General features: G+C 61.4%; 40 protein-coding genes and 6 pseudogenes. 13 read left to right on the forward strand and 33 right to left on the reverse strand.

Annotated elements, in window-relative coordinates; all coding sequences use genetic code 11:
* Positions 1–326, reverse strand: a pseudogene (locus NKI05_RS29645) (hypothetical protein); the annotation flags it as partial.
* 543 nt (positions 327–869) lie between these two features.
* Here NKI05_RS29645 and NKI05_RS29650 point away from each other — a divergent pair.
* Positions 870–1,307, forward strand: a complete 438-nt coding sequence (locus tag NKI05_RS29650; protein WP_023822760.1) for a hypothetical protein — start codon at positions 870–872, stop codon at positions 1,305–1,307.
* 103 nt (positions 1,308–1,410) lie between these two features.
* On the opposite strand, the gene NKI05_RS29655 is transcribed toward NKI05_RS29650, so the two are convergent.
* Positions 1,411–1,617, reverse strand: a complete 207-nt coding sequence (locus NKI05_RS29655) for an ATP-dependent DNA ligase (protein ID WP_023693726.1) — start codon at positions 1,615–1,617, stop codon at positions 1,411–1,413.
* A 1,591-nt stretch (positions 1,618–3,208) separates the two neighbouring features.
* Here NKI05_RS29655 and NKI05_RS29660 point away from each other — a divergent pair.
* On the forward strand, positions 3,209–4,246 hold the full coding sequence (locus tag NKI05_RS29660; protein ID WP_023670638.1) for a UDP-glucuronic acid decarboxylase family protein: 1,038 nt from the start codon (positions 3,209–3,211) through the stop codon (positions 4,244–4,246).
* Positions 4,246–5,325, forward strand: coding sequence for a UDP-glucose 4-epimerase GalE (gene galE / locus NKI05_RS29665; RefSeq protein ID WP_352793870.1), 1,080 nt, complete (start codon positions 4,246–4,248; stop codon positions 5,323–5,325). Before NKI05_RS29660 ends, galE begins: the two co-directional genes overlap by 1 nt.
* A gap of 64 nt (positions 5,326–5,389) precedes the next feature.
* Here galE and NKI05_RS29670 read toward each other — a convergent pair whose 3' ends face one another.
* The 3 genes from NKI05_RS29670 to NKI05_RS29680 form a co-directional block, all read right to left on the reverse strand.
* Positions 5,390–5,959, reverse strand: a complete 570-nt coding sequence (locus tag NKI05_RS29670) for a DUF995 domain-containing protein (protein WP_245271349.1) — start codon at positions 5,957–5,959, stop codon at positions 5,390–5,392.
* A 229-nt stretch (positions 5,960–6,188) separates the two neighbouring features.
* The gene (locus NKI05_RS29675; protein WP_196814112.1) at positions 6,189–8,204 is read right to left on the reverse strand and encodes a sulfatase-like hydrolase/transferase; all 2,016 of its coding nucleotides are present in this window, start codon (positions 8,202–8,204) and stop codon (positions 6,189–6,191) included.
* A 746-nt stretch (positions 8,205–8,950) separates the two neighbouring features.
* Positions 8,951–9,469, reverse strand: a complete 519-nt coding sequence (locus NKI05_RS29680) for a hypothetical protein (protein ID WP_023746383.1) — start codon at positions 9,467–9,469, stop codon at positions 8,951–8,953.
* 717 nt (positions 9,470–10,186) lie between these two features.
* On the opposite strand from NKI05_RS29680, the gene NKI05_RS29685 reads away from it, so the two are divergent.
* Both NKI05_RS29685 and NKI05_RS29690 read left to right on the forward strand, forming a co-directional pair.
* The gene (locus NKI05_RS29685; protein WP_502898774.1) at positions 10,187–12,370 is read left to right on the forward strand and encodes a DUF6212 domain-containing protein; all 2,184 of its coding nucleotides are present in this window, start codon (positions 10,187–10,189) and stop codon (positions 12,368–12,370) included.
* Positions 12,371–12,523: 153 nt separating this feature from the next.
* Positions 12,524–12,811, forward strand: a complete 288-nt coding sequence (locus tag NKI05_RS29690) for a hypothetical protein (protein ID WP_023707299.1) — start codon at positions 12,524–12,526, stop codon at positions 12,809–12,811.
* A 36-nt stretch (positions 12,812–12,847) separates the two neighbouring features.
* On the opposite strand, the gene NKI05_RS29695 is transcribed toward NKI05_RS29690, so the two are convergent.
* Positions 12,848–13,861 (reverse strand): glycosyltransferase family 2 protein, encoded by a 1,014-nt coding sequence (locus tag NKI05_RS29695; RefSeq protein ID WP_084568487.1) that lies wholly within the window; start codon positions 13,859–13,861, stop codon positions 12,848–12,850.
* Positions 13,862–13,989: 128 nt separating this feature from the next.
* On the opposite strand from NKI05_RS29695, the gene NKI05_RS29700 reads away from it, so the two are divergent.
* Entirely contained in the window at positions 13,990–17,292 is a 3,303-nt protein-coding gene (locus NKI05_RS29700; protein ID WP_023699932.1) for a DUF6212 domain-containing protein, read from the forward strand.
* A gap of 84 nt (positions 17,293–17,376) precedes the next feature.
* Positions 17,377–18,153, forward strand: coding sequence for an OmpA family protein (locus NKI05_RS29705; protein WP_084567736.1), 777 nt, complete (start codon positions 17,377–17,379; stop codon positions 18,151–18,153).
* Positions 18,154–18,578: 425 nt separating this feature from the next.
* Here the strand turns inward: NKI05_RS29705 and NKI05_RS29710 are convergent.
* Positions 18,579–18,842 (reverse strand): annotated as a pseudogene (locus NKI05_RS29710) (M20/M25/M40 family metallo-hydrolase); the annotation flags it as partial.
* Between NKI05_RS29710 and NKI05_RS29715 the strand changes: the two are divergent.
* Both NKI05_RS29715 and NKI05_RS29720 read left to right on the forward strand, forming a co-directional pair.
* Positions 18,842–19,423 (forward strand): annotated as a pseudogene (locus NKI05_RS29715) (BtpA/SgcQ family protein); the annotation flags it as partial. The pseudogenes NKI05_RS29710 and NKI05_RS29715 sit on opposite strands and share 1 nt — an antisense overlap.
* Positions 19,424–19,442: 19 nt before the next feature.
* Positions 19,443–19,703 (forward strand): annotated as a pseudogene (locus tag NKI05_RS29720) (Zn-dependent hydrolase); the annotation flags it as partial.
* A gap of 697 nt (positions 19,704–20,400) precedes the next feature.
* Here the strand turns inward: NKI05_RS29720 and NKI05_RS29725 are convergent.
* A complete protein-coding gene (locus NKI05_RS29725) occupies positions 20,401–21,585 on the reverse strand; it encodes an acyltransferase family protein (protein WP_352793874.1) in 1,185 nt (394 codons plus the stop codon).
* Between the two features lie 428 nt (positions 21,586–22,013).
* Between NKI05_RS29725 and NKI05_RS29730 the strand changes: the two genes are divergently transcribed.
* Both NKI05_RS29730 and NKI05_RS29735 read left to right on the forward strand, forming a co-directional pair.
* A complete protein-coding gene (locus NKI05_RS29730; RefSeq protein ID WP_352793876.1) occupies positions 22,014–24,191 on the forward strand; it encodes a tetratricopeptide repeat protein in 2,178 nt (725 codons plus the stop codon).
* A gap of 102 nt (positions 24,192–24,293) precedes the next feature.
* A complete protein-coding gene (locus NKI05_RS29735) occupies positions 24,294–26,474 on the forward strand; it encodes an adenylate/guanylate cyclase domain-containing protein (protein WP_352793878.1) in 2,181 nt (726 codons plus the stop codon).
* 15 nt (positions 26,475–26,489) lie between these two features.
* Here the strand turns inward: NKI05_RS29735 and NKI05_RS29740 are convergent, their stop codons facing one another.
* The 5 genes from NKI05_RS29740 to NKI05_RS29760 form a co-directional block, all read right to left on the reverse strand.
* Entirely contained in the window at positions 26,490–26,993 is a 504-nt protein-coding gene (locus NKI05_RS29740) for a YHS domain-containing (seleno)protein (protein WP_352793880.1), read from the reverse strand.
* Between the two features lie 12 nt (positions 26,994–27,005).
* Positions 27,006–27,596: an ankyrin repeat domain-containing protein gene (locus NKI05_RS29745; protein WP_352793882.1), complete on the reverse strand. Its 591-nt coding sequence runs from the start codon at positions 27,594–27,596 to the stop codon at positions 27,006–27,008.
* A 361-nt stretch (positions 27,597–27,957) separates the two neighbouring features.
* On the reverse strand, positions 27,958–29,370 hold the full coding sequence (locus tag NKI05_RS29750) for a hypothetical protein (protein ID WP_352675944.1): 1,413 nt from the start codon (positions 29,368–29,370) through the stop codon (positions 27,958–27,960).
* On the reverse strand, positions 29,360–30,565 hold the full coding sequence (locus NKI05_RS29755; RefSeq protein ID WP_023673783.1) for an MFS transporter: 1,206 nt from the start codon (positions 30,563–30,565) through the stop codon (positions 29,360–29,362). Before NKI05_RS29755 ends, NKI05_RS29750 begins: the two co-directional genes overlap by 11 nt.
* Positions 30,566–30,671: 106 nt before the next feature.
* Positions 30,672–31,559 (reverse strand): helix-turn-helix transcriptional regulator, encoded by an 888-nt coding sequence (locus NKI05_RS29760; protein ID WP_023808432.1) that lies wholly within the window; start codon positions 31,557–31,559, stop codon positions 30,672–30,674.
* A 278-nt stretch (positions 31,560–31,837) separates the two neighbouring features.
* On the opposite strand from NKI05_RS29760, the gene NKI05_RS29765 reads away from it, so the two are divergent.
* The gene (locus tag NKI05_RS29765) at positions 31,838–32,833 is read left to right on the forward strand and encodes a class I SAM-dependent methyltransferase (protein ID WP_352793883.1); all 996 of its coding nucleotides are present in this window, start codon (positions 31,838–31,840) and stop codon (positions 32,831–32,833) included.
* 11 nt (positions 32,834–32,844) lie between these two features.
* Positions 32,845–33,804, forward strand: a complete 960-nt coding sequence (locus NKI05_RS29770; RefSeq protein WP_352793885.1) for a LysR family transcriptional regulator — start codon at positions 32,845–32,847, stop codon at positions 33,802–33,804.
* Positions 33,805–33,848: 44 nt separating this feature from the next.
* On the opposite strand, the gene NKI05_RS29775 is transcribed toward NKI05_RS29770, so the two are convergent.
* The 20 genes and pseudogenes from NKI05_RS29775 to NKI05_RS29865 all read right to left on the reverse strand — a co-directional run.
* Positions 33,849–34,073: a DUF2274 domain-containing protein gene (locus NKI05_RS29775; protein ID WP_023673788.1), complete on the reverse strand. Its 225-nt coding sequence runs from the start codon at positions 34,071–34,073 to the stop codon at positions 33,849–33,851.
* Positions 34,061–35,328: pseudogene (locus NKI05_RS29780) on the reverse strand (TraB/TrbI/VirB10 family type IV secretion system protein). Before NKI05_RS29780 ends, NKI05_RS29775 begins: the two are co-directional and overlap by 13 nt.
* Positions 35,325–36,464 (reverse strand): P-type conjugative transfer protein TrbG, encoded by a 1,140-nt coding sequence (gene trbG / locus NKI05_RS29785; RefSeq protein WP_023697519.1) that lies wholly within the window; start codon positions 36,462–36,464, stop codon positions 35,325–35,327. The pseudogene NKI05_RS29780 and the gene trbG overlap by 4 nt, the downstream one beginning before the upstream one ends.
* Positions 36,461–37,143 (reverse strand): annotated as a pseudogene (gene trbF, locus NKI05_RS29790) (conjugal transfer protein TrbF). The gene trbG and the pseudogene trbF overlap by 4 nt, the downstream one beginning before the upstream one ends.
* Before the next feature lie 2 nt (positions 37,144–37,145).
* Positions 37,146–38,507 (reverse strand): P-type conjugative transfer protein TrbL, encoded by a 1,362-nt coding sequence (gene trbL, locus NKI05_RS29795; RefSeq protein ID WP_023690476.1) that lies wholly within the window; start codon positions 38,505–38,507, stop codon positions 37,146–37,148.
* Position 38,508: 1 nt separating this feature from the next.
* A complete protein-coding gene (trbK-alt, locus tag NKI05_RS29800) occupies positions 38,509–38,904 on the reverse strand; it encodes a putative entry exclusion protein TrbK-alt (RefSeq protein WP_031215562.1) in 396 nt (131 codons plus the stop codon).
* Between the two features lie 10 nt (positions 38,905–38,914).
* Positions 38,915–39,673: a P-type conjugative transfer protein TrbJ gene (gene trbJ / locus NKI05_RS29805; RefSeq protein ID WP_023697516.1), complete on the reverse strand. Its 759-nt coding sequence runs from the start codon at positions 39,671–39,673 to the stop codon at positions 38,915–38,917.
* Entirely contained in the window at positions 39,670–42,123 is a 2,454-nt protein-coding gene (trbE, locus tag NKI05_RS29810; protein ID WP_286456769.1) for a conjugal transfer protein TrbE, read from the reverse strand. The genes trbJ and trbE overlap by 4 nt, the downstream gene beginning before the upstream one ends.
* A gap of 14 nt (positions 42,124–42,137) precedes the next feature.
* On the reverse strand, positions 42,138–42,434 hold the full coding sequence (locus tag NKI05_RS29815; RefSeq protein ID WP_023673515.1) for a VirB3 family type IV secretion system protein: 297 nt from the start codon (positions 42,432–42,434) through the stop codon (positions 42,138–42,140).
* Positions 42,434–42,766: a TrbC/VirB2 family type IV secretion system protein gene (locus NKI05_RS29820; RefSeq protein WP_023673516.1), complete on the reverse strand. Its 333-nt coding sequence runs from the start codon at positions 42,764–42,766 to the stop codon at positions 42,434–42,436. The genes NKI05_RS29815 and NKI05_RS29820 overlap by 1 nt, the downstream gene beginning before the upstream one ends.
* Positions 42,763–43,779 (reverse strand): P-type conjugative transfer ATPase TrbB, encoded by a 1,017-nt coding sequence (trbB, locus tag NKI05_RS29825; protein WP_023697514.1) that lies wholly within the window; start codon positions 43,777–43,779, stop codon positions 42,763–42,765. Before trbB ends, NKI05_RS29820 begins: the two co-directional genes overlap by 4 nt.
* A gap of 217 nt (positions 43,780–43,996) precedes the next feature.
* A complete protein-coding gene (locus tag NKI05_RS29830) occupies positions 43,997–44,314 on the reverse strand; it encodes a helix-turn-helix domain-containing protein (RefSeq protein ID WP_006338687.1) in 318 nt (105 codons plus the stop codon).
* Positions 44,311–44,454, reverse strand: coding sequence for a type II toxin-antitoxin system RelE/ParE family toxin (locus tag NKI05_RS32290; RefSeq protein ID WP_502898775.1), 144 nt, complete (start codon positions 44,452–44,454; stop codon positions 44,311–44,313). The genes NKI05_RS29830 and NKI05_RS32290 overlap by 4 nt, the downstream gene beginning before the upstream one ends.
* Positions 44,451–44,684: a hypothetical protein gene (locus NKI05_RS32295; RefSeq protein ID WP_502898776.1), complete on the reverse strand. Its 234-nt coding sequence runs from the start codon at positions 44,682–44,684 to the stop codon at positions 44,451–44,453. Before NKI05_RS32295 ends, NKI05_RS32290 begins: the two co-directional genes overlap by 4 nt.
* 329 nt (positions 44,685–45,013) lie before the next feature.
* Positions 45,014–45,469 carry a ribbon-helix-helix domain-containing protein gene (locus tag NKI05_RS29840; RefSeq protein WP_352756170.1) on the reverse strand — a complete coding sequence of 152 codons (456 nt, stop codon included), beginning with the start codon at positions 45,467–45,469 and terminating at the stop codon, positions 45,014–45,016.
* A 7-nt stretch (positions 45,470–45,476) separates the two neighbouring features.
* Positions 45,477–47,462, reverse strand: a complete 1,986-nt coding sequence (locus NKI05_RS29845) for a conjugal transfer protein TraG (RefSeq protein ID WP_023673520.1) — start codon at positions 47,460–47,462, stop codon at positions 45,477–45,479.
* A gap of 26 nt (positions 47,463–47,488) precedes the next feature.
* Complete coding sequence (locus NKI05_RS29850) at positions 47,489–49,228, reverse strand: relaxase/mobilization nuclease domain-containing protein (RefSeq protein WP_352793888.1); 1,740 nt, start codon at positions 49,226–49,228, stop codon at positions 47,489–47,491.
* Between the two features lie 243 nt (positions 49,229–49,471).
* Positions 49,472–50,242, reverse strand: coding sequence for a lytic transglycosylase domain-containing protein (locus NKI05_RS29855; protein ID WP_352793890.1), 771 nt, complete (start codon positions 50,240–50,242; stop codon positions 49,472–49,474).
* 3 nt (positions 50,243–50,245) lie between these two features.
* Positions 50,246–50,581, reverse strand: coding sequence for a DUF736 domain-containing protein (locus NKI05_RS29860; protein ID WP_352793892.1), 336 nt, complete (start codon positions 50,579–50,581; stop codon positions 50,246–50,248).
* Positions 50,582–50,651: 70 nt separating this feature from the next.
* On the reverse strand, positions 50,652–51,052 hold a 401-nt coding region (locus NKI05_RS29865; protein WP_352793893.1), incomplete at its 5' end, for a S26 family signal peptidase.

Raw genomic sequence — 51,052 nt, forward strand, 5'->3', positions numbered from 1 at the left:
TTGCGCTGCAGCGAGTTCAGCCGGCCAAGCTTGGCGTGAATGTTCTTGTCCTTAGGCGTCGCGGCGACCTCAATGTCGTCGACGGCGACCTGGTCGTCGCCCGAGGTCTTCTTTCCGGCGTGAGCCGATGCCGACTTGCCGTGCGAAGCGCTGTTGCCGGACTTGCCGCCATTGCCGTGACCACCACCATTGCCGTGACCACCACCATTGCCGTGACCACCACCATTGCCGTGACCACCACCGTTTCCACCCGCGCCAGCGAAAGCAGGAGCGGTCACTAGCGCAAGCGCGGCAAGCGCTGCCAACAGCGTTTTTCGGGACGTCATGGTACCTCCTCGGCGAATAGCCACCTCGCCGATTCGTTATAGAGCGGCTTATAAGTGTTTCCTAATTCGAATGAATGAACTTTAGATAAATGCTCATTGCAATGGGCGACTAACGACCGCGAGGCTCTTTGTAACAGTGTGAAATGTAACAACTATTCGGAATCGTACAGCGTATCGGCCCTCTTCGCGACTGAAGTCCTATACCGATCGGACCTTGGTCGGGCGATGCACAACCTGCGGAGTGCCTGCGCCATTTCGGAGTATGGCATCACATGACTGAACATTGCTAGACAACTCGCCGGGCGAAGACCCCAACTACCTCGAGCCCGGCGAGCCTTACACCTGATCAGAGTACGCGATCAGGACCGGGGATCAGCCGGCGAAAGATGTGGATGCAATATGGGTGCCAAACATATTCGTCCCAAATTGGGACCATGCTGGGGCCGGCAAGCTGTTCCTAGGCCTCACCAGCGGCCTAGGCTTTGGCTTTGGATCGCGCTGGCCGGTTAGCGTAGATCTGCGCCCCGGCGATGCGCCGCGTGAATGCCGCTCGACTCCAACAACAGCCTCATCTTTCGTTTCGACTGTTCCGTGCGCGCCGCCGTCATGGCAGGTCCAGAACCAAGTGCCTGCGGCTGGGCCGTGCATCGTCTTCATGATGCGGCCGACCTTTTCCTGCTGGAACGCTGCGGCGAAATCGAAGGGCGCCGTCTGCCCTCCTATGATGGTCCGCGACCATGCCAGCCAAACGCGAGCACCTCGGCCGAGCACGAACTTGAACGCCTCGTCCTGTTTCTCGAACGTCTGGAGGATCGCGCTTCCGTCGAGGACCTGAAAGCCGCGTTGATAGGCGAAGCGGACGGTAGGGCGATCTGCTGCTGGCATGGCTCCGATATAGCGTTCAATCTTCCTCGCGGAAATCCTGCAGTGAGGCATGACGCAGGCCATCCTCGCCGCGCAGGTGCTTCACGCGTCCAATGAGGCCCGGCTTTACCCATTGCGTCGCCGGCCGCTTCATGATGCCCTTGGGCGCCGCCTGAGTGCTCCTGGACGCGTTTCCATAGCCTCTCGCGCATTTCCCGGTTCAAGGTGACGAATGCGCTTCCGACATAACGCCGGTGCGGCGCTCAGCCATCAGAGCGAAAGCCGGCCTGCCAGCTTCACGCTCGACGCCGAGCAAATCGTATTCTTCAACCATATAGCTCTTGATCTTCAGCCAGGCGGTCGACCGGCCGCTGCGGTATTTGCTGTCGCGGCGCTTCGAGAAAAGCATGCCAACAAGACCGCGCATCTCGTCATGTGCCACGATACGGGTTTCAGCAGGGCCGTCATTTACCCGAGAGGCGACGCGGGCGCTGAGGGTCACCACGTTCGGGGATGTCTTCCCGAAAACATCACAATCGCGCTCGTAATCTTCCGGTCAAGTAAATCCGAGAATGTGTCACTGCGGGCGTGGTGGCGCTCCTGCACGACCTTAAGAATGGTGCAGTCCTTAGTGGTCAATTGGCAACGATCGAAAGTGGGCACGGCACGTTTCCAGCCGGCCTCTGAAACAATCCGGCGTCAAGCAGTTGAGCGGGCGTGGAAACCTACCCTGCGCCGGGCAAGAACACCCGGCACAGGGTTACACTCCCGCGAGCGCCGGCAACAGGACAGGGAGACGGTTGCGGCGCTCATAGCGGCCGATTCCATTCTAAATCGCCAAGACGCCGGGTCTCATATCAACCCGCCCGCCCGATCCGAACGCTACAAACGCCTCGGGCGACCCCTGATGACGAAAGCCGTTCATGGCGGGTTGTTTATCGACGTCCGCTTATCGGCACGGATAGGAACGCCCTATCGGCCGATATGAGGCGCATTCCCGCCAGGCAGCTTTTGGGGCCGCAAGCTGCCGCGATCAATAGGGATCAGCCGCGGTAAGCTCGGCAGAGCACATATCCTGGCATCTCCACGCTCGCTGCCGGCCACAGTCATCCTGAGACAGCCGTTCGACAGAAGGGACGACGACCGTTTTCGCGCGGCTTCGACTGGATCTCTGCTTCCGACATCCGCAAACCATACGCGGATCGCTTCAGAATGGACCGGGTTATTGGGGTATGCTGCATCTGCCAACGAAGGCTACGACTGCGGAGAGCGGTTGTGTGCGTCAATCCCGGGCCGACGGTGAAAGAGGTAGGCGTCCGGGGCTATCGGTCGCGATCACCCCCGCTCGTCGCGCAAGATCTCGTCGGGCAGTTGAGGGCTGAACTGGCGGGGATTTCGGCACGCTTCGGGAACCAACCGCATTGGCTTGTAAGATTTTATTGACAAGGTCGCATCTACGAATATTTTCGATATTTCAAATGCTACACCTCTCTTAGTATAAAGTTTGCTAACGTAAGTATTAGTCTTACATCTGCCTATTTTTTGCAGAGGTGAGAGTGTCTTGATGATCAACTTTCCGGCGATCGCCCCTCGAAAGATCAGAAAAATGGTCTTTATATTACTGTGGTACTTTCAAGTTTATAGCCCAATCCTCAGATTTATGTGGCTGCGCTGCCGCCCCGCGATTAACCACTCCCGAATGAACACGGTTAACGATTCGCTAATTTAGTTGACTATGTTTTGCACAGGTATATTTTCGAAACGTTGGGATGTGCAATTTGGGCGAGCAATGGGCGATGGTGGCATCAGGCGCGTGACCGCGGTTTCGGGGCGTATCGGATGCTGAACGGCAGCTAATAGCCGAGTAGCACCGCCCAGCAACTCAAAAAGCAATCGACAGACATCAGGAGTGGACGATTCCGCGGGAGCGGAAGGTTTGTGACGTTCTCAGGAACGTCGCCCGGCAACGCTATGGCCGGCAGTAGTATGCGCAGAGCGTAAGGGCGAAGGGGTGGAGTATGGGTAGAACTGTCAATGTTCTGAAACTCGGGGCCGGGAACAGCCGAAGGGGCGCGAATTCCAATCAGGGTCGCGCGCTGGTTGCCGGTGGGGCAGGATTTCTGGGTTCGCATCTGTGCGAGCGTCTTTTGCGGGATGGATACGACGTTCTCGCGCTGGACAATTTCCACACCGGCAAAAGATACAATCTCAATCCCCTCGTGCGCGATCCGCGATTTACGTGCATCGAGCACGACATTGTCGACCCTCTGCCCGTGGATCTCCAGGTCGATGAAATCTACAATCTCGCCTGTCCGGCGTCCCCGCCGCATTACCAGGCGAATCCGATCCATACGTTCAAGACAAGCGTGCTTGGTTCGCTGAACCTGCTCGAACTCGCGCGGCGGAACAATGCGAAGATATTTCAGGCTTCGACGTCCGAAGTCTACGGCGACCCCCTGGTACATCCGCAGCCGGAAGGCTACTTCGGCAACGTCAACCCGCACGGTCCGCGATCCTGCTATGATGAGGGCAAGCGTTCGGCCGAGACGCTGTTCTTCGACTATTCGAGAACGTATAGCCTCGATGTCCGCGTCGCACGGATCTTCAACACCTATGGCCGCCGCATGCAACCAGACGATGGCCGCGTCGTCTCGAACTTCATCGTCCAGGCATTGCACGGTGACGACCTGACCGTCTACGGCAGCGGCCGGCAGACCCGTTCATTCTGCTACGCGGACGACCTCATCGAAGGTTTTATCCAGTTGATGAACGCACCGAGCGCACCGCAGCACCCGGTCAATCTCGGCAACCCTGCCGAATTCACCATTCTGGAACTGGCGACACAGGTGCTCGAATACACCAACTCACGTTCGAAGATCGTGCATCGGCCGCTGCCGGTCGACGATCCCAAGCAGCGTCGGCCGGACATCTCATTTGCCCGGGAAAATCTTGGCTGGGAGCCAAAGATCAGCCTGAGCCAGGGGCTCGCGCATACCACGGCGTATTTTGACGCCCTTCTCTACCCGAACCGGCGCGTCAAAGAAGCTGCGATGTAATGAGCCGCCCGGCAATCCTGGTGACGGGTGGGGCCGGTTACATCGGCAGCCACACCTGCAAGCTGTTGTCAGCTGCCGGCTACCTGCCCGTCGTTTTTGACAATCTGAGCCGTGGCAACGAGAGATCCGTTGCCTGGGGGCCGCTTGTTGTCGGCGATATCCGGGACCGGGAGGCGCTACAGCAGGCGATCAGCACCTACCAGCCGCAAGCGATCATCCACTTTGCTGCGCTGGCCTATGTGGGCGAGTCTGTTCACGAGCCCGCAGAGTACTATTCGACCAATGTGTCGGGTACCATCGCGGTGCTTGACGCGGCACGCTCGAGTTCTATCGAAAACATTATCTTTTCAAGCAGCTGCGCGACATACGGCGTTCCCGAAACACTGCCCATTCGAGAGACCTTGGCGCAAAATCCAATCAGCCCCTATGGGCGAACCAAGCTGATGGGCGAGCAGATCATCAGCGACTATGCCAGCGCCTACGGAATGAAATATGCGATCCTGCGTTATTTCAACGCCTGCGGCGCCGATCCCGACGGCGAGCTCGGTGAGTGGCACTCGCCTGAAACGCACCTGATCCCGCGCGTGCTCATGGCCGCATCAGGCACAATCGACGAGATCGAGGTTTTCGGCACAGACTACGACACGTCGGATGGCACCTGCGTGCGCGATTACATCCATGTCAGCGATCTGGCCCGCGCGCATCTGAGGGCTCTCATGCATCTGGAGGCGGGTGGCGAAAACCTGTCGGTCAATCTCGGCACCGGGCGCGGGGTTTCGATCAAGGAGATTCTCCAGGCGGTCACCCGGATGACGTCCAAATCGGTTCCGGTTGTCTTCCGGCCCCGGCGCCCGGGAGACCCGGCGGAGCTCTATGCGGACCCGATCAAAGCGCGCGAACACCTGGGCTTCGTGCCGGAACTTTCCGACATCGATACCATCGTCAGGACAGCCGCCCCGTTCTTCGGGCTGGAGGCCACCGCGTTCACAATTCCGATGCCGACAGCGAGGCGCCGCCGGTCAACTTCGCCAGGAATACCAAATGCATCGGAGGACATCACCAGCTCGCAAAGCTTGTAGTCGTCCCTGTTTGTCGTTGTCGGGGACGTGGGCTCATTGAGGTGGGTGAGCTTCTCGGCGAGCCTCAACTTTTGGAATCGATCGAGGTACGGATCTTGTCGAACTGCGCGCCCTTTGTATCGCCTTCCTCGAACTTTCGTTGCTCGTCGGAAGGGTCTCCCGGAGAGTGCCGGAAACTGTACCAGACACCGTCCGGATCCTTGCGCTGTTCGAGGGTCCCACTCCGGAAGCGGTGGCTGAAACACGTGCGGATCGGCGCTGCGGCGTAGGTCTTGGACCGCCAGACGAGATCCATGCACATCTTGCCATCGTTGCTCAGATGCCATCTGCCTTCGCCGACAGAAGCCGTGTCTTGCTCGGAGGTCCAGGCCCGGACCGGTCGATCCTTCTGTCCGAAATAGGCCGCTCCGTTATCCCATATCCACGTGCGGTCAGCATAAACAAGCTGAAGTTGGAAAGCCGTGGGAACGGCAACGGCATCTGCAGGGCCGCTGTCTTTGGGACCAGCTGCGTGCGCGGCTCCGCAAAGCGCCATCTGGCACCAAATGGCCAGGACGCGCGCAAACGAGATGGCAAGTCGATGTCGCCTCGCCCGGCTCGCTGACTCAAATGGCAATCCGGTCCTGTTCGTCATGCTGAGCGGTCGCATTCAATGTTCGCTTCCCAAGCGGGCGTCGACCAGCCGAGCATACCGCAAGAACGGGCCCGGTCCGTCCTGCGCTGACAAGTGGCTCCACGCTGCAACCGTCAGTGTTTCGCATGCTAGTGAGTACCCCTCGAAGATGTCAACCGGTAGGACGGTCAGTGTCTGTCGCGGCGCGCACGGGCTGCAAATCGAGGACGACGGTCTGCCACGCGGCACGCTATAGACATCCCTCGACGAACGGGCCGCTAACCCATAGCGAGCCGTTGCTGTACATGGCGGTCCCGTTGTCGTCGGTGTAGCCGTGCGATTGCTCGTCGACACGCAGTCTGGTGTTTGGCACCAACTGACCGTTCACCTTGACGCTCTTGATGAACAGATTGCGATCACCTGCCTTGCCGTCTCCGCCCCACAGGTCGTTGGTGTAGCGAAGCTCGATCGTCTTCGGGTTAGGCACGCTGCTGAGATCGATGTGGAACGGCTTGGCCAGGGTTGACGCCTGCATCAGCTCCGCCATGGCGGCTTCCGGCGTCGATGCGACGCTTTCCTTGCCCGGGACGTCGATCTCGGCTGTGGTCTTTCCGTCGACCACGACATCGAACCGAGGCGCGCCCCGGAGATTAATGCCGGCAGCGTCGACCTCCAGACTGGTGATGGCGCAACGTCCTGTCTCTTTCGCCGCGGCGGCCACCAGGTCGGCCACGCGCTCTCTCTGCGATTGCACCCATCCGGCGATGGGCTGCAGCAGCGCGTTTCGATCCCCGGTATCAGTGAAGAGGTTGGTTCGCTCATCGGAATCGGCCTTGAGGTCGTATTCCTCCACCTTGCCGGTGGTCGCGTTGAAGATGACCTTTCGATCGTTTTCGCGATAGCCGAACAGGAAACCGGCCCAGGGATTGAAGAAGAAGGTCTTGTTTGGCCGTTGCTCGCTGAACAAAGTGCGCCCCTGCCACTGCTTGGGCAGCGCAAGTCCGAGTATGTCGAAGATCGTCGGGGCGATATCGACGATGCCGCCGACCGGGTGAGCAACTTCATCATGAAAGAGATGCTTGTTGATCATGATGAGCGGGATGTGGATGTTTTCCTCGTAAATCGCGCTGGCATGAATGTAGTCGCCATGCTCCCCGAACGCTTCGCCGTGATCGCCCAATATGACCACCAGCGTCGAATCGAGCTTGCCAGACTGCTTGAGCGATTCAAGGATCTCGCCAAGGGCCGTATCGCCGACCTTCAGGGCGTTGAGATAGGCATTGAATTTCTGGTCGTCCGAGTAGTGGACCAGCGTGTTGCCATCGGAGGAAGGCGCCATCTTCGAAAACATCGGGCTGTCGGTGATGTAGGGATAATGGGTCATCGCCGTGAACATGATGCCGAAGAAAGGTTTTGCCTCGTCCTTGTTCATCCAGTCGATGATCGACTGCGCCGTGCAAAGGTCACTGTTGTAGTCCATGTTTTTCCACTGCTCGGAGCTGAGCTTGAAGGTCGGGGTGCCGCATTTCTGCCCCCGGTAGTCCTGGATCACATCCAGTCCCTTGTTGAGGAAAAACTCATCGACCCGTTGGAATCGGGAATCCGCGCTCCAGAAAAACCCTGTGCGGAAATTGTTCTTGGACAAGGTGTTGGAGATCGAGTCCAGCGGCAGATAGGGGTACCTTGCCGTCATGCCGTAATATGAAATGTCGTTGTACATCGAGGTGAGCAGAGAAAATATCGAGTAATGCGTGGACGGTGCGTGCGCATATATGTTGTCGAATCGTATCGAGTCCTTTGCATACCTCTTCATATTCGGCGTGACCGGATACTTGCCGCCAAACGTCTCGATGTATTTGGATGGCACCGACTCCATCATGAAAATCAGCACGTTCTTGATCGGGTTCGGCGTCGGCGCCTTGAAGGTCGACGTTTCCGGCGGTCGCTCGCCGACGCTGGCGACATCCGGGTCATTGGTGCTGGCATTCATCGTCAGCACGACCGGCGTTGGATTGAGCAGGGCCGATTTAACAAAATACAGGATCGGATTGTCGATCTCGGCCGCCGGCAGCGCTTCCGCACGTACGTGGTGTCCACTACCGGCGATGGCAGCGCCGACACACACAACGAGCACGCCCAGGAAGGCCCCGTAGCCAGCGGCGCTCAGCCGCTGGCACAAACTGGCCGCGGCATAGCCAAGAATGAGCACCAGGATGACGGACCCGGAAAGGGTAGCGAAGTCCTTGATGTTGAGCGCGTCGCCCATCGCGTTCCTGGCATCGGCATTCTGCAGGAAGTCGCCATAGACCAGCCACTGGAACGTGAACGGTTCGCCCAGCATTTTGACGAGATTGATGTTGGCAAATCCCCAGCCCAGAGAGACCACGATAGCAACATAGAAGAGCAAGACGACGATTGCTGAGCCGAGACGGCTCGCCTTTGCCAGGAACAGCAGGACCAAAGTCGTCACAGTCAGGGACGTAACGACAATTAGGTCATAGTAGCTCGATGCCAATCCCTTGGGGACGGCCGCCACAAGGCCTGAAACCGTGGTTTGCGGATCAATGATTGCGCCGCGGTAGACACCCAAAAGCAGCCACGACAACAGGCCCGTGCAGATGACCCGCAGGCTCCTGCGCCGGAAGCGCACATTCTTCGCCGAAGCGGTCCCCGCCTTCGACTGCGTAAGGCCGCTCTCAGGTCGGCTCGCCGACCCCCTACTGCCGCCGATGCTCATACAAACTACCCGCCGCCAGTTTGCGCTTCGGCCCCAAATAATGGCCGACAGCCTTCAAACCCCCACCCGCAGAATCGGCTTGCGCTAAAAAAGAGTCAATGAAATGGAGCTTGCGTTAACCACGCCTCTTGAGAACTGGTTAATCCACGCGATAATCGGCGAGGCGTTGTTCCCAGGTGAGCTGTTCCATCAACTGGGCACCCGCCATATGAATTGACGAACGGCGGGTGCCGTCGACCACCCGCCGTCATGACGTTTCAGTACTGCGCAGGCAATCAGCCGCCGCGCAGACGCGTTGGGCTCAGGCTCGCGACGGTCATGCCCTGCTGTTGGGAAGGACACGTCGGCAGAAAGCGGCTCGCATCCGCGTATGTCATGGTCGCGATGGAGCTCTTTAGCCCCCCACGCTTGGCGATCCAGCCGCGAACCCAGCCAGGGTAGTTTTTCATCATGAAATTCGCGGCCACCTGATTGCCGCGCGCAGAAACGCCATACGGCAGGTGAAAGCCGAACGACGCGCTCTGCGTAATGCACACCTTGCTCTTGGGCATCGACAGATAAAGCGTGCAGGCCGAGTCGCACGAACCGTTGAACCGCACAAAAGTGCCACTGCGACGCATTTTTAGCGCACGAATGGCATAGTCGATCACATAGCCGCCGCGATCGCCACTGATGGTCTTGACGTTGGCCGTACCAAGGCTGATGCGCGGACGCAGCAATTCTCCTGCGGAGCTTGCCGAGACCAGTGCGCCGATCAAACCGAGCGCACCGAGAAACTTCATTGTCGTTTTCATTTGCGCCTCCTGCTATTCCGTCAATGACTAGCTGGGAGGCGTAAAAATTGAATATTCTGTGTCGCTAAATTTGAATCAGTCGATCGATTATGCAGTCGTTTTAGAACTTGATTGACGATTTGGTTTACCAATGACGCACAAGCATGATCACTGAAAAGTAAACCTGTCGCAGGCATCATTGCAGATGACTGTGCTGCGTAGCGCAATCGGCGGATTTGGATCAGAGGAAGTCGGATGGCCGTTGGTGGCAAGGAGCAGAGGAGGTCAAAGGAAGGCAAGCCTCGCCGGGTCTGCGTCGTGACGAATGCAATCGACCATGGCGGCGAAGATGGCGCCATGGTCGAGTTGGCCAGGCTTTTTGCCGAAGAGGGGGACGACGTCACCCTGCTATGGGTTCCAGGCAGGGATGCTCCAACGGAGGAGGCCGCGCGCCACCGCGAGCTGGAGGCGGCATCGGTGCGGCTGGTGATTCTCGACAAGTCCGATCAGCTGCTTCCTTCGCTGACGACACCCGAGAGCCGGTCCGCCGCTGTGCTGCATTATCTCGAACGGTCCGGCCACGATTTGGTCTACGCGCCCCTTGAGGGCGGGCTGCTTTACTACACGCTGCTGGCTGTCGAGACTGCGGCTTTTGCCGCGCCGCCGATCGTGGTCGTCGCTCACGCTCCGGAAGAATGGGAACATGAAGCCGACAAGGCGTTCTTCGACAGCACCGAGGTGATTGCCGTCGCCTTTATGGAGAAATACTGCGCCGAGATGGCGAACCGGACGATCTGTGTGTCCGCAGCCTTGCGACACTGGATGTTGTCGAAGGGTTGGAAGGTGAAGAAGGCGATCGTGACGCCGATGTTGCCGTTGCAGGATCGTCTCGCTCCAGCCGGTGCGCGATCGTCGACGGGCGGAGAACTTGCCGTCTTGGCCGGATGGCGCTTCCGCGATGGCCTGACGCTGCTTTGCGACGCGCTCGACATCATAGCGCCAATGGCGCCAAAAGGGCTGACGGTCACCGCATTCGGTCCATTTGGAAAGATCATGGGCGAGCACAGCGGTGGACTGCTGCTGAGACGCGCCGAGCGGTGGCCGTTCAAGGTCAACCTGTTGGCGCACGCAAGCCCCGCCGCAAAGCTCGACTACGTCGCGCGGGCCGGCGCGATTGCCGTCATCCCCGCCCGCGCCGCATCGACGGGCGGCACCGTTGCCGCATGCATCGAGGCGGGATTGCCTTTCGTTGCGACCAATGTGGACGCGAACGCCGAGCGCTGGTGTGCGCAGGCGAGGCAGCCGCGGCTGGTCGATCCTGATGCCGCCACGTTGGCGCAGGCCATTTCGGCGGCGCTCGATGACCCGCCTCGCCCACTGCCTGTCGACAGCCTGAGCCAATGTCGGCAGTCCTGGCTGGATACGCGCAACTTGCCGACGCCAACTAGGCGCTGGCGCGTCGACAAAAGTGCCGGGTCGTCACCCCTGGTCTCTATTGTCATGGCCCATCGCAACCGGCCGCTCTATCTGAAACAGGCAATCGCTGCGATCGAAGCGCAAACCTATGATCACCTGGAACTGGTTCTGGTCGACGACGGAAGCGACCTGGATGAAGTCAGGCGATTGCTGGATACGCTGGAACCTACCTTCCGTCAGCGCGGGTGGAAGATTCTGCGCCGACCGCACAAGCACCTCGGTGCGGCGCGAAATGCCGGCATCCGCGCTTCGCATGGCGAGCTGATCCTGTTCGTCGACGACGACAACGCGCTGTTTGCGGAGGCCGTCGATCATTTCGTGCGTGCGATGGCTACATCGGATGCCGACATCTGCACTGCGTTCCAACTGATCTTCTACGAGGATTTCGTGCCCGAACATCGCGCCGACGGGCTGATCCAGTACCTGCCTCTGGGTGGTCCCGACGCGCTCGGCCTGATCCATAACGTCTACGGTGACGCGAATGCGATTATGCGCCGGTCTGTCTTCTCGCGGATCGGGTTCTTGATCGAAAAGCCGGGCTACGCCATGCACGACTGGGAATTCTTTGCCCGAGCCTCTCTCGCCGGTCTCAAGATCAGGACGATTCCAAAGCCGCTATACTGGTATCGCTCGAAACCGGATGGCATGTTTCGGACGTCGAACTGGTACGACAACCGGCTTCCGATCCTGGAGGCGTTCAGGTCGAGCCTGCCCGATGGCGCCCGCCTGCTGCATCATTTGGCCATTGCCCAGAACGCGCACCGGTCTGAAATTGAAAGTGCCCGTGAAAACCTGAAATATACCCCCGGCAATCGGAAATATCTGGAGCTTTGCGGCATCGAGCCGAACAGCGATGCGGCCATAGAGAAGCTTGCCAGCATTGCTGGGTCGATCGGCCGCCCCGATACGGCTGCCACTTTGCTTGGGCGCCCCGCCACAGACCACAATGCCGCCGACCGTCCTGATGTCGGCGGCGGTTCTATCATTCTCGATTACGACATGCTGCGGAGTGCGCGGTTGCTTACACCCCGCGTCTCGGCTCTCCCGCTGCTGCTTGTCGCACCGGACGACGGCGGGGTGTTCTTGCGTCCGCATGCGGACGGCCCGGTCGCTGCATCGCTTGATCATCATTTTCCAGCCTTCTTCCGGAAGGTTGAAGCATCCGTCGAAATCGCTCATGCCGATGCGCCGGCGATGGATTTTGCTCTCGCCCTTGCTCGACCCGACCAGCCCATAGATTGGCAACAGGACATCGGCAAGCAAACGATCGCCTTCTCAGGCTGGATGAGCATCGAAGACAGATTTGTGCGTCATCACTTGGTGGCAACGCTTCGCACACGAAGGAAGATGCTGCTTTCAATCGTTCTCGCCGTTCGTTTCACCGCAACGTCCAACGGTTTTCCCACGAATGCGTTCTTCCGCACGCTGACACTGTTCAGCGACTAAACGTCGATCCAACCAGGCAAGGGAGATCCGAGCGCAAGCCAGGCCCGTTCATCGGTCGTGCGCGTTAACCACGTTGGTGGAACCTTCCAAGAATGGTTGACAAAACGTTAACAGACGCTAATGTTTCAGTGGGTTGAGTAGGTGGGGTGCGTTATGCGTAGGATTCATTCTCTACTGTTGGGTGGACTTAGTCTGCTGGGGTTGAGCGTCGCTTTTTCTGACGCGGCGCAGGCGAAGACCGAAGTTGGCGTCAAGGAAGCCGAGCTTGCCTGCGAGCAGGCCCTTAAAACCGGCACCATCGAGGCACTTGAGGATTATCTGCACCGGTACCCGAACGCTCCGACAGCCTGCAAGGCGCTTGCTCTCAACAGTTTGGGCCAGTTTGCGGGCGGTGAAGAGGGCAAAGGCCACGGTGAAGGTGGCGGCCGCTACGGCGGATAAGCATCAGCCGGATTTTCCCTCAGTATTTCGAGCACATCAGGTGGCGTAGTCGCTGCGCTGGTGTTGCATGGCCAGGGTCGAAACGAAACCGGCGAAGGGCTCCGAGGTCGTCATCCAGCCGAGTTCGACGAGTTGCGCGCCGTCACCCCGATAGCAGACGGAGCTTTGGTTCCGAAGCGCGAGTTTCGGATTGCGCTCCAAGGCCTCCATGTAGGCAGCGCGCTCCTCAAGCGTCTTTTCCTTGAGCTGCGCATTTTCACTCAGAGACGACGCTGATTTCTGGCGGAATCCCCAGACGAATTTGAAGTGCAGCAATGCGACGCGCAGTTCGCTGAATCGGACCTTGCTGATCGTGTGCTGTGCGACGTGATAACGCGTGCCGCGCCCCCATTTCACGATCGGCACCTTTGTCAGGCACGGGGGAAAAGTTTGCTTGAACCGGCCGTGCCAGAAGACCCGTTCCCTCACGCCACCGAACATCTGCTCGGGTGGGTACATACCGTCGCGCGGGCGCAGCCATCCCGGCTCCGGGTCGAAGTAGGGTGAAGCTTCAACAAGCGGGATCTTGCCATCATAGCTGTATTCGGCCAACGGGCCATCGGCGTACATGTCGATCATGGAGCCTATGACAGCGTCGACGCCGGTCGAATCGAGGTAGCTGCAAAGCTGCTGGAGATTTGCCCGCTCAAAATCGGGATAGACGAGAAGTTCGTCGGCGTCGATCGAAAGGCACCAATGGCCGGTGCCGAACACATTCATGAGCGTGTTGATCCATCGCGGCGGATCGATGTTTTCAGCGAAATGCGATCCTTCCGTGTGGAAGCAGTGGCTGTCCGGCTGCTCCAGGATCAATTCGCGGGTCCCATCCGTGGAGCCATTGTCCAGGAAGAAGAACCGATCGACGCCCAGGCCGCGGTAGTGGTCGAGAAGTTGCCGCAGCAATTGGGCTTCGTTGCGCAGTCCGACAAAGCACAAGATCTCGCCATCGGTCACGTCAATGGGCCGGTCGTCCAGTCGCGCGAGATGTTTTGGGGATCGAAGTTCAACCATCCGAGGTCATCAACCAGTTTACGCGAAAGGCAGGTACGCTGCTGAGAGTCCCGCGAAACGATTATCAAAGTGTTATCCAACTGTTGGCAAGACTGTTTCGAACGAAGCGGGCTGACAAGGGGGGGTCATTGAGCATTGGTTCCAAGGCAGGCGCCATGCCCACGGGCAAGCGACAGGCAAGCCAGAAGCCTCGCAATGTGTGTGTCGTTTCGGAGGTTGAGTTCGGCTCGACGGCGACTGGCGATCACGGGTCGGTAACCTACGCGCTGGCGCAGCATCTGGCCGGAACTGGCGATACCGTGACGCTGCTTTGGGCGCCGGGCCCGCTCGGCAGCCAGCCCGATGATCAGGAAATAGTCAGGCTGGGCAAATGGTGCTTCGACAATTTCCTGGTGCGGCTCGAATTGTTGCCGCCCTCGCCCGAGTTGCTGCGCGGCACGGAGTCTGGCGATAAGAACTCATTGGCCGCCTACCACTACCTCAAGCAGAATACATTCGACGTCGTCTATTTTGCGCTTGAAGGCGGACTGGCGCATTTCTCCACCCTTGCGAAGCGCACAGGTGTCTTTCCCGATCCTCCTACGATCATCGTGCTCGCACATGAGCCCCTTGTGTGGAAGCTGGAAGCCAATTCACGGGCGGTCGAACGCAAGGAGCAGATGACCGTCGCGCACATGGAAAAGAGGTCGGCCGAGACGTGCGACCATCTTGTCATCGCTGGCCAGTCGCTGCTCGACTGGATGGCCAAGGCGGGATGGAAGTTGCCCACCAGCCATCACATTGCTGCGCCCCTCGAGCCGGAGGAGTGGCGTTCCAACTTCGCTGTCGATCACTACAGGCCGCGGGATCGGCCAACCGCCGAAGTGATTCATTTTTCAGGCACAGAGGCGCGCGATGGGCTGACGCTGTTCTGCGATGCGCTCGATCGTCTGGCCGACAGCGGCGTCACCGATCTGACAGTGACGGTAGTCGGCGCGTTTGGTCATGTCCTGGGCGAGCATTCGGGTGGCATGATCGTTCGGCGTGCGCGGCAATGGCCGTTCAAATTGAAGCTCCTGCCCATTCGAGATGAGCCTGACATCTATAGATACCTGCGGCAGAGTCATGCTCTGGTGGCGATGACGCACTCAGCGGCTCAGCTGCCGCTGGAAGTGATGACGTGCCTTAACGAAGAGATCCCGTTCATTGCGACAGATGTCGGCAGCATTCGTGACGTGCTCCATCCGAAGTCGGCCGATGCCGTCCTGATGGATGCGTCGGCCTCCGCCATCGCGGCCAAAATTGCGTCTGTGCTGGAAAGCCGATCGTTTCGTCCGGCAAAGCCCCTGCAAAAGCGGGAAGCGCTCGAGAAAGCCTGGAGCGGGCTGCACGCGAAATTCTCCCGCGAACCCGGCAAGGTCTCCAGTCGCAGGCGGAGCCAACGGCCGCTCGTTTCGATCATCACTGCGCACTACAACCGGGTGCACCTGTTGCCGCAGGCGATTGCCTCGGTTCGACGCCAGGACTATCCCAACATCGAATTGATTGTCGTCGATGACGGCAGCACCGATCCCGATGCAATCAACCTGTTGGCGGAACTCGAACCGGAGTTCGAGCAGCGAGGATGGCGGATCATCCAGCAGAAGAACGGCTTCCTCGGCAAGGCGCGCAACACCGGTATCCGCGCCGCCAGGGGTTCGCTGATCCTGTTCCTGGACGACGACAACGTGCTGTTCCCAAACGCCGTCAGTACGTTCGTCGCCGGCATGCAAAATTCCGGCGCCGATATCTGCACGACCTTCGCCAAGTGGCTCAACGAGCCCTTCGTGCCGCCGGACACCAGGAGCGGCTATGTGCTCTACTTCCCGGTCGGCGGGCCGACGGACATCGCCATGCTCAACAATCCGTATGGCGATGCCAATGCGATGTTCCGGCGTGAGGTGTTCGACAAGATAGGTTACCTCAACGAAGAGCGGGGGTTTTCCGCAAGCGACTGGGAGTTTTTCCTTCGCGCGGATCTGGCAGGCCTGGAGATCGTCCCCGTCCCGGAGCCGCTCTATTGGTACCGGTCGGCACCGACGGGCATGAACCGAAATGCCGAGTGGCTGAGGAATCGCAAGCCGATCATCGCTGTCTTTCGAAAGCATCGATTCGCGAAAACGGAAATGTTCGTGCAACTCGCCATCAGCTCGAACACCGATAATCATGAGAAGGAGCTCAACCTCTGGAATCTGGAGCTGCGGGTTAACGACGAGCGGTATCTCAGGTTGAGTACAGGTCCCGCCAATACCGCGGACGCCATGCAGTTGCTGGCCGAGATCGCGGCACGCGAAGGCAGGGCGGATACCGCAATTTCGCTTCTCGCCCGTGCAGGACGAAGCGACTTTGCTGTGGGTGTGGTTGAAATACTCAACGCGGCGACCGGAGAGACGGTGCCCGAGTTGAATTCCTCGCTGTACAGCGAGCAGTATCTTTCCGCCGAGCCCATGCGCCTAGCTCATGTCGGTTCGTATCCGGATGCCGATCCGGACCTGCTGAGCTATGTCGAACTGTCTCCAGACCAGTTGTTCCTCGAAGCCAGGGGCAGCAATGTCACCATGGCTTTGCTGAAGGGAGTCTGCCCGCCGGGCACCGTAGGCGCGACGTGTTGGGTTTACCTCGACGAGGAACTGACGGGCTCTGCGCAGTTTCAGCTCGCGATCGTAGACGCAGAAAACCAGACCTTCAGCAATTTCGCCCGGCTGCTTGAGGATGGCAGCGGGAGCGGTTGGGCTGATGTCAGCCGACGGCACGAAGCGCGTGAGATAGGGGCGATGGTCAGTTCGCCGGCTACCGGCCGACGCGATTTGTTGTTGGCAGTCAAATGCGGCGGCAGCCGCCCGGAGGCGCGCGTCCTCGGCGGCTTTTCAAGCGTCCATATCCGCCATGTCGTTTCGAACGATGCCAGGCGCCCGCGCCTCAACGCACCCCAACAGCGCCAACGCACCCGCCGAATGACCAATGATGACCTGAAGCGTGCGGCGCTTGTGACGGATTATCCCTCCGAGCTGCCGACGCTGCTCATCGCCGGCGACAATGGCGGTATATTCCTGCGGCCGAATACGCACGGTCCGGTTGTTGCCGCCCTCAATTCGGCCTTCCCGGCCTTTGCCAGAAGTGTCATCGCGACAGTGGAGATCGCCCACGATGAAGCATCCCCATTCGAGTTCGCCATGGCGCTCGGCAGGCAGGAAGAAAAACTCGTGTGGAAACACGATGCACCTGTCGGCGCGCTGTCATTCTCGGGATGGACGCGCGTCTCGAGACCGTTCGAACTGCATGACCTGAAAGTTTCGACCCGGGAGGTCGATCGCAAGTGGCTGACGATCTATCTGGCAATCCGGCTGCCATTCGGCTCGAAGCCGATGCCGTCCAATGCTTTCTGGCGCAAGCTGTTGCTGGTGTGGGACTGAGGGGCGCGGGTTGTCGGGACGCGTCGCGCCTTGTCGACTTTTAAGTGCGGTAGTAGATTAAGTCCGCGTGGAGGCGCCAAGACAATGAAGAAATCACTCGGCCTTGTTCTGGCATTTATTGTCATTACCGGATGCGCAATGTCTTTCGGCGCGGCCGCCCAGGAACGCGACGTGGGGTCTAAATGCACGCAGTGGAATGCACATCGCGTCCTCTTCAAAAAAGGTGAAGGCAAGATATCCGAGGAATCCGCGAAGGCCCTGGCAGCTTTCGTCAAGGATGCTGGGCATGATTGCGGCTACCGGCTCTACGCAACGGCGAGCAAGGAAGGCAACTACAACAAAGCCTACGACATCGCTGGTCTCAGGCTCGATGCAACCGGCGATTTTCTCAAGGCGCAAGGCGTCAAGCCCGAAATGGTGCTGGTGCTTTCGCATTGGGTTGACGACGGCGCCGCCGACACCAATACGGCGCGGAGCGCGATACTGTACACGCTGCCAAAGCAAGGCATATCTTGCCGGCAATATGAGAAGCGCAGCCCTGTGCAGGTCGACCTGTTTTTCTATAGCCAGTCCTATGTGATTTCACCGCGGGTCAAGGCCGACCTCGAGAAGTTCGCCGCCAGCATCCGAGACTCACGTTGCAATGTCGAACTGACGGCTCTCGCGGCCATGGAACTCACCGGCGCCGACGCTGCAAAGACAAACAAGGAACTGGCCAAGCAGCGCCTGAAGGCGGTCGAGGATATCTTGACCGCAGCCGGGATCGACAGCGATCGTCTGGTAGACACGAAAGTCGAGTACGTTGGCGACCAGAAGCCGAACGGCGTTCGCAGTCGTCTGGCGACCGCGTCCCTGATGTAACAGCTTGCCAGATTGGCTGACCCGCGACGGACCCGCAACGATGTGGGGCTACGGCGCACCACACCTGACGCTGGACGGCTGGAAGGCACACCTCGACCAGTTACTCGCGATCGGCACGGGCAAGGTCCATGGCGGGCGTGGGGATTCCCTGCCGGTGGCCGAGGCGGCCCAGCAGATCGCTATGTCGACAAGCCGACGAGATCGTCACCGCCTTATCAACCACGGCGTCAATGACGGCCCAGGGATCTGGTGGGCTTTTCTGCTGGGGCAGGTGTTGAATGTGGGCCGATCATACGTCCGCGATCAATCCGCCGCAGCTCGGCGGCCTTGTCCACCCGTTGCAGCCCGCCGACGTCACGAAATGACGGACGGGCACCTCCACAGGTTGCCTCTTCACGCCAGCACGCCTGTGCCACCGTCGCTGCCTAAGAGGCGGCGACGGTGGCCGCTTGAAGCAGAACCCGCGCGCCGGTAACCGCGTAGGCAGGCTCCACATATTCCGCCTCGTTGTGGCTCAGCCCGTCACGGCACGGCACAAAGATCATCACGGCAGGCGCCACCCGGGCGAGGAACAGCGCGTCATGGAATGCACCCGAGATCATCTGTTTGTGCGGCAGCTGTAGGGTATTGGCGGCCTCCTCGACGGTTTTGACCATATCGGGAGAGAATGCCGCCCCCGGCATGTCGAACTTCAGCCTATATGTCCGTCGTCTCCGACCGCATCCGCCGCGAACTCGGCCGGCCGATCGGCATCAATGTGCTTGCCAATGCCTCCATTCCCGCGCTGTCGATCGCCAGTGCCTCCGGTGCAGCCTTCGTGCGCGTCAATCAATGGGCCAACGCCTATGTCGCCAATGAGGGCCTTATCGAAGGCGAAGCGGCGCGCGCCATGCGTTTCCGCGCTAGGCTTCGGGCCAACGGTATCCGCATCTTCGCCGACGCGCATGTCAAGCATGGCGCCCACGCGATCGTCGGCGACCGGCCGATCGAGGAGCAGGTCAAGGACCTCGTGTTCTTCGATGCCGACGCGGTGATCGCCACCGGCCAGCGCACTGGCCACGCCGCCGACCTCAGTTACATCAGGATGATCAAGGACGCCGCCGGACTGCCGACGCTTGTCGGCAGCGGGGTGACACCCGACAACGCCAACGATATCTTGGACATCGTCGACGGCGTCATTGTCGCCAGCTCGCTGAAACATGATGGAGTGTGGTGGAATCAGGTCGATCCGCAACGGGTGAAGGCCTTCATCCGCGGCCTCAAGCGGTGACTTTAGTGTCGGAGATGAGATCGACGGCGAGCGGCTGCTGGGCCGGCTCGATGCCTTCGCCCGGATCGGCGCGACGCCAGCCGGTGGCGTAAACCGACAGGCGTTCAGCATCGAGGATCGCGGCGCCCGGCGCCTGTTGGCGGAATTGGCGCTCGCGCGCGGCTTCGCGGTTTTCCAGGACGCCATGGCAAACCTTTTCATCCGCCGCGAGGGCACGGATGCCACCCTGCCGCCGCTGCTTATCGGCAGCCACCTCGACAGCCAGCCGACCGGCGGGCGCGAGGCAATGGCGAAGCTGATCCAAACGGCAGACGCGAGGCGCATCGCTTTCGTCGAATGTGCCCGCACTCGTGCACCAACGCGAAAGTTGCATGTGGCAGGGGCGCTCAACTCTCGGCAATAAGACGGCCCGCCGCTCTCGGCCCAGACGCGGCGGGCTTTTGCTTTGCAGATGCACCCGATCGAGGGCTGGCGCAATCCATTGATCCGAAGACTACAGCAGGATGTGGGCCTTGTGCCCGATCAGACCAGCCAAGATGATTATCACCGCCAAAACCACTGCCCATGAACAGGTTGCGGGCGACAAGCGCCTTTTCTCCCCGCGTACCGCTTGATCTCGCCAGCGCTTAGCCTGGTCAGCCCCTATGTTCATCTTGATCATCGGTTCGGTTGCCTTATCCACCACAGCAGGAAATCGCCGCGACATGCGCCAGCGCAGGGGAAGGGTTTGCCTGCCCGTTCCGGCTGAGTCGGCGCACCGTCTTAAGCTGAACTTCGGAAAAATTCGTCAAAGCGACAGTTGACGACAAGCTGATCTGGCCCTGTCTCATTCTCGTGGCCTCGCGCTTGTCGCCAATTACATCTACGACAACATTATCCGGTCCCTGCTGCGGCATCGGCCTTCATCTCGCCGCACACAAGAGGGCGTGACACAGTCGTAGGTGAATTCAATCGAGGGAACTGGCTGACTTGGCGCCCTACTCCGCCGGGGTCTTCTCGAGCACCGGCGCAGTTTTCCGGCCAAAGCGCTGGACGACGAAGCGGCCCGCCTTCTGGCCGGGGACCTCGATCAGAGTGTAGGTGATCCAGGACAGCAACGTCACCGTCGGCAGCACAACGGCAACGACGATGGCGAAGCGCAGCGGCGCCGACAATTCGTGGCCGAACTCACTGATGACGAACGCCCCGACGGGCTGCAGCACCAGCAGATGGATCAGGTAGATGCTAAAGGAAAGCTCGCCCATCAGGTGGAAGAACCGGTTGCTGAGCGTCACGGCGATCGCTCGCGCCAGCGTTCCCGCCCTTCCAGGCAGCATGCGGTAGAGAACCAGGGCAAAGAAGCCCGCCACCAGCGCTTCGCGCACCAGAAGCTTGCCCAGCCCCTGATCGCCGCCAAAGGGCAGCGCCGCCAGCAGCAGCGCCAGTGCCAAGTACAGGATAGATCGCGGCTGGCTCTGATGCACGACTCCGGCCAGCAGCATCCCGCACAGGAATATCTGCATCTTCAGCGGCAGAAAGGACGGCATCGGAAAATGGATCGACAACAGCCGCATCGCAAACACGATGACGCAGCCGGCCGCCGCGACCACAAGGGCGCTCCTGATCCAGTCCAGCCTGCGCACCAGCAGCATGACGGCCGGGAACACGGCATAGAACTGCATCTCCAGCCCCAGGCTCCAGTCAGGCAGCGGCGTGCGATAGGCGAGGCTCGGCACCAGCCCAAACAGGAAGGTGAGATGAGCGACGATGTTTTTCAGGCTGCCGTCGAGGTAGCGTTCCGGCGCCTGGTGCGATCTGGAGAGGAAATCGTCGATGATGATCCTGCAATCGTAGAGATAGGGGCCAAGCGCCAGCGCCAGGAAAAGCATGACATAGAACAGCGGCGCGATCCTGAAATAGCGGCGCGTCCAGAATTTCAGCCAGGTTTCCGGTCTTTGCCAAGGCTCCTTTTCCTGGCGCAGCTGATAGTGGAACACCATCAGGAAGCCGGACAGCATGATGAACAGGTCGACGCCGAGATCCGGCTCGCCGACGATCGGAATTTGCCAGCCGGTCAAAAGCATGCAGTGCCCGACCAGCACCCAGATCGCCGCAAGCGCGCGAAGCCCGTCCAGGCATTCGATGCGCGACGACCTAATGATGCTGTTTTCGTAGCTAGCCATGTTGCACTGCAGCATGGCGCCTGAGGAGCGATTGTCAACCCGGTGAGAGATGACGAATTGCGGTTACGATGGCGGATGCCGAATTGTGCCGATCTCCTCGCCGGACAATAGGCTGAACGGACAGGCAGCTTTCAGGAAACCGTCAGCGCGGCCTGAACGACCGAAATGAGGCGCATTGCTGACCGGCAGCCTTGGGGCCGGGACCAGTAAGTCCGCTTGTGGCCAGTTAAGAACGACAGAGGCCGATCTCGACCCACATCAGCCATGCGGCAACATCCGGTTTCGCACAAGGCTGAGCCATGAGGGCAATGTCTTCAAAACGACGTGGTTGCATTATCGCTGTCCAGTAGGCCAAGCATGCTCGCATTCGAAACGCCAGTCGAATACGCTCAGCGAAGCTTTGAGCTAGGGAGGCAGGACAACCGCACATGGAGCGAAGGCTTACCGCGATCCTTGCTGCCGACGTGGTCGGTTACAGCACGCTCATGGGCGAGGATGAGGTCGGCACGCTCGAACGACTGAAGGGTTGCCGTCGAGAACTGGTCGACCCCGCGATCAAGGAATTCCACGGTCGGATTATCAAGCTCATGGGAGACGGGGCGCTGGTCGAATTCGCCAGCGTCGTTGATGCCGTCCAATGCGCTGCCGCGATTCAGCGCCGGATGGCTGTCCGAGACCCGGGCACCTCCGACCCCCGCCACATCCGGTTTCGCATCGGCGTCAATCTCGGTGATGTCATCGTAGAGGAAAATGACATCTACGGCGATGGCGTCAACATCGCCGCGCGCCTCGAGGCTATGGCCGAGCCGGGGGGTGTATGTATCTCCGGAACCGCATTTGATCATGCCGTTCACAAGGTTGATGTCGGCTTTGCCAGTCTTGGCGAGCAGCGCCTCAAGAACATCGCCGATCCGGTTCGCGCCTATCGACTGCTGCTGGATCCCGCAGCATCGGGAAAGGTCACGGCCGCGCCACACCGGCCGAGCTCGCGCGTCATCATCCTGGCAGGCGCCGCCGCCTTGGTGATCGCCGCGATTGCAGGCATTTTCGCATGGCAGAAGTTCTCAGTGCCATCGCGGCCATCGGTTGCCGTGCTGCCGTTTGCAAACCTCGGCGGCGATCCAGGCCAGGACTATTTCGCTGACGGCATCACCGAGGATCTGATCACCGACCTCACCAAGCTGTCCGGTCTGGACGTCATCGCGCGCAACTCGGTGTTCGCCTACAAGAACAAGCCTGCAGCGCTGGCGGACGTCGCGCGCGACCTTGGCGTCCGCTTCGTTGTCGAGGGGAGCGTCCGCCGCACCGGCGAGCAGATCCGCCTCAATGCCCAGCTCATCGATACGGCAACGGGCGACAATCTGTGGGCCAACCGGTTCGACCGTGGCATGGCCGGCGTGTTTGCCGTCCAACACGAGATGAGCGGCGAGATCGCCAAGGCGCTTGGCATGCAACCTTCGGCAGCGGAAAGCGAGCGCATGGCGCGGCCGCCGACCGAAAACCTCGAAGCCTACGACTTCTATCTTCGTGCCGAGCAGACAGCACGGACCGGTCGGCGCGACGGCCTGCGGGAGGCGCTCACGCTCTACGACAAGGCCGAGCAGCTCGACCCCGCTTTTGCGGAAGCCTTCGCGGCGGATGCAAGCACGACGGTGTATATCTGGCGTGAATCGTTCAATGACATCATGCAGAGCGCACCTGCGCGCAAGCGCGCCTATGAGAAGGCGAGCCGAGCTTTGCAACTCGACCCTGACCTTTCGTCGCCCTATGCTATTCTTGGGATCATGCAGGTCGTGGATCGCCGCTACGAGGAAGCCATCGCTTCGGTCGAGCGAGCCGTCGCACTCGGCCCCGGCGATGCTGAGACGCAAATAGCCCTGGGATACGTGCAACTGTTCGCCGGCAGTCATGCTGAGGCTGCCGAAGCGGTCGAGACGGCGCTCAGGCTCGATCCCAACCTTTCACCTGTAAACCGGCAAATTGCCGGTCTGGTCTTTCTAATTCAAGGGAGCAACGACAGGGCGATCGAGGCCCTCGAACGCACCCGCGACGATGCGCCGTCAGTCGGAGATTTCACGATCACGCTTGGTGCCGCCTACGCCCGCGCCGGCCGCCTGCAGGATGCCAGGGCGGCAGTGGCCGAGGGGCTAGGTGCCATGTCCACACCAGGTTTCGATTCATTGTCCGCATACCGACTCAACGGTGCCCAATATCGTAACCCGCAGGATTTGGCTCTCATCGTCGACGCGTTGCAGCAGGCGGGCTTGCCCGAATGGCCGTTCGGTTTCACCGGCGATGAGCACAACCGCTTGAAGGGCAAGGAGATCGCCTCGCTGGTGCTGGGCCATACTCTGCAGGGTCAGCTTGAGCCCGGTCTCCAACCAGCCTTCCTCCAGATCGGGAGCGACGGCAAGGCAGCCTTCCGCTCCACGACGCGGCTGGTCACCGAGACCGTCCGTGTCGATGGCGACTTATTGTGCGAGCTGAGCGAGAATATGTTCGGGCGCCCCGACTGTGGACCCGTCTATAAACGCGGCGACGATGGAGGCGGCGGCTATTCCTTCGTCAACTCAAGCAAGGTGTTTCACTTTACGGTTGTTCAGTAGAAGCACACGCGCGTCATAACGGACGCACACACTCGCGTCCGATGCGGGACTAGAATAGGCTGCGCGAAGCCGCTTGATCGACCAAGGAGGGCGCAGGCAGGTATGGAGCGAAGGCTTACCGCGATCCTTGCTGCCGACGTGGTCGGTTACAGCACGCTCATGGGCGAGGATGAGGTCGGCACGCTCGAACGACTGAAGGGTTGCCGTCGAGAACTGGTCGACCCCGCGATCAAGGAATTCCACGGTCGGATTATCAAGCTCATGGGAGACGGGGCGCTGGTCGAATTCGCCAGCGTCGTTGATGCCGTCCAATGCGCTGCCGCGATTCAGCGCCGGATGGCTGTCCGAGACCCGGGCACCTCCGACCCCCGCCACATCCGGTTTCGCATCGGCGTCAATCTCGGTGATGTCATCGTAGAGGAAAATGACATCTACGGCGATGGCGTCAACATCGCCGCGCGCCTCGAGGCTATGGCCGAGCCGGGGGGTGTATGTATCTCCGGAACCGCATTTGATCATGCCGTTCACAAGGTTGATGTCGGCTTTGCCAGTCTTGGCGAGCAGCGCCTCAAGAACATCGCCGATCCGGTTCGCGCCTATCGACTGCTGCTGGATCCCGCAGCATCGGGAAAGGTCACGGCCGCGCCACACCGGCCGAGCTCGCGCGTCATCATCCTGGCAGGCGCCGCCGCCTTGGTGATCGCCGCGATTGCAGGCATTTTCGCATGGCAGAAGTTCTCAGTGCCATCGCGGCCATCGGTTGCCGTGCTGCCGTTTGCAAACCTCGGCGGCGATCCAGGCCAGGACTATTTCGCTGACGGCATCACCGAGGATCTGATCACCGACCTCACCAAGCTGTCCGGTCTGGACGTCATCGCGCGCAACTCGGTGTTCGCCTACAAGAACAAGCCTGCAGCGCTGGCGGACGTCGCGCGCGACCTTGGCGTCCGCTTCGTTGTCGAGGGGAGCGTCCGCCGCACCGGCGAGCAGATCCGCCTCAATGCCCAGCTCATCGATACGGCAACGGGCGACAATCTGTGGGCCAACCGGTTCGACCGTGGCATGGCCGGCGTGTTTGCCGTCCAACACGAGATGAGCGGCGAGATCGCCAAGGCGCTTGGCATGCAACCTTCGGCAGCGGAAAGCGAGCGCATGGCGCGGCCGCCGACGAGCAATCTCGAGGCCTATGATTACTATCTACAAGCCGAGACGGCGTCACGCAGCGTCCTGCAGGCCGGGCTGCGGGAGGCGCTTGCGCTCTACGACAAGGCGGAGGAGCTTGACCCCGCCTTTGCCGAAGCCTTCGCGGCCGACGCGCGCACCACAATCTATATCTGGCGGGAGGCCTTCAACGACGTCATCCAGAGCGCGCCAGCACGAAAGAGAGCATATGAGAAGGCGAGCCGAGCTTTGGAACTCGACCCTGACCTTTCGTCGCCCTATGCTATTCTTGGGATCATGCAGGTCGTGAATCGCCGCTACGAAGATGCGATTGCCTCTGCCAAGAAGGCTGTTTCAATCGGTCCGGGCGATGCAGAGGCGCAAGCAGCCCTTGGATATGTTCAGTTCTACGCCGGCAATCATGCCGAGGCAGCCACTGCGGTCGAGACGGCGCTCAGGCTCGACCCCGACCTCTCAGCGATCAACCGGGAAACTGCTGGGCTGGTTTTTCTGCTCCAGGGCAATGTCGAGAAAGCGATCGAGACTCTCGAGCACACACGCGACGATGCGTCCACGGTTGGCAACTTTCGGTTTACGCTCGCTGCGGCGTATGTCCGCGGCGGCCGCCTACCGGATGCGAAAGCCGCAATCGCCGAGGGGCTCCGCCTCGTAGCAGGGTCCAGCTACGTGGACTCTTTGGCTGGGTGGGAGATGACTCATGCACATTTTCGGAATCCGCAGGATCTGGCGATACTCGTCGCCGCACTGCGCCAGGCGGGCCTCCCCCAATGGCGCTTCGGCTTTACCCCGGCCGAACAGGACCAGTTAAAGGGTGCCGAGATCGCGTCCCTCGTCATTGGCCATACACTGCAAGGCCAGATCGAACCCGGTCTCCAACCAGCCTTCCTTCAGATCGGAAGCGACGGCAAGGCGGCCTTCCGCTCTACGACGCGGCTAGTCACCGAGACCGTCTACGTCGATGGCGATCTGTTGTGCGAGCAGAGCGAGAACCTGTTCGGTCGCCCCGACTGTGGTCCCGTCTACAGACGCAACGACGCAGCCGGCAAAAGCTACTCCTATGCCAATACAAGCAAGGTGTTTCACTTCACCGTGGTTCGGTAGACGCACACGCGCGTCTCAATGATAGTGATCGAGTTCCAAATTGGCCGCGACCTTCGGCCAGTTGGCATCGGCTTTCGGGATATTTTCAGCTGCATGCGCGGCGAAATCATCCGCATTGTCGACGTCGTAGATCAGGTAGAGCTTGCCGTTGATAATCTTGAATGCCTCAGGATCGACATTGACCGTGACCCCCCCGCCCACGACTTCGCCGGCGCAGTACCCGCCATATTGAGGAGCGTACTTGACCGGTTCGCTCATGAACATTTCCTGGTGTTTCTTGCTGGCGAAATGCCAAGGTGTCCCCAGCCATTCATAAGTGAACTCTTCGGAGCCCTTCACGGCCTTGCCGTCAGTGAAGTAAGCGACCGTGTCGTAGCCCATGATCGCCACACCACCAAAATAGCCGGTGTTTACCGAATCGTCGGCACATGCCGATCCCGCGCCGGCGACCACAGCTACCGCGACCAGGGCAGCCGTCCCCAAACTCCGAACCAGTCGTGGCTTGATCATCGTGCTCATCTGTATCCTCCGTTAATCGTGGATCTCGGCGCACTTCGCCGCGTTCGCCTCGCCAAGAATTTTGGCTTGGCAGGTAGCACCATGGCGTTTGAAAAGTCGTATGATATCCGTGTTGCCCTTCCAGAATGCGCGCGTTATCGGCATGTAGCCATGCCCCTCGGCATGGTTCACATTGGCACCTTTCGCAATGAGGAACTCGGCCAGTTCAATGTGGTTTTCCTCGCCGGCCACCAGCAACGGCGTAGCACCCGCCTTGTTGGCGGCATCGTCGAGCACCGCGCCTTTTTCCAGCAGCAGCTTGGCGATCGGCAGGCTGCCCGAGAAGGCCGCCGCATGAAGCGGGGTAAAGCCGCCCGAGTTACGCGCCATGATGTCGGCACCCTTGGCCAGCAAGAAGTCGGCGATTTCCGGCTGGTTATCGAGCGCTGCAGCGATGAGCAGCGTTGCCTGGTCGCGCGCCCGGCTGTCGACGTCGGCACCGCCTGCCAGGGCTTGCTCCACGGCACCCTTGTCGCCGGCGGCGATGGAGTCGAACAACTGCTCACCTGCGGCTGCTGTTGTAGCCGTCAAAACCAGCATTCCAAGTGCCAGCAATCCGCGCATTGTGCAAGGTAGCATATTAGCTTGTGGTCATACAAGCTGTCCTGGGCACATCAGGTGGATCCAAGGCGGACGGCGCGGCCAGACATAGCGAACGCGGCCCAGGGCGGGAAGGCGTTAGTGCTACTGGCTTCGTCAGTACGGCACCAATCCAGGCTGAATTTTGAAGAGCGTCGATTACCGAGGCGCCGAGCGGCGTCGAGCGTAACCGCCTGTTGCTCCGTTGGGATAGCCGGTAAGCGCAAAGGTGGCCGTTGGCGGAAGTGTCCGCTTTCGGATGCAACTATGGCTTGCTCAATGACCGACATGGGGCGCAAAGCTGCCATTCGTAACCGGCGTACACATAGGAAGTGCATAGGACATTTCAGGAAAAAGCCCATTCCTCATCGGTCGGCGCAATCAGCCCGTTCCGCAACCGGCTGTGAAGTTCATGCCACGACGGATCAGTCACGAAGCCTCTCATGGTTCCACATGCCTCGGCGAAGGAAATGTCGCCCAGGCGGTCGATAAGACCACTCAATCCACGGTTCCTGCCATTTAGGAATAGTTCGAGCGGATCATCGTCACACTCAATTACCCGATGTCCCCAGGCACCCGGTATGTCCTCGTTTGCGAGAGCCTGCCGAAGATCTTCATCCACACCTGCGGCCTTGAGCGCCCGGCAGACGACATAGCGCATCAGGGGGTAGTAGATCGGCTGATAGCTGCCTCCAAGCGCGCGCACGCCGGGCAGGATCGACAAAACCAGAAACATCAGCAGGAGATTCGGGACAAGGCTGCGGTTTGCCAGCCGCTCGAGAATGTCGGGGGCTGTGAAGCACGCCACCTTCATACCGGTCGCAGGATCGATGAGTTCGCCGGCGATCAGACGCAACGGACGGCGTTTGCCATTTTCATAGAACCAGAAGAAATCAGTACCCCGAGCGAGCCAGCCACTCCACGGGCCAGACGCGAGTCCGTCGAGGCCGGCAAGGATGTTGGAAGCGAACTTCGGGTCTTCCAGCAGTCTCATGCGTAGCCAGGAATTTTCCTCCGACAGATGGTTGGCCACCAGGTCGGCAACATCCTCGTCGTCGATCTGCAGGAAGGCGAAGCGGCCTCCGAACATTTTTGGCCAAAGGATGAGATTGGCTGCCTTGATGGCGTGCGCGGGCCGCTCGAATTGCGTCTTCGGCAGAAGGCTACGAAGCAGCGTGAGCGCGTCTCCGCCAGTGCTTGGCTCCGTCGGTAACAACTCGAACCTGTAAGGTCCCGGCCCGGCTAGCAGGCTGTATCCGATCATCCGGCTTCGGCTCAGGCCAAAGACGTTGACCGGCTTGCCGTCAACGGTGATCCAGCCTGGTCCCTTGCGTGGCTTTTCGACGAGACTCACCGTCGAAACGGCGTAGGAAACGTAGGTCGAACAGCCATGCGCCGAGAGACCAAGGAGGCTGAAGATATGCGTATAATAGGCTTCCGGCTCCAGGAGGAGAAACAAATGAGGGCCTGTCTGCAACACGCGGCGCCTTTGGAAATCCCTGCAGATTTCCAAGGCGGTATCGGCAGACAACCCGTTTCGTGTCGCTGCCTTCCTGATGATGTCGAGTAGTTTGGTGAAGGCTCGGAGCCGGATTTCTGGCATGGGAACCGAAGCCGGCGCCGTAAACAGGCGAAACGCATAATCACGGATCGGCCGGGAATGGTATGGGCTCATCCAGGGGTAGAGTGCCGTCAGCGACCCCAGGACTGCCTGTTTCGCATCTACGCCTGCTGTTAGCTCTTCCACCTCACGTTTCACCTTTTTCTCGTGTCTGAATTACACCCACGCTCAAACACAAAATACTGACGAGGAGCGCCACGCCAAAGCTCAAGAAAATCGTCGAAGGAAATGCTCGATCTCCGACAGCGGCGGCGATGCCGAAGATGAGTAACCCGAGCACCACGGCCACACTATGCATAATGCCTTTGGCCCGGCCCAAAAGATAAATGGATACATGCGACTGCAATGTGACTTCAACGCTGACGCGTCCAAGATTGTATAGAAATCCGAGCGCGACAAAAAGGATCACTGTCCAGGGCGTGGGCAGAGATGCCAGCGCCATGAGTACCAGCGCCGTTAAGCCCAAAAGCATGAGATGCCGCACGTGGGTACTCATCGCTCTTTCAATCCGGAATAGAGAGACCGCACCGATCAGTGAGCCCGCCGACCATGCAGCCTCAAGGTAGCCGAAATCCGCGGCAGTACCCTTCTGCTCCTGGAAGACGAAGCTAGATCCCATGACGCTGACAAGCACCGCGCTTGTGTAGAGAAGCGCGTAGACGCCGATGAGACGACGCAGGCTTGGATCTAATTGTGCTGCCGAGATTTTGGCGAAGCGGACATCACGCGAAACCGGTTGCAGCCGCATCAAGGCTAGGCAGCCCGATGAAAACAAAAAGAAGGCAGCAATAACGGTGAATGGCAGGACTGGGGAGCGATCATGCAGCAAAGGCCCTGCAAGCAAAGCTGCGCCGAGATTGCCGACCTGCATGACGAAGAAGACGGCGGAATTCGAGGCTACAAGATCGCGGCCGTCAGCTATCACGGGGATCATTGATTGAGAGCTTGTAAGCGCGACACGGTCGCAAAACGAAAAGAGGGCCGCTGACAGACAGATAATCACAAACACGTCCATGTCGAGAAGCGCGCAAGCGGTAGCCAGCATAACGACGAAGCGGCTGAGGTCTGCCGCAACGTTCAAGCATCGCCTGTCAAATCGATCCGCCGCTACACCGGCCAGAGGGCTCGCGATGAATTCGACAACGCTGACGATCGCAAGGAACGTCGCCACGCCGGCGGTTCCGTACCCTCGCTCGACGAGAATCCAGGCGGAGGCGATGTAGTAGCCGTTTCGGGCAACGGCCGCCGATAGCGTGCTGGCCAGGAATCCGAGGCAGGGACTGGACCGGCCGGCCCGTCCTTTGCCATGATGAACTCGAACCAGGTTTGACATGAGCGGCGTATCCGGCTGACCGCCGATGGATACCGTCTTCCGCCAAGCCTGCTTTACTGTGATGTTGGGGTTTTCCGATACTTGCTGAGAACCGACAAGCGGCGGGCTAGATTCTGCAGTTACGACGAAACTCCGTCGGGACCGCGCCGAATGCCCGCTTAAAGGCGGTCGTGAAATGGCTCGAGCTGCCGAAACCACATTCCATCGCGATTTCCGTCGCCGACAGACTGGTCGATCGCAGCATGTCCGCGGCCTGCTCCAGCCGTCGCTGCGCAATGAATGCGTGCGGCGTCATGCCTGTCGACTGCTTGAAGGCCCTCCAGAAATGGAACCGGCTAACCCCAATTTCTTTCGCCAGATCGGCGAGCGTAGGTCTGCCGTCCGACAACGTCTCGATCATGTCCACCGCCCGCTTGAGATCGAACGATGACAAACCGCCTTTTGCCGGCTCCTGATGGAAGCCGTTCAACCTCAACATTTGGCCGAGCAATTGCGTGGCGTGGCACTCCACCATCGTTGCGCTGATGGGGTCAGGCTGCTTGAGCTCCAAGGCAATCCTCTGCAACGCCAACTCTACAGTGCCGTCCCGAAACCCGATCGACGGCGGCAGCACTGCCGGGCGATGGCGAGCCGTTCCCGCAAACACATCGTCGGCGAACTCTTTTGCAATCGAGACCAGGAGGTAGGAAGCGGTCGCGTCCCCCTCGTCCCACCCATTCCAATCACTGCCGGCGGGCATGAAGATTATCGAACCGGCCCGGCGCGGCAAAAAGGCAATCCGGCGCCCATCCACGATGTCTTCTCCGCGGCACGCCGTGCCCTTCAGGTTCATCAGGAACAAATGGTTTGGCTGCAGGATTCTTGTTTCCTGGCGCTCAAGCCCGGTTCTTTTGACCACGTCCGCCCGTACGCTGCCCCAATTCTCATACTTGTGGGCAAGCGATTGGTGGCGTGACCGGCGGTTCTCGGTCGGGTCGAGGGCAAGAGTATTCACGTATCCGCAGCCTCCTTACTGGCGAGCGGCCAGTCGTCGCATGATGTGGCGAACCATGGGTTGCTGAACAACACGCAAATAACTCTGGATTGGTAGAAGATGTGACTTTAGCGAAAAAATGGCAAACGAGTGAAAGCCGCCTGTATCCGGCAGGCCTACCAGTTGGCTCAGCCAATACTTGAGCCCGGTGAAATATTAGACCCCACTTATCTTGGTGGAATTTCCCCCATCGACGTATCGGCATCTCACCAATGGAACGGTGTTGGAGGCATACTGCGATGCGTGGACTCGACGACTTTCTGGCTGAGTGCGACCACGGCCCACGGATCAACGGACTGGCAGGCTTTTTCGCCGCGACCGCCGCTGGCAAGAGCGGGATGCCAATCCGCAAGCCCGTCGCGGACGCCCGCCTTCTGCCGAGCGATGAACTGCTGCACGGCTTGGTCAGCCTGCATGCGGCACGACAAGGTTTTTTCGACCAGCACTACCACGGCAGCATTCCCTACAGATTGGAGGAAGAGTGCCGGATGGCCTACGCAGTGCTGAAATACGCACGGCATCGTGGTGGTCCGCTTTCGCTATATAGCCTTGGAACAGCGGAAGGCACGATGGCGAGGACACTGTCGGAACTGTCCGATGGGCAGGTACGCTCACTGTCGTGCAGCCCGAACGCGGAGAATTACAAATGCTTCATGGCTTATGGCCAACCACCGCACGCCGACTTTTTCATTGGTCCCTTCCATCATTTGACAAAGGACGTCCTGGGCTCGGATCCGCGACTGGCAAATTTTGCCCACGGGTTCGACATCATTCTCGAAGATACCACCTTTCAGATGTACTCGCCCAACAGAGCAAGCCAGATCGAGTTCGTGACACAGCACCTCAAGCCGGACGGAATCTTCGTCTTCGTCGAGAAGTTCCGGGCAACCGAGGAGCCGGACTACAGGCGTCGCGAATACCAGAAGGATTTCGGCTTCAAGGCGCGCTATTTTCCCCCAGACGAAATCGAGAAAAAGCAAACCCTCGTTCTGAATACGATGTTCGGCAATGAGGTGACTTTGGCAAAGATGGCTGACGCCATACGCGCGCATTTCAGCTACTGCGCCCTGACCTGGAACAGCGGAAATTTCTGTAGTCTCGCGGCGAGCAATAGCGAGGAAAACCTGAACCGATACCTTTCCCAGATGGCCGCTCCGGCCATTCCGCACGAGTACGTCTACGAAACGAGCTTGTGTCCGCCCCTGCCCGTTAGCGTCCCTGCCGCGCAGGAATAGGCTCCTCAGCCTTGGGACAGGTCGACAACACGTTGCGTCGTTTGGACCATGTCTTCGCGGCTGTCGACCATGGCAGCCTCAGGCAGGCCGCAAGAGTTCTCAGGGTGAGGGAATCCTGTGTCAGCCGCAACATCGTTGCTCTCGAACAATTGCTGGACATGCAGTTGTTTGACCGCGACGTCCATGGCGTTCGGCTGACCGAAGCAGGCCGGGCCTGGACTAACCTCGTCCGGGCTCATTATGAAGGGTTGCAAGATGCCATGGCCGGAGGTGGTCCTGGCGACCAGGATGCCAAAACAGTCAAGATAGGGTTGTGCGGTCAGATAGGACGGGCGTTCGTGGCGCGGCTTGTCGATCGATTTCGCGGCTTGCATCCGGACGTGAGCATCGCCATCGAGGACGTTCCCCATGATCAGTGTCTGGCGGCAATACGTCGCCGGCGCCTTGACATCGTGTTCACGCACGGGCTCGAGAACGGCGCCTTATGCCGCAGCGAGCTATTTGGACACGAGCGCTTGTTCATTCTCCTGCCCTGTTACCATCCGCTTGCTGAAAGGTCTGCGGTCACATGGGCAGATCTTGCAGATACCTGCCTGCTGGTTTCGGTCGGATCGCCGCTGGATCCGGTTTTGTTGGAAAAGATTGCCGCAGGTGGTGGCCCCGCTATTCAAATATGTCGCGCGAGCGAAGCGACGGTCATCCTCAAGGTGCAACTCGGTCAAGGCGTTACTCTGGCGGGCGAAGGTTTTGCCAGGACAGTCGCCATCGACGCTACAGTATGGAAACCCATCGACGGTCAGCACAGCATCAGTTCGATTAAGGCGGTGTGGCTGGAATCGAACCCAAAGCGTGCGCTTCTGCGCCTGGTTGGGACCGCAAGAAACCTGGTGGCCGCAACGCGACCCGGGCCTACCCCTGTCAATGGAGGAAGTTCGGGACGCCGCGGCGCGATTTCTGAAGTCACGCCATGACTGGGAGGTGCGACTGACCCGGTTTGACTTCAGTCGTCCAGCCTCTAACCACCCTCCGAACGCTTTGCCCTGGCAAAGCCTCGATCCGTCGCAATGAACCGCTCCAGCATCGCAACGATGAGGCGCGGCGCATCGGCGGGCCGTTGCCCCGCTTCGCGGCCGAGGATCTCGGCATAAGCCGTCAGATCACGGTGCAGTGCCGCAGGGAGTTCCACCATGACCTTGACAGGCTTGTCGTCAGCGATTGGCCCCAGTTTCAGCTTGGCCATTTCAGCCCCCCATAAGGTTCGAGCACGAGATCGCGTGTGACGATCACCCGCACCGGGAATCCCGGTCGGATGGTGAGCGTCGGCGCTATGTTGAGCTGCCGCTGGACGATCTGCTGGCCTGTCTGGCTGATGCTGTCGGAAGCACCCTGGCGAAGAGCGCGCATGATGTCGCTCTCCTGGCCCGATGAGCCTGCTTGCGCGCCGATGCTCAGAACCGTGGAAAGTGCTGCAGCCTTGAACAACTCGCCCCAGTGATAGTCGACGCCGTCCTCGAGACCGGCATAGCCCTCAGCGTCCGCGCCAGGCTCACGTTCAGAACGATGGAGCGGCCGTCAGGAAAAATCAGCCTGGTCCATACCAGCAACACGCGACGCTGGCCGAAGCCGACCCCATTGTCATACTGGCCGATGAGGCGCGTCCCCTGCGGAATGAGACGGATATGTCCGGTGGGGCTGTCATAGACATTCTCCGTCACCTGCGCGGTAATCTGACCGGGCAGGTCTGAGCGAATGCCGGTGATGAGGGCAGCTGCGATGACGGCGCCCGCCTGCAGGACGTTTTTCGACGCCGGCGCCCCGACGCGATCAGGTGAGACGGTTAGCTTGTCCGCCGGCTGATCAAGCAACGCGCGCTGCCGGTCCTGCGCCGAGGGCGTCGCTGGTTGCGGCGCGAGGCCAAGGCTGGCGAGCTCGGTCTGTGGCATGGTGCCTGTCGCGCCTGTTCCAGGCTGAGCGGCAGTCGCGTCGCTTGCGGGCCGCGTTTGCGTGGACGCGAACAGACGCGCGGTCCTCGCCGCTTCCAGTTCCTGCTCCCGGCGCTGCTCCTCCTGGTCCGGTCCAACGGGACCTGTCGATGGCGCGGGGCCGCCATTCTGCGCGGCGAGGATCGGGCGGCCAAGATCGCCGGGAAGCGGTGGGCCGAGCTTTGGAACGCCCGTATAGTCCTTTGGCAGACCGGCGAGCCCATCGGGCGTCGAACGATTATCGGTTGAATAGAGCTCCTGACCCTGGCCTTGCTGACGGTTCTGAAGCGCGTAAATCAGCGCACCGCCGACAGCGAGGCTAGCGGCGAGCCCCAATCCGGCCAACGCCTTGCGGGACAGACGCGTCACGCGCGACGGCTCGGCGCGCAGCCGCATGGCCGCGGCCGGCTCACCTGTCAACGGCCGGGCGTCATCCTCGACCGGTGCCTCCGGCCGGGCGTCATTCGCCGGCCCCCGGCCTTCTTTCTTCCCGGGATCCATTTTGTCGCTCATGATGACGACCCTCCCCTGCCTGTTCGGAGGTTCGTCGCTGGCGGGGTCTCACCAGGGCCATGCATCCATGAAAATCGACTGCTCCTTACCCCATCGGTGCGGGAGACGCGGACGCGCCTCTGGTTCTTGCCGGCGCCGAGGCGCAACTCGGCGGCGGCAAACATCCGGTCGACGATCATGTAGTTGCCGCGCACGCGATAGTTGACCAGCTCGGACGTGTCGCCTTCCGGCCCTACCACGAAGAGTGGCGGCATCTCACCCTGGCCGATGCCCCGCGGGAACTCGATGAACACCTGCTTGCCATCGTCGAAGGCGCGCAGCGGCCGCCACGGTGCGCGATCGCCCGTCACCTCGTAGCGGAAATTGACGCGAGAAAGATCGATGCCTGTCGAGACCGGCTGTGCAGCCTCAGCTTGCTGGTTCTGCCTGCGCAAGGCGATGAGTTGGTCCTGCGGGTATTGCCAGGAAACCGACGCCATATAGGTCGACGGCGTCGAGCGCAGTTCCATGTGATAGGTACGCCGATCGGTATTGATGACGAGATTGGTGAGAAGGTCGGCGCGCGTCGGCTTGACGAGTATGTGGACCTGCTTGGCCGCGCCCGTACCGCTCTCGGTATCGCCGATGATCCAGCGCACGGTGTCGCCGGCGGCGACGGGACCGGAACCGACGAGCTGCTCGCCGGGCTGGAGCGCGATGTCGGTGATCTGCCCCGGCGAGGCATAGACCTGATAGAGCGCGCCATCGACGAATGGATAGACCTGCATCGAGTTGATGAAGCCGTTGCGGACAGGCTGGACGCGCGCGGCCGCATTGGCCAAGTTCACGCGCGCGGTCGGATCGGTCGGTTCCGGGTCGGGCTTTGCGGCCTTGCCGACCGGCTTCAACTGGCCTGGAAGCGGCAGCGGCTTCGACAGCTCCACCACCTTGACGGGCGGTGGCGGATCGACGGCATGCACGGCCGGGACCGGATCGTCATAGGAAATCTCCGGCGGCTTCTGCCTGGTGGCGCAGCCCGCAAGCGCCGAAGTGCAAAGCAAAAGCGCTGGAAGGGCCATTTTGCGGAAGGCCGGCATTGCGTGGATGAGGAAAACCGGACGCCCCCAGGGGGCGGCTTTGCAGAGTACGGGCATCATTGTCCAAGCTCCTTCGACCAGTTGATGGCGTTGATGTAGATTCCAAGCGGGTTCTTCCTCAGCGTGTCGGCGTCGCGCGGGGGCTGGACGACAATGGTGAGGATGGCGGACCAGCGCTCCGTGGAAGCCAGTGAGCCGTCCTGATAGCGGCGTTCGACCCAGGCGATTCGGAAGCTCACCGGCGATGCGCGGATGACCGACGACACATCGACGGCGACCTGCTGCTTGCCGACCTTGGTGAACGGGTCATTGGCGCGCGCATAGTCGTTGAGAGCCAGCGCCCCGCCCTGCGTCGCGAAGTCGTAGGCGCGCAGCCAGTTCTGCCGCACGATGACCGGATCGGCGGGGATCGACCTCACCTGTTCGATGAAGTGCGCCAGGTAGAAGGCAATCTGCGGATCGTTCGGCTGATAGTCGCCGACCGCAGGTCCCACAGCCTGCGCCTGGCCGAGACGATCGACCTGCACCACCCAAGCATGATCGAGCCTTTGGCGGATTGCCAGATGAGCGCGGCCGAGAACCCCGCGGCGAGCGCCAGGCAACCGAAGGCCATGGTGCGCCAGTTGCGCGCCTGCACGCGAGCCGAACCGATGCGCTCGTCCCAGAGCTGAGCAGCGCGTTGGTAGGGGGTCTCGGGTTGTGGGGACTTGCCGTAGTGCGTGGACGGTCGTTTGAACATGCTCAGTCACTTTCAGAGAGGTTGATCGAGGAGCCGCCGCCATGGCTGTCGCCACTGCGAACGGCGTGGGCGGCGGCCTGGACGCCATGGGTCATCTGTTGCGAGCGCTTCATGCGCTTCGCCCAGGCTGGCTGACTTTCGGTTGCGGAGGACGCGACGGGTGCGGAGCCGGCTTCGGGCGCGTTCGCGCCGATTGTGCCAGCCGTGGATGACCCGCCCGTCGTCTCGAAGGCAGCGCGAGCGCCCGACTGGTAGCTGTGCTTCATGCTGCCTGCCGCATTATTGGCCGCGCGCTTCAGCGGTGAGATGGCACCTTGGGCGCCGGCTCTGATGACACCGCCGAGCCCGGATGCGACGCCGGAAAAGCCAGACTCTCCGGCCGCGCTGAGGCCGTAGGCTGTGGACGCCCTGCCCGCCATGGCGGCACCGCCACGGGCCGCCGCTGCAGCACCGCCACTGACAGCCGCGCCTCCAGACACGACTGCGCCGCCGGCCGCAGTGCCGACTGCTGCCATGCCTCCGACGGCGAGCCCAGCGCCGACCGCAGCACCCGCGCCGAGTTGCGGGCCGCCGGAGACGAGGCCGTTGGCAATGCCAGGTCCAAATATGCCAAGGCCGAGCAGCGACAACGCGGCCAGCACGATCGCCATGGCATCGTCGATCGACGGCGTGTTGCCGCTGAACCCCGCGGTGAACTCGGAAAAGAGCGTTGAGCCGATGCCGATGATGACGGCGAGCACCAGCACCTTGATGCCGGACGAGATGACGTTGCCAAGCACCCGCTCGGCCATGAAGGCGGATTTGCCGAACAGACCGAAGGGGATGAGCACGAAACCGGCGAGCGTGGTCAGCTTGAATTCGATCAGCGTGACGAAAAGCTGGATTGCCAGGATGAAGAAGGCCAGCAGCACCAGCGCCCAGGCGAAGAACATGCAGGCGATCTGGATGAAGTTCTCGAAGAAGGACCAATAGCCCATCAGGTTCGAGATCGAGTCCAGCAACGGCCGGCCGGCATCGAGCCCGGTCTGCGCCACCTTGCCCGGGCGCATGAGATCGTTGACGGTAAAACCCGTACCCGAGGCCTTCAGGCCGAGCCCGGCGAAGCTTTCGAAGACGATGCGGGCGAGATTGTTCCAGTTGGAGATGAGATAGGCGAAGACGCCGACGAATAGGGTCTTCTTGACCAGGCGCGCCATGATGTCGTCGTCCGCACCCCAGGACCAGAAGAGCGCAGCCAACGTCACGTCGATGACGATCAGGGTTGTGGCGATAAAGCCGACCTCCCCGCCGAGCAGGCCGAAGCCGCTGTCGATGTAGCGCGTGAAGACTTCGAGGAAATGGTCGATGACGCCCATGCCGCCCATGTCAGCGAGCCTCCGGCCGAGGAGGCTCGACCTGCATCGCGGGAGTGGTCACATCCATCCGCGTCCCTCCTTTCCGGTCGGCTGACGCCGGCACATCAGGGAATAACGTTTTCGGGGCAACGGCAGCAGGCGCCGTTGCCGAGTCACCTGGAGCGAGAAACCGGCGCCGGCTCTCTCCCCACGCTTTCAGACAACCGGGATCGCGAGGACCGGCCTCGCCGATCCCGGAACAGCGGCGCAATTCGAACGCGAGCGGGTCTTGTGACGCGGTGGAACGGTCCCGTGTCCCAAGGGCGTCAGGCTCATCGTCCTTGCTGCTCATCTCGATCGCGGTCACTGTCAAAGCGACCGCGATGAAGATGACCGCGCCGATGCGAGCGAGGAGCTTGCCTTCCATCGCGCCGACCTCAGTTCTTGCCATAGAACATCTGCGCACTGCCGGGCTGGTAGCCCGAGCCCTGCGTCAGGAAGCGCCGGCGCTGCTCTCGGCCCTGGTCGACGGCGGTGGCCTGTTCGGCCGATTGCAACGCCTGCGCCCGACCGTTCGCGGCGACGACAGCGGTGAGATCGGCGAGCTGCTGCACTTGGAGCGCGAGGAGCTGGTTGCCGGCCTGTGTTGCCTGAAGCGCGCCGGTCGCACCCTGGCTCTGGCCGACCAACGCCGACATCTCACTGCGATTGGTGTCGATGTTGCCGACGACGCCCGCCTGCACACGCATAGCGTCCTGAAGGCCACCAACCGTGTTGCCCCAGCGCGAGCGCGCGTCGGCGACGAGTTGCTGATCCGAAGCCGACAGCGAGACGTTGCCGTATTTCTGCTGGAAAGCCTGATCGATCTGCTGGACGTCATAGGCAACGTTCTGCGCCTGACCGAGCAGTTGCTGCGTACGCTGCACGGACTGCTGGAGTTGTTGCAGAGAGGAGAACGGCAGGCTCGCGAGATTGCGGGCCTGGTTGATGAGCATCTGCGCTTCGTTCTGAAGCGAGGTGATCTGGTTGGTGATCTGTTCGAGCGAGCGCGCTGCCGTCAGGACGTTTTGCGAATAGTTCGAGGGATCGAAAACGATCAAGGCCTGTGCCGGCGTCGCCAGCATCGGCGAGAGCGCGGCAGGAGCGACAAGCAGTGCGGCGGCGAACCGCATGCCAAGGGAACGGCGTTGTTTCATGGGGACTTCTCCTTGTTGGTGAGGGCGGGGCTGGTTAGGGCGGGAACGAGTTCAGCGGCCCAGCCGACGCCACGGTGGGTGAGCCAGGCAGCGAGGAACCCGTCGCGGCCATGCTCGGCGACGATGCTGGCGATCGCGGCCTGGTCGGTCTTCGCGGATACAGCGCAGAGCGCGAGTGCCACATCCGACAGACCGAGCTCGAACAGCCGGTTGCCGCGTCGGGACTGGCAGTAATAGTCGCGCTTTGGCATCGCCCGCGCGATGATCTCGATCTGCCGATCGTTGAGGCCGAATCGACGATAGATCGCCGTGATCTGCGGCTCGATGGCGCGCTCGTTCGGCAGGAGAAGCCGGGTCTGGCAGCTCTCGATGATCGCGGGCGCGATTGCCGAGCCGTCAATGTCGCTGAGCGACTGCGTGGCGAAGATGACGCTGGCGTTCTTCTTGCGCAGCGTCTTTAGCCATTCGCGGAGCTGGCCGGCAAAGCCCTCATCGTCCAGCACAAGCCAGCCTTCGTCGATGATGAGAAGGGTTGGCGAGCCATCGAGCCGGTCCTCGATGCGATGGAAGAGATAGGACAGGACGGCGGGCGCGGCACCTGTTCCGATCAGCCCCTCGGTTTCGAATGCCTGGACCGACGCCGATCCGATATGCTCGTGCTCGGCATCGAGCAGGCGGCCATAGGGACCTCCGACGCAATAGGGACGTAATGCCTGCTTGAGATCGTTTGATTGCAGCAGCACGACCAGGCCGGTGATGGTGCGCTCCTCGACAGGCGCGGACGCCAGAGAACTCAACGCCGTCCAGATATGCTCCTTGATCTCAGGCGTGATCGTCACATTCTCACGCGTCAGGATCGCCACGATCCAGTCGGCGGCCCAGGCGCGCTCGGGGACATCGTGAATGCGCGCGAACGGCTGGAGACTGACGCTATCGGACGCTCCATCGCTGAGATCGCCGCCGAGATCATGCCAGTCGCCGCCCATGGCGAGTGCCGCCGCGCGGATCGAGCCGCCGAAATCGAAGGCAAATACCTGTGACCCCGCATAGCGGCGGAACTGCAGCGCCATCAGCGCCAAGAGCACGGACTTGCCCGCGCCTGTCGGGCCGACGATCAGCGTGTGGCCGACGTCGCCGACATGAAGCGAAAGCCGGAACGGGGTCGAGCCTTCGGTCTTGCCGAAAAGCAGAGGGGGCGCTGCAAGATGCTCGTCCCGCACCTCGCCCGCCCACACCGCGGAAAGCGGAATGATGTGGGCGAGATTGAGGGTGGAGATGGGAGGTTGACGGACGTTGGCGTAAACGTGACCCGGCAGGCTGCCGAGCCAGGCGTCGACGGCGTTGATGGTTTCGATAATTGCCGTGAAATCGCGGCCCTGGATGACCTTTTCGACCCGGCGCAGTTTCTCGTCGGCGATGCCAGGATCATCGTCCCAAACAGTCACCGTCGCGGTGACATAAGCCATGCCCGCATAGTCGGCGCCGAGCTCCTGGAGCGCCATGTCGGCATCAGCGGCCTTGTTTGCGGCGTCGGTGTCCACGAGGACGGACGCCTCGTTGGTCATCACCTCCTTGAGGATCGCGGCGACCGATTTGCGCTTGGCGAACCATTGACGCCGGATCTTTGTCAGCAGCCGGGTCGCATCAGTCTTGTCGAGCAGGATCGCGCGTGTCGACCAGCGATACGGGAAGGCCAGCCGGTTCAGCTCGTCGAGCAGACCCGGCGTGGTCGCGGTCGGGAACCCCGTGACCGTGAGAATGCGCAGATGCAACGCGCCAAGCCGCGGCTCAAGCCCGCCGGTCAGCGGCTGGTCGGCCAGCAGGACATCGAGATACATCGGCGTTTCGGGAACGCGGACACGGTGGCGATTGGTCGAGACGCAGCCATGCAGATATGTCAGCGTCTCGGCGTCATCGAGCCAGCGGCACTCCGGCATGAAGGCTTCGACTAGGCGCAGGACGCGGTCGCTGCGGTCAGTGAACCCGGTCAGCACCTCATTGGGGTCGAGGCCCTTCTTCTCCCGCCCTTCGTAGAGCCAGCTTTCCGCGCGGGCGGTGTCTTCGGCGGGCGCAAGATAGGTGAGCGTCAGGAAGTAGCTGGACTCGAAATGCGCGCCGGCCTCCTCGAAGCCCGCCTTGCGCTCCGCATCGACCAGCGTCGAGGCCGCATCCGGAAAGCTGCTGTCGGGATAGCGCGTCGAGGCATGGCGCTGTGCCTCGACGAAGATCGCCCAGCCGGAGCCGAGGCGGCGGAAGGCATTGTTGAGCCGGCCGGCGACGGCGACCAGTTCGGCCGGCACGGCGCTGTCGAGATCGGGACCGCGAAAACGCGCGGTGCGCTGGAAGCTGCCGTCCTTGTTGAGGACGATTCCAGCGCCGACCAATGCCGCCCAGGGCAGGAAGTCGGCGAGCCGGCTGCTGCGGTTGCGATATTCGGCAAGGTTCATCATAGGTGCGACCTCGCTTAGACCGTGAGATGCGCGGGTATGCGCAGGTGCCGGCGAACGACGTCGGCGAAAAGCGGATCGCGCTTGGCCGCCCAGACTGCGGCAACATGGCCGATCGCCCAGATGGCGATGCCGACGAGCCACAGACGCAGCCCCAGCCCCACGGCGCCCGCGAGCGTCCCGTTCATGATCGCAATGGCGCGCGGGGCGCCACCGAGCAGGATCGGCTCCGTCAGCGCGCGGTGTACAAGGACCGTATAGCCGGGCACTGTATAATCCGGCATTGGGCCGCCCTGTTCGACAGCGCCCGCCATCAGACCAGCGCTCCGCCGCCGAACGAGAAGAACGACAGGAAGAAGCTCGACGCCGCGAAAGCGATGGACAGGCCGAACACGATCTGGATGAGCCGGCGGAAGCCGCCAGACGTGTCGCCGAAGGCGAGCGTCAGGCCGGTTACGATGATAATGATCACCGCCATGATCTTGGCGACCGGACCTTCGATCGATTGGAGGATCTGTTGCAGCGGCTGTTCCCACGGCATTGACGAGCCGGAGGCATAAGCGGGCGCGGCCATCACCAGGATGAGCGTGGCACCGGAGACGGTCATGGCGAGACGATGGCGCGCGAGGCGCAGGCGTTGGATCATGGAATTTCTCCTTCAGGGCTTTGGATGAGCAAGGTCGGGCTGTCGTCGCCCTCGAGGACGGCTGGCGCGACCCGGTAATCGCCGTCCGGGCTCAGGCCATCGACACGGGCGAGTTCGGACAGTCGGCGGGCTGAGCCGCGGCCGGAAAGGACGGCAACCAGGTCGATCGTCTCGGCGATCAGCGCGCGTGGAACCGTGACCACGGCTTCCTGGATCAGCTGCTCCATCCTTCGGAGCGCACCTATGGCGCTGCCGGCGTGGATCGTGCCAAGGCCGCCGGGGTGGCCGGTGCCCCAGGCCTTGAGCAGTTCGAGCGCCTCGGCCCCGCGCACCTCTCCGACTGGAATGCGGTCGGGGCGCAGGCGCAGCGATGAGCGAACAAGATCGGAGAGCGACGCGACACCGTCTTTCGTTCGCATCGCCACGAGATTCGGCGCTGCGCATTGCAGTTCCCGCGTATCCTCGATGATCACGACGCGATCGACGGTCTTGGCCACCTCGGCCAACAGCGCGTTGATCAGCGTGGTCTTGCCCGTGGAGGTGCCGCCTGCAATGAGGATGTTCGCGCGGTTGGCAACGCCCTGGCGCAGCGCGTCCACCTGCTGCGCCGACATGATTCCGGTCGCGACATAATCTTCGAGGGTGAAGATGGCGACGGCGGGCTTGCGGATCGCGAAGGCGGGCGCCGCGACGACGGGAGGAAGAAGCCCTTCGAACCGCTCCCCCGTCTCGGGCAGCTCGGCCGAGACACGTGGGGCGCCGGCATGGACTTCGGCACCGACATGATGAGCGACGAGGCGAACGATGCGCTCGCCGTCCGCTGCTGACAAACGCTCTCCTGTGTCGGACAACCCCTCGGACAGGCGGTCGATCCACAAACGTCCATCGGGATTAAGCATCACTTCGACGATGCCGGCGTCGTCGAGATAGCGCGCGATCGCAGGTCCGAGCGCTGTGCGCAGCATGCGTGCGCCGCGCGCCAGACCTTCTGAATTGTGAGGCGAAGCTGCCATCCTGTCCCCGTTTCGATCCGGGGGAACATGGACGGCCCCTGGACGGGGATGATTAAGAGAGCCGCATCTCGAGTGGTTTCAACACCTATATCGAGGCGTAGTGGCGTAGCGTGCAAATACAGGAGATTGGCGGTGCCGACCTGTGATCAAGGCCGGCGATCTTCAGGCAAGGGCGGCGCTCGCCGTCAATTGTGCGCTCGTCGGTAAAGCCGTCAGATCACGCGGCTTCAGCACGAGTTGACCGTCGAGGCTTGTGGCGAACCACCACGTCGACCTTGTAGTCGAGCCGGTCCAGACAGCGAACCAGCCTGTCTATTGAAAACTTACCCGTTCGCCCTGTGGCGATCGCGGAGACGTCGGGCTGTTTCATTCCGAGCAGTTCAGCCGACTTCGCCTGGGTCAGGCGCCGGCGCTTGATAATGGCGCGGATCTCGCGGGCCAGCTTGGCCTTGAGCAATTCCTCTTCGGGATTGTCAAAGCCGAGGTCCGCAAACACGTTGCCGCTGCTCACTTCGGCGGTGATGTCTTCCGTCATGACTTTGTTCCTTTCCCATAGTTTTCACGATAGTGCGCCTCGGCCGCCTTCAATCGTACTGTGACGAGATCGATTTCATGCTTGGGTGTCTCCCTGCCCCTCTTCGACTTCTTCTGGAAGCAATGAAGGACGTAGATCACGCCAGCGAAGCGGACGGTGTAGACGGCGCGGTAGGTATTCCGTCGAAGTCGTCGACCACCTCGAGGATGCTGCGGCCCCCAAACCCTTTCAGGGCTTTGACAGCCGGGTGCTCCTCACCATTCTGGGCGTCGTTGATTGCGACACCCATCAACCGGCGAACATCGACCGGAAACTCGCGCAGGTCATCCTTCGACGATCCCATCCATACCGTGAGCTTTTGGTTTTTCATTCGCCCTTTGCCTTATAGCATACAGACTATAATTTTCAACGAAAAGATCCTGACACCGCCTAGCCACTGAGATAACTGGTTCGGCTCAGACGGCTGCTTTTTCTAGAAGCTCATAAAGGCGTGGTCCCTCATGCAATCACGGATCTTGAATTGCGGATTTCGCGCCCAACATGGTTCCCGTATCAGCGACCCTGCCCTGCGGCTGTCTAGCTCTTGTCTGCCAAACCCCCCGACAGGTTGGCAACGCGAGTTCCATGACAACATATCGTTACAATACTTTGATATGCTTGACATATCGATGCTTGCAAAATCTCGGTCCGCCAGTCCGTTCAGCGCGCGGGCGTGCCGGGCTGGTGTGTGTCCAGACCGCCATCGATGTCCTCGGAGATCTCCTGCCGAAGCTTTGGACCTCTCGCCAGGCGCCGGCCGAGCGCGGTGACGAAGGCATCATAGCGCTCGCCAGCCTTGGAGTGGGCTGCCTGTGCCGCGGGCTCGGGCAAAGCCGGCGTTGTCGCCAGCCAGAAGCGGACGAAAACAGCGAGCGTCTCCACGGCAATCGCGACATCGCGCTCCTGGCGCGCCATACGGCGGTCCAGCTGGTCAAGCCGCTTGGTGATCGCCGCCTCCTGCCGCTCGGCGGCATCGGGTGAGAGGAACGACTCGATTGCCGCCTCCGCGACGAGCGACCGTGAAAAATCACGGCGCGCCGCATGTTCGGCCAGCCTGCTCATGACCTTCGGATCGAGATAGACGGACAGGCGTTGCTTGCGAGGTGGCTTTACCATGGGAGCCTCACATATCCACGCCGTCGCCGGGGTCGAGCGACGCCTGCCGCGCAACGCCCTGCATCAGGCGCGTCAGTCGACGGTTGCGGGCAACCTCGTCCTCCACGTCATCCAGGTGATCGATCTCGAATTCGTTCTCGGTCGAAGGCTTCACGACCTGCTCGACGCGACTGAGCTCGGGTTGCCGACGACGCTCGGAATCAGTTGTGTCGTCATCCGTGGCCAACGGCGCCGACATGGCTTCAGCAATCTGCGGACGAGAAGGCAGAGGCAGGTTCGTCCAGTCGTCCGGCCTCCCCTCCTCCGCCGCCGCCCTCAGCAGCGGCGGCGGCAGGATACGTTCCCGGAAGCGAGCATCCTCATGATAGCGCGCCTTTTTGGCGCGGATCGGCGGAGCACCCGCGACCATGACGATCTCGTCGGTCGCCGGCAGCTGCATGACTTCACCCGGCGTGAGCAGCGGGCGAGCCGTCTCCGAGCGGGAGACCATGAGATGACCGAGCCACGGAGACAGCCGGTGGCCGGCATAGTTCCTCATGGCCCTCATCTCGGTCGCTGTTCCCAGCGCGTCGGACACGCGCTTGGCGGTGCGCTCGTCATTGGTGGCAAAGCTTACCCGGACATGACAGTTGTCGAGGATCGAGTTGTTGGCGCCGTACGCCCTCTCGATCTGGTTGAGGGATTGAGCGATCAGGAAGCTTTTCAGCCCGTAGCCGGCCATGAAGGCGAGCGCCGATTCGAAAAAATCGAGGCGGCCAAGCGCCGGGAACTCGTCGAGCATCAGGAGCAGCCGGTGCCCTTTCGCCCTGACCTGCAGATCTTCAGTCAAGCGGCGGCCGATCTGATTGAGGATCAGGCGAATGAGCGGCTTGGTCCGATTGATGTCGGACGGCGGCACGACGAGGTAGAGTGTCGTCGGATGCTCGTCGTCGATAAGGTCGCTGATGCGCCAGTCGCAGCGGCGCGTGACCTCTGCCACGACAGGATCGCGATAGAGGCCAAGAAATGACATGGCGGTGGACAGCACGCCGGAGCGTTCGTTGTCTGATTTGTTCAAGAGCTCTCGCGCGGCGCTGGCGATGACCGGGTGCGGACCAGCCTGCCCCAGATGCGCGGTTTTCATCATCGCTGACAGCGTCGATTCGATCGGACGCTTCGGATCGGAAAGGAAACCGGCGACGCCGGCGAGTGTCTTGTCCGGCTCGGCGTAGAGGACATGCAAGATCGCGCCGACCAGCAGGGCGTGGCTGGTCTTCTCCCAATGGTTTCGCCTCTCGAGCGAGCCTTCGGGATCGACCAGGATGTCGGCGATGTTTTGAACGTCGCGGACTTCCCATTCGCCGCGACGCACCTCGAGCAGCGGGTTGTAGGATGAGGATTTGGGATTGGTGGGATCGAACAGCAGGACCCGCCCATGCATGGCGCGGAAGCCCGCGGTGAGTTGCCAGTTTTCGCCCTTGATATCGTGAACGACGGCGGAGCTCGGCCAGGTCAGCAGCGACGGGACGACCAGGCCGACACCCTTGCCCGAACGTGTGGGCGCAAAGCACAGCACATGCTCCGGTCCATCGTGGCGCAGATAGGCGCCGTCAAAGCGCCCAAGCACCACCCCATCGGAGCCGAGAAGGCCCGTTGCCTTGACCTCCTGCTTGTCGGCCCAGCGGGCGGAGCCGTAGGTCTCGACCTTCTTGGCCTCTCGAGCCCGCCAGACCGACATGCCGATGGCGACGGCGACGCAGGCGAAACCGCCGAAAGCCGCGATAAAGGCTCCCTCTACGAAGATCGACGGCGCGTAGGCATCGAAGCCATACCACCACCAGAAGAATGACGGCGGAAGGTAGAACGGAAAGCCCAGGACACGGAACCATGGCCTGCCCAGCTCGGGCTGGAATGCCAGACGCCAGGCCACCCACTCCGTCGCGCCCCAGGTCGTGAACAGTACGATCATCAAGACGGCGAGGATCTGGCCCCAGAGAATTTTGGTGGCGGACATGCTGCAGTCCTTTCTTCAAATTGAGACTAGATGCCGAGGCCTCGCTTGCGGCCAAAACTCCAGTCGATGCCGTCGTCATTGCGAGCGACGCCAGAGACGTGGCGGCCAAGATGTTTTTCGAGAGACGGCGTCCAGGGCACCAGTTGGAACCCGAGCCCGTCATCGATCATGGCGAAGCGGCCCGACGCGAGCATGAAGCGCTGCCGGTAGGAACCGGTGACATATTCGCCGCCGCGGGCGCGGTTGAAAGGCTGGCCGGTTTCGGCCGAGAGCTTTTGGCCGAGCGCTTCCAGTTCGCGGCGACGCAGCGTGTCGACCAGGCCGCGGGTGAAGGTTGTGCGTTGGCCGTGCCGCTCACCGAGGCCCTGTTGGACGAGGTGGTCGGTACGGCGCTCCATTGCCTGCCGTACCCCGGCGCCGAAACCGGATTCCGACAGCGCAATCGGTTCGCGGGCAGTATTCTGACGGTCAAGCCAGGTGGCGCCGGCGGCGGTAACCTGCCGCTCAATATCGAGATCGGAACGGACAGCGAGTGCTGCGCGCCCATGTCCCTGCGCGTCATGGAACTTGCGCAGTTCGACGATCGAACCCGGAGCGCTGTCGCCGGCGGCATCGAGATCGGACAGCTTGATGTGATGGGTGCGGCCGTCGATGCCATCGACCACGGCGTAAGCGCTGCCTTTCAACTCGTCATCGAGACCGCGGTCGACCAGCCGCCCGACGATCGACGTGTCCAGGCGCTCCGCCGCGAGCACATAACTCGCCGCCCCGCGCTCGATGCCCTGTTCTGTCAGGGCGCGGTGCATCCGTTTGATGATGTCACCGCGCTCGCCAAGCTCGCGCAGCGTCGCCTCGGCCTTGTCGTCGATCATCCATTGGCCCGGGCCGACCTGTTCGGCAAGGCCAAGGGTTTCGAGCTTGCGCACCCGCCCGACCTTCAGCACGTGATACTCATCGGGCTGGGCGCTCGCCGGGGACCCAAGATCGACAACGCCTGTGTCGCGGCCGTCGCGAACAAGCTGCCGGTCAAGCTGGGTCCAGCGTTCGGCTTCGACCTGGCGCTGCAGATTGCGATGGATGTCGAGATCGGTGCGCGGGCCGAGCTCCTGGGTAACAAGATCGGCCGCGCGGGCGCGCATCCCCTCCTTGATGTAATCGCGCGAGATCACGAGATCCTTCCCGTCATCAGTCTGGCCGCGCAGGATGATGTGAAGGTGCGGGTTGTCGGTGTTCCAGTGATCGACGCCAGCCCATTCCAGTTTCGTGCCGAGGTCCTTTTCGATCTGCCCCATCAGATCGCGGGCAAAGGATTTGAGGTCCGCCATGTCGACGGCACCTTCCGGCGAGACGATGAAGCGGAAGTGGTGCCGATCATCGCCGCACCGCTCGGCAAAAGCACCGCCATCCACCTCCCCGGTCTGCGGCCCGAACAGCCTGGCCTTCTCCCCGTCACGGGTGACGCCCTCGCGGCGCAGATAGGTGAGATGGGCGGCAAGCGGCGCGGCGCGCGCGTGATGGCGCACCAGCCGTGTCTTGATGATCACGGCGCGCGAGCGGCCGGTGAGGAGACGATTGGCGCGCACGCTCGCCGAGCGGCCACGCCCGAAGGTCGAGCGATTGCCCGGGCTGATCCGGCCGGAGCGAGAGATGCGGGCGCCGGCCTTCTGGGCGGCGGCAAGCGCCTGCGCGATGAAGGGTCTGGCGCGCTGGGCACTGGGCGAGCGGATGCGGCCGGGCCGGATGCGGAAACCATCCTCGTCAGTCATCGTGAAGATCCGCACATCGTCTCAAGGCACCGAAATCACAGGTGAAACGGTGTTCCGGCGAGGCGCGCGAAACCTTCGCACCTCGCGGAAATCCTGCATAACCTATTGAAACAGCAAAACCGATCGACGCCGCACCTCGCGGCCTTTTATCTCGCCATCTTCCGGTTGTTCTGCCCACCTTCCGCCTCCACCCACGCCATGGTGCGCTGGAGCTTGCGGTTGCGCGAAGACGCCCATGTGCGCTCATGGCTGTATCCCTTCGCCCGCTCGCGCCACGAAGAGGCCTTCGGACAGCGGCACGATGGCGGACACATCGCGCACGGTGGGCGCAGAGCTCGCGTCATTTGGTGGTCGCTCGGTTGGCACCCGAGCGACAGCTTGTTTGCGATCCGGCTGACCGACGAACAGCGAGCCGCGCTTCCAGGGAATGGCCTCGACAGACGTAACGGCGAAAGGGCGCATACCCTCGCTTTCACCGATCAGGGGCGCAAATGCGGCGACATAGGCGCGGGTCTCGGCCGGTAACGGACGCCCAGTGAGGTAGGCTTGGTAGCGTGCAGGTCCCGCATTGTAGGCGGCCAGAAATCCCGGAGAGCCGAAGCGATCGTGCAGTTCGCGCAGGTACGCCGTTCCAGCCAGGATGTTGTCCCGGGGATCGAATGGATCGCGGCCAAGCGACCAGCGGGCGCGCAGATAGTTCCATGTTCCGGGCATGATCTGCATCAAGCCGCGGGCGCCTGCGCTGGAGACGGCGCGCACATCACCCGCACTCTCCTTGCGCATGATGGCGCGGATCAGCGCGCGCGGGACGCCGAAGCGGTGCGAGGCTTCTGCGATATGCGCGCCGAACGGATCGCGTTGGGAAGACCGGGCAACGGCCAGGTCCTGCGCCTCTGCCGCCGGCATGACGGTCGCGACGGACAGGCCGCAAAGGAGGAGCAGAGCCATGCGCCAGGCAGCGCGAAGCGGCCCGGGCGCACCGCGATGGCTCGTCGACGGACGGCGAGCGCGCATCGTTCAATCCTTCTCGCTGCGGTCGCGCGGCCGCGCCCAGTGCAGCGACCAGGACGTCTGGTCGTCTCCATTGCGAAAGAGGTTCGCGCGTATCGGCTGCGCGAAGGTCGGGTCGTCGAGCTGGATCGAGACATAGTCTCCGGCCTTTTCGCTGGAGCGTTTCCAGCCGGCGCCGATCTCGGGGCCGTCCTCGCTTGAGGCGTGAACGCGGTAGTCAGGCGCATTCTCCGTTTCGCTCGCCTCTGCCGCCACAATGGCGATATCTAGGTTGAGACTGAGCGTGTGGATGCGCCCGCTATAGCCTGTCTTCTGGCGCGTGAATTCTCCGATCTGTTGCATGTCAGGTTCCTGTTTTCGAGTCGTGCGGTGATGAAGACTGGCGCCACGACGCGCGCCGCTGGTCGCGCGCTCACCGCGTTGGCGCGCGCCATTCGAAGCGGCCGTTGCCGTCCTCGTCTGTCCACAGCGGAACGGCGCGGCCGATGATCCGTCTGGTGGAGAGGAGGCCGAAGTAGCGGCCGTCGAAGCTGTCGCGGACATGCCGGTTCATCAGGAAGACTTCGCCGCTCGCGATGCGGCGGCAGCCCTGCCAGACCGGCAGGTCACGACCGGCCCGGTCACGCGTCAACGCCATCCCCGCCTCGTTTCCATCGACCGTGATGGTGAGGTTCGAGCGACAGACCCGTTGCCCCGATACGCCAAGGATGCGCTTCAGGAGTGGCACGCCCCTCGGCAGATAGCCGCGATCGGCGAGGAACGCCGCGAGCGGCTCGGGCGCGTCGACGGCCACAAGATCGGCGACCTCGAAGG

The sequence above is a fragment of the Mesorhizobium sp. M0771 genome, from assembly GCF_040320155.1.
Lineage (GTDB): Bacteria > Pseudomonadota > Alphaproteobacteria > Rhizobiales > Rhizobiaceae > Mesorhizobium.

What these genes read in the sequence shown, in the direction of transcription:
- trbK-alt (WP_031215562.1), bottom strand. Translation starts at nt 38,904, where the DNA reads ATGGAAGGCAAGCTCCTCGCTCGCATCGGCGCGGTCATCTTCATCGCG.
- NKI05_RS29670 (WP_245271349.1), bottom strand. Translation starts at nt 5,959, where the DNA reads ATGACGAACAGGACCGGATTGCCATTTGAGTCAGCGAGCCGGGCGAGG.
- NKI05_RS29655 (WP_023693726.1), bottom strand. Translation starts at nt 1,617, where the DNA reads ATGCGCGGTCTTGTTGGCATGCTTTTCTCGAAGCGCCGCGACAGCAAA.
- NKI05_RS29755 (WP_023673783.1), bottom strand. Translation starts at nt 30,565, where the DNA reads ATGTCAAACCTGGTTCGAGTTCATCATGGCAAAGGACGGGCCGGCCGG.
- NKI05_RS29650 (WP_023822760.1), top strand. Translation starts at nt 870, where the DNA reads ATGCCGCTCGACTCCAACAACAGCCTCATCTTTCGTTTCGACTGTTCC.
- NKI05_RS29725 (WP_352793874.1), bottom strand. Translation starts at nt 21,585, where the DNA reads ATGGCTAGCTACGAAAACAGCATCATTAGGTCGTCGCGCATCGAATGC.
- NKI05_RS29675 (WP_196814112.1), bottom strand. Translation starts at nt 8,204, where the DNA reads ATGGGCGACGCGCTCAACATCAAGGACTTCGCTACCCTTTCCGGGTCC.
- NKI05_RS29855 (WP_352793890.1), bottom strand. Translation starts at nt 50,242, where the DNA reads ATGCGCGCTCGCCGTCCGTCGACGAGCCATCGCGGTGCGCCCGGGCCG.
- NKI05_RS32295 (WP_502898776.1), bottom strand. Translation starts at nt 44,684, where the DNA reads ATGAAAAACCAAAAGCTCACGGTATGGATGGGATCGTCGAAGGATGAC.
- NKI05_RS29815 (WP_023673515.1), bottom strand. Translation starts at nt 42,434, where the DNA reads ATGGCGGGCGCTGTCGAACAGGGCGGCCCAATGCCGGATTATACAGTG.
- NKI05_RS29680 (WP_023746383.1), bottom strand. Translation starts at nt 9,469, where the DNA reads ATGAAAACGACAATGAAGTTTCTCGGTGCGCTCGGTTTGATCGGCGCA.
- NKI05_RS29840 (WP_352756170.1), bottom strand. Translation starts at nt 45,469, where the DNA reads ATGGTAAAGCCACCTCGCAAGCAACGCCTGTCCGTCTATCTCGATCCG.
- trbJ (WP_023697516.1), bottom strand. Translation starts at nt 39,673, where the DNA reads ATGAAACAACGCCGTTCCCTTGGCATGCGGTTCGCCGCCGCACTGCTT.
- NKI05_RS29765 (WP_352793883.1), top strand. Translation starts at nt 31,838, where the DNA reads ATGCGTGGACTCGACGACTTTCTGGCTGAGTGCGACCACGGCCCACGG.
- NKI05_RS29860 (WP_352793892.1), bottom strand. Translation starts at nt 50,581, where the DNA reads ATGCAACAGATCGGAGAATTCACGCGCCAGAAGACAGGCTATAGCGGG.
- NKI05_RS29740 (WP_352793880.1), bottom strand. Translation starts at nt 26,993, where the DNA reads ATGAGCACGATGATCAAGCCACGACTGGTTCGGAGTTTGGGGACGGCT.
- NKI05_RS29730 (WP_352793876.1), top strand. Translation starts at nt 22,014, where the DNA reads ATGGAGCGAAGGCTTACCGCGATCCTTGCTGCCGACGTGGTCGGTTAC.
- NKI05_RS29735 (WP_352793878.1), top strand. Translation starts at nt 24,294, where the DNA reads ATGGAGCGAAGGCTTACCGCGATCCTTGCTGCCGACGTGGTCGGTTAC.
- trbE (WP_286456769.1), bottom strand. Translation starts at nt 42,123, where the DNA reads ATGATGAACCTTGCCGAATATCGCAACCGCAGCAGCCGGCTCGCCGAC.
- trbB (WP_023697514.1), bottom strand. Translation starts at nt 43,779, where the DNA reads ATGGCAGCTTCGCCTCACAATTCAGAAGGTCTGGCGCGCGGCGCACGC.
- trbL (WP_023690476.1), bottom strand. Translation starts at nt 38,507, where the DNA reads ATGGGCGGCATGGGCGTCATCGACCATTTCCTCGAAGTCTTCACGCGC.
- NKI05_RS29820 (WP_023673516.1), bottom strand. Translation starts at nt 42,766, where the DNA reads ATGATCCAACGCCTGCGCCTCGCGCGCCATCGTCTCGCCATGACCGTC.
- NKI05_RS29745 (WP_352793882.1), bottom strand. Translation starts at nt 27,596, where the DNA reads ATGCGCGGATTGCTGGCACTTGGAATGCTGGTTTTGACGGCTACAACA.
- NKI05_RS29775 (WP_023673788.1), bottom strand. Translation starts at nt 34,073, where the DNA reads ATGGCCAAGCTGAAACTGGGGCCAATCGCTGACGACAAGCCTGTCAAG.
- NKI05_RS29695 (WP_084568487.1), bottom strand. Translation starts at nt 13,861, where the DNA reads ATGGTTGAACTTCGATCCCCAAAACATCTCGCGCGACTGGACGACCGG.
- NKI05_RS29660 (WP_023670638.1), top strand. Translation starts at nt 3,209, where the DNA reads ATGGGTAGAACTGTCAATGTTCTGAAACTCGGGGCCGGGAACAGCCGA.
- NKI05_RS29850 (WP_352793888.1), bottom strand. Translation starts at nt 49,228, where the DNA reads ATGACTGACGAGGATGGTTTCCGCATCCGGCCCGGCCGCATCCGCTCG.
- NKI05_RS29845 (WP_023673520.1), bottom strand. Translation starts at nt 47,462, where the DNA reads ATGTCCGCCACCAAAATTCTCTGGGGCCAGATCCTCGCCGTCTTGATG.
- NKI05_RS29690 (WP_023707299.1), top strand. Translation starts at nt 12,524, where the DNA reads ATGCGTAGGATTCATTCTCTACTGTTGGGTGGACTTAGTCTGCTGGGG.
- NKI05_RS29705 (WP_084567736.1), top strand. Translation starts at nt 17,377, where the DNA reads ATGAAGAAATCACTCGGCCTTGTTCTGGCATTTATTGTCATTACCGGA.
- NKI05_RS29830 (WP_006338687.1), bottom strand. Translation starts at nt 44,314, where the DNA reads ATGACGGAAGACATCACCGCCGAAGTGAGCAGCGGCAACGTGTTTGCG.
- trbG (WP_023697519.1), bottom strand. Translation starts at nt 36,464, where the DNA reads ATGATGCCCGTACTCTGCAAAGCCGCCCCCTGGGGGCGTCCGGTTTTC.
- galE (WP_352793870.1), top strand. Translation starts at nt 4,246, where the DNA reads ATGAGCCGCCCGGCAATCCTGGTGACGGGTGGGGCCGGTTACATCGGC.